The sequence below is a fragment of the Streptomyces sp. NPDC051183 genome, from assembly GCF_040682455.1.
Classification (GTDB): domain Bacteria; phylum Actinomycetota; class Actinomycetes; order Streptomycetales; family Streptomycetaceae; genus Streptomyces.
This window is the reverse complement of record NZ_JBFBBA010000021.1, coordinates 1-55,581: the sequence shown is the minus strand read 5'-3', so window position 1 is coordinate 55,581 and position 55,581 is coordinate 1. Positions and strand designations below refer to the sequence as shown.

The following is a 55,581-nucleotide window of genomic DNA, read 5'->3' as shown; positions in this document are numbered from 1 at the left end:
AGATCGCCGAGGAGCACAAGAGCCCGCTGCGGGAGTTCCTCGGCTACTTCTGGGCCCCGATCCCCTGGATGATCGAGACGGCCCTGATCCTCTCCGTCGTCGTCCAGCACTGGGTCGACGTCGTCATCATCGGCGTGCTCCTCGCGATCAACGGCGTGGTGGCCTTCCTGGAGGAGCACAAGGCGGCCAACGCCATCGCCGCCCTCAAGCCTGCCGCCCGGCCAGGTCGCGGTGCCGTTCGACGTCTCCGAGCAGCATCTCGGCTTCGACACCTTCGACCTGGTCGAGCAGATCCTCGTCTCGCACCACTTCACCCGCGACGGCGAAGACGGCCGCTACCGTCGCGACAACTCCCGGCACCGGTACGCCTGGCCGGCGGAGCTCGACCTGATGGCACGGATCGCCGGGCTCGAACTGGAACGTCGCGTCGCGGACTGGGACGGGAAGCCGTTCGCCCAGGACTCCGCGAAGCACATCTCCGTGTGGCGCAAGCCGGCCTGAGGTCGACCACCGGGCCAAGCCGTCTTTTCCGGATCCTGCCCGGCCGGCCGCAGGGCCAGGGCGGCCGCGGCGGCCATGCCCAGCACCGCGATGGCCGCGCCCGAGGGCCGAAGCGTCCCGACCGCTGCGCCGATGCCGAAGCCGACCGTCACGACCTCGCCCACGGGGCGGGCAGCAACGGGCGGCTTCGCCCTCGGCGTACTTACCCTCCGGGCCCGCGTTGGGCAGACTCGGTGTCGGCTCGGCGATCGGCGCCGAGCGGAGGAGGACTGTCGTGTTACTGAAGAAGAAGCTGGCTGCTGTAGGGGTGGGCGTGGTGGTCGTCGTGGGCCTGAGCAGCACACCGGCGAGCGCGACGCCGTCGAGCTCCGCCTTCCAGGATCGGTCTTCGCCCGCGAAGTGCCTGGACTTCCGGGCCGACTTCGGCCCGTACGTCACGACGTGCAACTACGATTCGTACCAGGTGTGGTACTGGGACAACGCGATCGCGCACACCGCGTTGCGGCAGAGGGCGACCAAGCTGTGCCTCACGCTGCGCAACGGTCAACCGACCATGAAGCCCTGTGCCGCCGCTGACCAGGCGGCGCTGTGGGCCGTTGACGACACGTCGACCGCCGGTGCGCTGATCAAGAACAAGGTGAGCGGCAGGTGTCTCGCCCGGATGGAGAACGACCGCGTCAACGCCACGACGTGTACCGGGGGTGCCTCGCAACGATGGGACGTCATCAACGGCTTGTGATCGCTCTGGGGCTGGGCCGGGTGGCGTAGTCGACATCGCGCTGTCGGTGCGGGCGCGCTAAGAATAGGAGACGGCAGCCCGGGACCGCGCACGAGGAGACGACCATGCCTCAGGACGTTCGGCCCGTGCCGTTCAGCGGCCCGGAAACCCTCTCGCGCGAGGAGATCGAATCCATCGCGCGGCTTCTGCCGTACCTGTCGTACGGCGTGGACGGGCTGGAGCTGGAGGGCGTGCCCGTGCGTCGGCTGTGGAACGGATCCCGGCCCTTGCTGCTTCACCTGCCGCAACGCGCCGTCGACAACTTCACGGCCTTGCACGCGGCGTTCTCGGCGCACTTCGACGTGCGGGTCCACTGCGCGGTCAAGGCGTGCTACGTGCCGGAGGTCCTGCGCGCCCTACGCGCCGCGGGCGCCGGCATCGAGGTCATGAGCGATCTGGAGTGGCGTCTTGCCCGAAGCGCCGGCTTCACCGCCGACCGGATCGTCTCCGACAGCATCGCGCGCCCTGTCGATCACCTGGAACGCCTGCTGCGCGCTCCACACGTGACGATCAGTGTCGACGGCGAGCGGGAACTGGAAAGCGTCGAGTGGCACGCGAAGCAGTTCGGTGCACGGCCGACGATCGTCATCCGGGCGAACCTCCTGCCCGCCGACGAATTCTTCTCCACGAGCTCCAAGCTCGGAACGGAACCGAACGAGGCGTACGCGCTGCTGGAGCGGGCCGCAGCCTCACCCCACCTCGACCTGGCCGGCATCCACGCCCATCAGCTCATTCACTGCGCCGGCGTGGCCCGGTTCGCCGCCCAGGCCGGCGCAGCCGCGGAGCTCGCCGCCGCGTTCGCCACCCTTCAGGGCACACGCCTGAGAGTGATCAACCTGGGCGGCGGCCTGGAGTCCCGGTTCCTCATGGAACGCGCCGGGACCTCCTGCCAGGACCTTGCCGCCGCGGCCCGGGAGGCCATGGGGCCCGCCCCGCCGGGATACCGGCTCTTGTTGGAGCCGGGCCGTTTCGTGTTCGCCGACGCGGCCGTCGCCTTGACCGGCATCATCGCCGAGCGTCGCAAGAGCGGCCAGGACTGGCTGATCACCGCAGTGGCCGGCAATCTGCTCAGACCCGTCCGCGACCGTTCCTTCCCTCCCCTTCCGGTGCGCTGGTCGGGAGATCGTCCCTGGCGCCGGTGGCACGTCGGCGATCCCACCTCCACCCCTTCACGACTGTGGCTCGACGCACTGCTTCCGGAGGACGTGGCGCGAGACGGCCTGGCTCTGCTCGACGTAGGGGCGTACACGGCGGTACGGGCGTCCCTGTGGGGCTCCGAGCTGCCCGACATGGGTATCTTCCACGACGGGGACGTCGAGATCACGTTCGGTGAGGCCCAGCAGGCAGCGCTCGCCCGGGCCCTCTACGGAGTGGATCTCGACTGGTGAGGTCGTCCGCGGCCGCACGACCCCGTCAGTACGTGGGGCAGAGGTTGGCCTGAACCGCTACGAGGATGCCGGCGCTCTTCGTGGTCCCGAACCCCTCGGGGTGGTTGGGCCCGGTGAAGCGGCTCTCCACCTGTGCGACGCGCTTAGTGACGTCCTGCTCGTCCTTCATGGCTTGGCACTGGCTGAGCCCGCGGCTGACGGCTTTGTCGTCCTTGCCGTCGACGATCTCGGGGTCGATCTTGTTGAGCGCGGCGAGGTAGGCGGCGCGCTGTGCGGGCGGCGGGCTCGGGGGGATGCCTGCGGAGGAACGGGTCGCCTCGATGTCCACGCTTGCCGACGGGGTGGCGACGGCCGACGGCGAGGCCTTGGCCGCGTCAGCGGGCTCGGGGTCGCTGGAGCAGCCGGTCAGAGCGAGCAGGGCCGCCGCGGCGATGCCGGTGATCACGTGGTGTGTACGCATCAGGACATGATGGGCGCCCGGGCATGCGGCAGCGAAATCCGCGACGCCGACGGTCACGGCTATGTGAGGGCTTTCCTCAGGTCGGCGGCGGTCCTGAACAAGTGCCCTTGCAGGCCGAGGGATCGTGCGGCGTCGATGTTCTCCGGGCGGTCGTCGACGAAGAGGATGCGGCCGGGTTCGAGGCCGAGGGCGTGCAGGCACTCGTAGGCGCCCGGCTCGGGTTTGGCATGGCCGATGCGGCAGGAGAAGGCGCGGACCTGGAAGTGCTTCAGCCAGGGGTGCCGTTGTTCGAAGTGGACGGCGACCGGGTGACCGCCCGCATCGGCGCCGCCCCGGTCCTGCGCTACGGCGCCACCGTCGCCGCGACCGGTCTGACTCTGACCGCCCTCTCCCCCAACGTCCCCCTGGCCCTGACCGGTTGGACCCTGATGGGCATCGGCCTGTCCGGCTGCGTCCCCCAGCTCTTCAGCGCCGCCGGCCACCTCGACCCGGACGCCGCCGGTACGAACGTCTCCCGCGTCGCCGGCCTCGGCTACCTCGGCATGCTCGCCGGGCCGGCGGTGATCGGGCCCATGACCCACCTCGTACCGCTCGACCTCACGCTCTTCCTGCCCGTCGCGTTCTGCGTCATCGCCGCCTGCGCCGCCAAGATCCTCAAGGCTCCGGCCGTATCACCCGCCGGGAAAGCGGCCGCACTGGCCGCCGGGCCGCACCAGCCGGCCATTGCCGAGACCGGAGGGGCGTCGTCCGCCAGGTGATCCCTGGAGTCGGACGTACGCCGAAGGCCCCCGCGAGCAGCAGCTCGCAGGGACCTTCGGGTTCCGTCGTGCGCTACGGCTGGTCGACGTGCACGGCGCCCCACACGGGTCCCGTCGGCGCGGGCTTGCGCCGCCGCACCACCAATGCGGCGATCCCCAGCCCGATCCCCACCGGAAGGAGACACACCCCGGCGAACATCGACAGGCCGAGGGCCACGGACGTCGGACTCTCCTGGTCCTCCTCGATACCGATCACGGCCGACACCGGCAGCGTGCCCTCGTTGCTGTCCGGGTGGAAACGGGAGTCCGCCGAGTTGCCGCGGTTGTCGCCCAGGATGTAGACCCGGCCCTGCGGCACGGCGACGTCGAAGGGCACCCCGCCTGCGCCGGGGGCGTACTTCACGTAGGGCTCGTCGAGCCGTTGCCCGTTGAGGGTCAGGGACCCGTCCCCCATCGCGTACGAGATGCGGTCGCCGCCGACCGCCACCACGCGGCCGAGGAACGGGCCCTCCAGCCCCCACGCGCCCGGGTCGTACATCACCACCTCGCCCCGCCGGACCTCGGACGGGTCCTTGCGCAGGACGACGAGGTCGCCGTGGACGAGGGTGGGCTGCATGTTGTCGCTGACCTGATGGGTTGCGGTGAACCGGCTCAGCATCAACGCGACCGGTCCGCCGATCAGGGCGACGCCCAGCACCAGCAGGACGATCGCCCAGATGCCTCTTCTACGCCCAGGCCTGTGTTGCATGACTCCGTAAACCCCTCCCAGCAGCACTAATGGCCAGAAGGCTACGGTCTGGCCGAAATCGCTTTGCGGCCGGGTATGCGGATCACCTCGCACCGAGAAGCTCTTGGTGGCCGCCTCGGGTCGGGAAGGGCGCCGCGGTGGACGGCTTGGGCGTCCGTACGGCCGCAGGCAGACGTACTGCAAGGGCACCTGCGGACACGCATGGCACAACCTGCCCAAGCCCACCGAAGAGCCGTAACAGGCCGCGATCGCCCACGGCCGCACCCGATGGGAGCGCGTACCCCGGCCTCCTCGACGGGGCGGGGTGCGCGTCGGAGCCGGGCTCTCGCGCTGCCCGCGCTCAGATTGCGTGCGTCGAGAGGCAGAAGGGGTGGCCCGCCGGGTCCAGGAGGACCCGCCATGCGTCGGGTCGCGGCTGGAAGGACGGCAGGGCTGCGCCCAGGGCGAGCATTCGCTCCTGCGCGGCGTCCAGGTCGTCGACGCCCAGTTCGAGGTGGGCCTGCTTGCTGTGGGTGGGGTCGGGCCAGGCCGGAGGCCGGTAGCCCGCCTGGTGGACGAAGCCGAGCCCGGGGGCTCCCTCCCGCCCGAGCAGGACGAAGTCGTCGCTGCGGTACAGCACGGGCAGGTCCAGGGCATCGCCGTAGAAGCGGGCCAGCTCGGCCGGGTCGAGGCAGTCGAGGTCGAAGGAAAGCAGTCGGATCTCCGGGGTGTTCATGGGACCGGACCGTAGGCCATGACCCTGACAGGTCCTGTCCTGGTCATGCGGAACACTGGGTGACTGTGATCAGGACCTCCTCCCGTCTGCTGCGCTTGGTGTCGCTGCTGTCCGTGCGCCCCGAATGGACCTGCCGCGAACTGGCCGAGCGCATGGCGGTCACCGACCGCACCGTCCGCCGGGACATCGCCCGGCTGCGGGACCTGGGCTACGGAGTCGAGTCCGCGCCCGGCCCCTGGGGCGGCTACCGGCTCAGCCCCGGCGCCCGGATGCCGCCGCTGGTGCTGGACGACGAGGAGGCCCTGGCCGTGGCTGTCGCCCTGCGCGAAGCCGCGCTCAGCGGAGTGCTCGGCACCGGGCAGGCCGCCCTATCCGCGCTGCTCAAGCTCCGCCAGAGCCTGCCCGCACGCCTCGCGGACCAGCTGAGCACACTGGACGGGACGCTCGAACACACTCCCCGTTCCGGCGAGCCGCAGATCGACACGCTGGTGCTGCTGGAACTGGCGCGCGGCTGCCACAGCGCAGTGCGGACCACCCTCTCCTACCGGGACCACGCCGGCCGGGCCTCCGTGCGGGCCGTCGACCCGTACCGCCTGGTCCACACCGGCCTGCGCTGGTACTTGGTCGCCCGGGACGTCGCCAAAGGGGAATGGCGTACGTTCCGCGCCGACCGGGTGGTGAGCGTACGACCGACCACCGAGCCGGCCGACCTGGCCCATCCGCCCGATGCCGCGGCGCTGGTCTCCTGGGGGATCGCGAGCGTCGTCTACCCGGTGTACACGACGGTCCGCCTTCCGCTCCCCCTGGAGCGCGCCCTGCAAAAGATCCCTCCCACCATCGGCACGCACAGCCCTGACGGCCCCGGGGCCACCGTGGTCCGGATCGGCGGCAACAGCACGGACCAGCTCGCTGCCTACCTCCTCGGCCTGGCCACACCGCTCACCGTGCTCGCCCCGGACGAGGTGCGTCAGGCAATCGTCCGCCACGCCCAGGCTCTCCTGACGGCCAATCGCTGACAGCGGCGACCATCAGGGCGAAGCCCACTGCGCGGTGGCGTGGAGGGTGCCGAGGAGGGTGAGGGCCTGGGCGCCGGGACCGGCGGGTTCGGCCTGGTAGACGACGAGTTGCTGACCCGGTGCCTCGCGTACGTCGAAGGCCTGGTAGGTCAGGGTCAGGGGGCCGACGTCCGGATGGAGGAGGTGCTTGACGTCCGAGGTCTTGCCCCGTACCGCGTGGGTGTGCCACAGGCGGGTGAACTCCGCGCTCTGGTCGGCGAGTTCCCGTACCAGGCTTCGTAGGCGCGGGTTGTCGGGATCGAGGCCGGCCGCCTCGCGCAGGTGGCTCACCACGGCTTGCGCCGTGTCGGCCCATCGGGTGTGGAACCGTCGTCCCGCCGGATCGAGGAAGACCATGCGGGCGAGGTTGTCGGCCGGGTCGAAGGGCGAGTACAGGGCTTCGGCGAGGGTGTTCGCCGCGAGGACGTCCAGGGCCCGGTTGATGACGAACGCCGGGGCTCCCGGGTAGCCGTCCAGCAGTTGGCGCAGGGCGGGCCCGACCTGGTCCGGGGCGGTGGGCGTGAGCACAGCGGCCGGTGTCGTCCCGGCCAGCCGGTGCAGGTGCGCGCAGGCGTCGGGGCCGAGGCGCAGGGCGCGGCCGAGGGCGTCGAGCACCTGGGCCGAGGGGTGGCGTTCGCGTCCCTGTTCCAGGCGCGTGTAGTAGTCCGCGTTCACACCCGCCAGGACGGCGACCTCTTCCCGGCGCAGTCCGCTGACCCTGCGCACGCCGTGGCCGCCGGGCATGCCGATGTCTTGGGGGCGCAGGCCCGCTCGGCGGGCGCGGAGGAACTCTCCCAGCTGGTTGTCGGGCATGTCGTCAGGCTAAGGGACGGCGACGAGGTGCTGCCTGGGTGCGGTGCACCCAGGCAGTGCCCGTCCTGGTCGGTGCGCCGCGGCCTGCCCAGACTCGGTGGTGCGAGCGGGGCGAACTCTCCTGACCCTGCCGCCTTTTGGCCGAGAGGAGCAGCAGGAATGAAAGACGCAGCCAAGGTCGTGGCGATCACCGGAGCGAGCAGCGGGATCGGGGAGGCGACCGCCCGCCGGCTCGCCGCCGACGGGCACCGGGTGTTCCTCGGCGCGCGCCGCACCGACCGTCTCGACGCTCTGGCCCGTGAGATCACCGCCGACGGAGGTGCCGCGGCGTACGGCCGGCTGGACGTCACGGACGCCGCCGATGCGATCGCTTTCGTATCCGCCGCCCGCGAGCGGTTCGGCCGGGTGGACGTGATGGTCAACAACGCGGGGGTGATGCCGCTCTCGCCGCTCGCCGCGCTGAGGGTCGACGAGTGGGACCGGACGATCGACGTGAACGTGCGGGGTGTCCTGTACGGGATCGCCGCCGCGCTGCCGGTGATGCGCGCCCAGGGCGGCGGGCACTTCGTGAACATCGCCTCCGTCGGCGCGTACGAGGTCTCTCCCACGGCCGCCGTGTACTGCGCCGGCAAGTTCGCCGTCCGCGCGATCTCCGAGGGACTGCGCCAGGAGTCCGCGGACGGCAGCATCCGCGTCACCCTCGTCTCCCCCGGCGTGACCGAGTCCGAACTCGCCGACGGCATCGGCGACCCCGCTGCCAGGGAGGCCATGAAGGCCTACCGCGCCGTGGCTCTGCCGGCCTCCGCCATCGCCGACGCCATCGCGTACGCCGTGTCCCAGCCGGCGCATGTCGACGTCAACGAGATCGTGGTCCGGCCCGCCGCGAGTGCCCAATGACCCTCCGCCCCTTCACGAAAGCCGCCGATATGACCCAACTGCCCCACACCGCCGACGTCAACGCCAACAACTATCTGTCCCGCAGATTGCGGGCCCTGGAGGACAAGGAAGCACTGCGCGCGCTGATGATCCGCGGGTGGCGGGCGCTGGACCGCAAGGACTGGCAGGCCTGGTCCAACTGCTGGGCCGATGAGGCGGTGTTGGAGTTCACTCCGTGGGGGACGATCCGCGGGCGGGAGGCGATCAGGGCCAAGGTGGAGGAAGCCGAAGCACCGTACCCCACCATGCAACACCACATCCTCAACACGCACTTCGAGGTGGCGGGAGAGGTGGCCACCGGAATCGGCTACATGTGGTTCGTGACCGACCCCGCCCCCGGGACAGCAGCCTCCCCCTACTCCATCGGCGGGCCGTACGAATGGGAGTTCCGGCGGGAGGGGGACGGCTGGGTCGTGCTCCGCCAGAGGGTGGGCGTCTGGTGGACCGCGGGCGAGGACCCGGCCGCCGCCTGATCGCCGAGCCTGCCGCGTGAGGCGCGTCGTGTGAGGCGCGTCGTGTGAGGCGCGTCGTGTGAGGCGTGCCGCGTGAGGCCGCGTCGTGTGGGCAGTGTCGCATCGCCGGAGCTCTCCGCGTGAAGACGGGGCCGCTGTTCAAGTGGGTTACTCGCCGAAGAGAAACGGAATCCTTGGGAATCTCGGCCAAGTTGGCCGTACGCCCCTGCACGCCCCCCGCAGTGACGTTCCATCACCCCTGTACGGGGGCAACCGCGTGGTGCCGTTGGTTCGTTCACCGAGGAGAGCACACGATGACGAAGGTTCTCGTCCTGCACAGCGTCAGCCTCGTCAGGTCGGCACTGGCCGCCCTGCTGAGATCGGAAGGGTCCTTCGAGGTCACGTCGGCGGGCTGGCGCGCCGCGGTGCGCCAGTCCGAGTCCTTACGACCAGACGTGACGGTGGTCGACCTGGACTGTCCGGGCACGACTGCCGTTCTGACCGACAGCGGGCGTGCGGGCCGACGGGCCCTCTCGTCCCCGTCCCCGGTGCTGGTGCTCGCCTCGACCGGCGCACCCGGTGCGCTGCACCGGGCCTTCCGGGCCGAGGCCCGCGGTTACGTCGACAAGGACGGCTCGCCGGGACGGCTCGTACGTGCCGTCCGGAAGGTCGCCTCGGGAGAGCGGTTCATCGACGCCTCGCTGGCTTCCGCCTTCATGGAGGCCGACCCCGTACCGCTGAGCCCCCGGGAACTGAGTGTGCTGACCAGGGCCGCGGAGGGCGATTCCATCGCCGAGATCGCCCGCGCACTGCACCTGGCGACCGGTACGGTACGCAACTACATCGCGGCGGCGACCCGCAAGGCCGGCGCCCGCAATCTCATCGACGCCATCCGGATATCCCAGGAGGCGGGCTGGGTCTGATCCGCGGCCGCCGGCGGACGGGTGCCGCAGTCCCCTCACCACTCGTCCGTCGCCCGGGTCCACCTCCCCACCAGTTCGCGGTACAGGGGCGAGCCGGCGGGGAGTTCCGCGTGCGTGCCGCACACGGCGCGGGTTCCGTCGAGGACGAGGACCCGGTCTGCGCGGGCCGCGGACGAGACGCGGTGGGCCACGACGACCAGGGTGCCGGGCCGGTCCGCGAGGGCCCGCTCGGCACGCTCCTCCGTACGCGGGTCCAGGTGGCAGGTGGCCTCGTCGAGCAGGAGCAGCGGGGCCGGCGAGAGGTAGGCGGCGGCCAGCGCGAGGTGCTGGCTCTCCCCTCGGGACAGCAGTCGGGGGGACAGCTCGGCGTCCAGACCGCCCAGCCGCGCCACCAGGCCCTCCAGACCCAGGGCGTCGACGGCGCGCAGTACCTGGGCGTCCCCGGGTCCGGAGCCGTCCGGGCCCGTGGCGAGGTGGGTCAGGTTCTCCCGGACGGTGCCGGTGAACACGTATGCCTGTTGCGGCAGCAGGGTCCGCCGCGGGTCCGGTCCCGAGGCGCCCGCTTCCCGGCCGGCGGGCGCGCCGGCGACGAGGACCGTCCCCGCGTCGGGTGACAGCATCCCGGCCAGCAGCGCGGTGAGCGTGGACTTGCCGATGCCGCTCGGGCCGACCACGGCGAGGTGCTCCCCCGGCCTCACCACCAGGTCGAGGGCCTCCAGTACGGGAGCGGCTCCGGGTCCGTAGGCGAAGGTGACCCCCCGGAGCTCGGCCGCGGCGGCGTTCTGCGGGCCGGAGTGACCGGTCACCTCTGGTGTCCCCGTTTCCGCACGGCGGCCTGCCGGCGTCGGCGGCACCGGATCGCAGAAGCGTTCGAGCACCACCAGCAGCCGAGTTCCGGCGGAACCCACCGCGGTCATCAGGGAGTTGAGGGCGGGCAGCAGGGCCTGCACCACGTAGGTGAGGCCTCCGGCCAGCGTGCCGGCGGTGATCCCCCGTCCGAGCAGCCAGGGCGTCGCGGCGAGGAGGGCGATCACCGGCAGCCGGCCCGCCGTGCCCAGGGCCAGGGTCCGCAGAGCCGCCCAGCGGGCGAGCTCGCGCGCCAGCCGCTCCTGGGTGGCGATCAGCGGCTCCACCCGGGCCTCTGTCGCCGCCTGTCCGCCGCAGGCGACGACGTCGCGCAGCCCCTCCCCCAGCGCCGCCACCCGGTCCGACAGGGCTTCGTCGGTGTCCAGGGAACGGCGCTGTACGGATGCCATGGGGCGGAGCGTGGCCAGGAAGGCGGCAGCGCCGAGCAGCAGGGGCGGCAGCACGATCAGCAGCAGTACGGGGGCCAGGGCGGCCATGCCCGCGAGGGCGCCCACCGCGGTGAACACGAACGAACGTGCCGTCAGGACCAGCCCCGCGAAGGAATCCCGGGCCATTTCCGTCTGCTGTGTCAGCCGGGCCACGGCGCCCGTGTCGGGGGCGCGAGCGGGGTCGGCGACCGCGCGGTCCAGTGCCTGCCGTACCGCGCGCCGGACCAGGCCGTCCCGCAGCGGCTCCACGAGGTCCGAGAGGCCGGCGAACACGCCGCGCAGCGCGAACCCGCCGAGCAGTGCCCCGGCCCCGGCCGCGGCCAGCCAGGCGAGGCCGGTGGCGGTGCGGCCGGCGAGGAAGCCGTCGTCGAGGGCGCGGGCCACACCGTAGCCGCCGAGGAACGTGTGCGCGGACTCCAGGAGCGACCAGGCCGCCAGCTTCCCCAGTGCGCCCTTGCGGCCGCGCAGGAACCGTCGGGCCTCGGGTGCCACCCGGCGCCAGGCCTCGCGCTCGGTCACCGTGCCACCTCCCGGTCGGCCTCCGTTGCCGCTTCGGCTTCCGCCGCGGCTCCCGTCTGCGCGTCGGCGGCGAACACCGCCCGGTAGGCGGGTTCGCGGCGCCACAGTTCGTCGTGCGTGCCGGTCGCCCGCACCCGCCCCTGGTCGAGCCATACGACGTGGTCGGCGCCGGCGGCGGACGAGAGACGGTGCGCCACCACGATCCGGGTGCCGGGCCGGACCTCGTGGGCGAGCGCCCGCTCGACTTCGCGGGCCGTGACGGTGTCGAGGCTGGAGGTGGCGTCGTCCAGCACGAGGAGCCGGCCCGCGCGGCAGAACGACCGGGCGAGCCCGAGGCGTTGGACCTCACCGCCGGACAGCGGGGCGTCGGCGAGGCAAGTTTCGTAGCCGTAGGGCAGGCGTCGTACGAACTGGTCCGCGCGCGCGGCGCGGGCCGCGGTGCGGACCTCCTGCGGGTCGGGGTCCGGAGGCGGTCCGAATCCGATCGCACCGCTGACCGTCTCGCCGAGCAGCACGGGCCGGTCGAAGGCGTATCCGACCTCGCGGCGCAGTGTTTCGGCGCTCAGCGCCCGCAGGGGTACGCCGTCCAGCAGTACCTCGCCGGCGTCCGGGTCCGTCAGCCGTCCGGCCACGGCGGCGAGGAGCGTCTTGCCCGCGCCGGACGGGCCCACCACGGCGAGGCTGGTGCCGCCGGGAACCACCAGGCTGATGTCGTGCAGGACCGTGGATCCGCCGCGCAGGACCCGTACATCGCGCAGTTCCAGGGTTCCGGGGCCGTCCTGCGGCAGCTCCGCCCGGCCGTGGTCGAGTACGGGCAGGGCCAGGAGGGCGGCGGTGCGGCGGGCGGCGGCCCGGCCGCGGACCACGGCCGCCAGGCCTCCGGTCACAGCGCCGATGCCGGCGGCGAGCGCGGCGTACCGGGATGCGGCGAGGAGTTCGCCGACGCCGATGGCCCCGGCCGACAGGCGGATGCCGCCGACGGCGAGGACCACGTACAGCAGCATGGGCATCAGGGCCGCGGACCGGGCGGTCGTGCCGCCGAAGACCTGCCACATGCGCCTGCCCTCGGCACCGAGCTCGGGCAACTGCGCGAGGATCCGCGCGCGTTCGCGCTCCGCGGTACCGGCGGCGGCGATCGTGCGCGCCCCGGCCAGTGCCTCGATGAGGCGGCCGGCGGTCGCGAGCTGCACCTGCTGGTAGCGGGCGACGCTGGTGAAGGTGGAACGGGCGAAGGCCCGCAGCAGGAGCACCAGCAGCGGAACGCCGAGGAGGAAGGCGAGCGCCGTCCACACGTCGATGAGGAAGAGCGCGGCCACCGCACCGAGCGGCGGCAGGAGTGCGGCGACTGCGTGCGCGGCGGCGGCGGGGACCTTCCCGGCCTCGGTGGCGTGTGCGGTCAGCCGGGCGGCGGTCTCACCGGGTGCGTGGCGGGCCGCGTGGTGCGGGGCCGTCCGCAGCAGCCGGCCGAGCCCGAGCCGGCGCAGCCTGGCTGTGGAGCGGCCGTCCACCGAACCGGTCAGCCGTACGGCGGCGGCGTCCAGCGCCACCTCGGCCGCGATGACCAGGGCGCACAGCAGTGTCCAGGCGGGGCCCGAAGGGGACCGGCGGAGCAGCAGGTCGAGGGTGTGCCCGAGGACGGCGGGTTCGGCCAGTGCTGCCGCGGCGGCCGCCACCGCGCAGCCCAGGACGGCGGCGGTGCGCCCGGCGCTGTGCCGGGCCGCCGCCACGAGTGCCCGGTCGGCGGTGTGGACCTCGGCCCGAGCCCGTTCCTGCACCGTGTCGGCCACCGTGTCGACCGGAGCGTCGGCAGCCGCGTCGGGTGGGCTCATCGGCGGTTGCCTCCAGTGATGTGGTGCGGGCCCGGGCGGCGAACCGCCCGGGCCCGGGGCGACCTGGGTCAGTTACAGGTCGTGATGCTCAGGCTGCTGTCGCCGCAGAGGAGCAGGCTGGCCCGGCTGCCGCCGCCACCGCCGCCGCCCAGCGCGGCCTCGGTGATCTCTTCCTTGGGGGTCTCCATCGACTGCAGGTCAAGAAGCGTCATGTCAGATTCCTCTTCTTCTCTCGAGTGGTGCGATGGGTCACGGCCCCGGACGGGACCGGCTCGGGGGCCGCCGCGCGCTCGCGCAGCGGCGGGAGGAACGGCAGGTGCGCGCGCCCGCCGGGCGCGGCGCTGCCGAGGGCGAGGAGTGTGCCGGCCGTGCCCGTGGCGAGGTCCATGGACAGACGCATCATCTGCTCGCCGGGGAAGGCCAGATGTCCCTGGTACGGCACGGCGTGCCGGGCCAGTGCGTCGATCTGGCGGGTGATGTCCTCGGGCCCGGTGCCCGGGCCCGGCGTGGTGGTCCGGGCCAGGTGGAGGATCATCCCGGCGGCGCCGCGCATCAGCCCGGGCTGGGCGTAGAAGGTCGCCTGCGCCGCCCGTACGATCTCGCGCCTGGCCTGTTCGAAGCGCTCGTCCGGGCCGTGCTCCAGCCAGTCGTCGAGCACCATGCCGATGCCGACGCTGCCCTCGCCGAGGTACGGCATGGTGCGCCAGCCCTCGTTCACCTGGAGGGTGCCGTACGCGCTGGTGACGCAGCGGTCGAGGTCGCGGCGGAGGGCGTGGGCGGCCTGGGTCAGCAGCTCCTTGTCGCCGGTGCGCTCGTACAGCCGCACGAAGAGCAGGGCCGGGCCGGAGTTGCCGTACAGCAGTCCCGCGCGGGTGGGCCACTGCTCCGGCCGGGCGATGAGTTCGGCACAGCGCAGGGCCGCGGTGTGCAGTTCGCCCGCTCCGCTCGCGGTGCCGAGGGCGTCCAGGGCCAGGCCGATGCCGGCGAGTCCGCTGTGCAGGTCGGGGCCCGCGCTCTCCCAGGGCTGGTGCAGCAGCTGGTCGGCGAGGGCGAGGGCGCGGCCGTGGTGTCCGAGCCGGTGCAGCGTCCAGGCCGTGCCGGCCAGGCCGTCGTAGAAGCCGAGCGGGGTGCCGGAGAGCGGCTCCGCGGTCCGGTCGAGCAGCCATTCCTCGGCCTCGGGCCAGGGTTCCGCGCCGGTCTCGGCTAGGGCGTGGAGCACCCCGGCGATCCCGTAGCCGAAGCCGATGCCTCCCCAGGCGGACGCGAACTGGGCGATGTCGCCCGGGACGAGGCGGTCCTGGCGGTCCGGGGTGGCGCAGGCGCGCAGGGCCGCGGTCATGGACGTACGGGCGGCGGGCCATTCCCGTGGCTCGACGGGCAGGTACGGCGCGGGCGGTCCCGGCCTGGGGGCGGCTTGCCCGGCGTGCTCGGTCTGCGCGGCGTGCTCGGTCTGCGCGGCCCGCCCGTCTTGAGGGGCGCCGGCCAGGATCTCCTCGACGGCCTCGTCGAGGAACGACCGTGGTACCGGGAACTGCTCGGCGGCCACGGCGGCCAGGTGTGCGGCCTTGCTCCGGTCCAGGACGAGCAGGCTGGTGAGCGGGAGGAACAGGGCGAGCCGCAGGCAGGCGAGGGCGTAACGGTCGACGGAGAACCCGCGCCGCTCCGCGGGGGCGACGAAGGCGGGGTTGGCCACGGTCTGCCGCAGCCCCTCGTCGACGTGCGCGGCGGCTTCGAAGTCCAGGAGTGCGACGGAGGGTTCGCCCGACTCGTCCTCCGCCACCATGATGTTGAAGAGGTGGAGGTCGTTGAAGACCACGCCGCGGGCGTGTACGGCCTCGACGGCTTCCGTGACCCGCTGGTGGATCCCCAGGGCCCACTCGGTGTACGAGGCCAGCTCGGCGGGGTCGGGATCGGCCTCGATCAGGGGATGGCGGCGGGCGAAGTAGGTGTTGAGCGGTTTGCCCGCGAGGTGTTCCAGCACCAGGAAGTGGTGGCCGCCGACCGTGAAGGTGCCGCGGACCGCGGGGACGCAGTCCAGGCCCGCCAGCCGTTCCAGCGCGGCCTGTTCGCGGTGCAGCCGGGTCACGGCGTCCGCGCCGTCGGCCGCGAGGCCGGCGTACGGGCGGGCCTCTTTGAGGACCACGGTCTCGCCGGTGCGGCTGTCCTTGCCGACGTAGACCCCGCCGCCGTTGGAGAAGTGCAGCGCGCGCTCGACCGTGAAGGGGATGCCGGTCAGGGTGGCCTCGGAGCGCGCCGCGAGGTGCGGTTTCAGGAAGTCGGGCAGGTCGAGCCACTCGGGCGGCTGGAAGACCGGCTCGCGCCGGTCCGGTACGAGCCGCCCGTCCGGGGTCTCGATCGCCGGGACCAGGTCGCCGCGCTCGTCGTAGCAGTGCCGCAGGGTGAAGCTGCCGTAGCGCAGGTGGACCGGTCCGGCGCCCCAGCGCAGATCGCTGAGGATGTACGGGCCGGCCGCGCCCGCCAGCGAGGCGTCGAGGTCCTGTGCGATCTGTCGGCACTGCTGCTCGTCGGCCGGGTACACGGTGATGAACTTCCCGCTCGCAGCACGGTCGGCGTACTTGGCGTTGCGCAAGTGCAGCAGGTACCGGCTCGGTATGAACTTGAAGGCGATGCCCCGGGCGGTGCAGTACTCGTACACCTTCGTCAGCAGCGACTCGGCGTTGTCGAGCGTGGCCGAGACGTGGATCTTCCAGCCCTGCGCGGGCAGTCGGGCACCTTCGGGGCGCAGCGCGAGCCAGTCGCCGCTGCGGTGCGAGCGCCACCCCGAGGGGACGGGGGCGTCGGCGGCCGGATAGCTCGCACCGGCCCGCCGGTACGGCACGTCGTAGAACCAGCGGTCGGCGTCGCAGAAGGCGGCGTACCCCTTGTTCACACCTGCTCCCTCGGTCGGTGGCAGACATGACCGTGTCACGCCGGGTGGCCGCGGCGACAGTTGCTGCTGTCACCGATGGGGTGTGCAGTACTCACGAGTCACGAGGCGCCCTTCAGCGCGATGACCACCGGGTGATTTACATATTTTGTCGGATTTGTTGCAGAACCGATACAGCTCGCTCCGCCTCCGGAGGCGCATTTTCAGACGGCATCGGAGAAAACTGGTCGGCCAATACCCGCCAGGAATCACGACATTGAAAGCAGGACCTTCATACGTGTCCGATCTGCCGTTGCCGCATCCGAACGCGGAGGTACCACGATGTCCGTCTCCAGGAAAGAATCCGAATCCCGGACCGCCCTGCAGGGTCGCCGACTTGTCCGTCGGCCCACCGGATTCGGCCCCCGCATCATGCTGCTGGTCTGCCTCTTGATCACCAGTACGCTGGTCGGCCCCGTGTCGCCGGCCAACGCGGCCACGCCGTACGGCGTCAGAGCGGTGGCCGTCGCGGCTTCCAAGGAAGGCGCACCGTATGCCCGCGGCGCCGCGGGACCGAAACGGTTCGACTGCTCGGGCCTGACGCTCTATTCGTTCCGAAGAGCCGGCAGAGAGCTGCCCCGTACCGCCGAGCAGCAGTACGCGCACACCTCTCGCATTCCGCGGAACAGGCGCGCATTGGGTGATCTGGTGTTCTTTCCCCATGGCTCGACCATGGGACACGTAGGCATCTACGCCGGTCACGACAAGATCTGGCATGCGCCCCGCCCGGGCGTCGGGGTACGCCTGGACCGCATCTGGAACAGGAATGCCCGCTACGGTCGGGCCGGTTGACCCCTGCGGAATCGCGGACGGGGCCGCCGCACCCCCCTCAGGTGCGGCGGCCCCACGCGTTCACGGACGGCTCGGCCTACTGTGCAGACACCTTCAGCAGCTTGTTCGGGGTCCCGCTGCTCGGGTTGGTGATCTTCCCCGGCGTGGCCCCTGCCGTCAGGGCCTGCGCGACCTGGGCGGGCGACGCGTCCTTGTGTCCGGCCAGGTAGAGGGCCGCGGCTCCTACGACGTGCGGGGTCGCCATCGAGGTGCCGGAGATGGTCTTCGTACCGCTGTCGCTGTCGTTCCAGGCGGAGGTGATGTCCGAGCCCGGCGCGTAGAGGTCCACGACCGAGCCGAAGTTGGAGAACGAGGACTGCGCGTCGTCGGCCGTGCTGGAAGCCACCGTCACGGCCTCGGGGACCCGCGAGGGCGAGCCCTGGCCCGCGTCGGAGGACTCGTTGCCCGCGGCGACGGCGAAGGTCACGCCGGCGGCTATCGACCGGCGCACCGCCTCGTCCAGCGCCTCGTCGGCGCCTCCGCCCAGGCTCATATTGGCGACCGAGGGCCCGCTGTGATGCTGCGTCACCCAGTCGATGCCCGCCACGACCTGCTCGGTGGTGCCGGACCCGTTGTCGTCGAGCACACGGACGGCGACGACCTTGGCCTTCTTGGCGACCCCGTGGGAGGTGCCCGCTATGGTCCCGGCGACGTGCGTGCCGTGCCCGTTGCCGTCGTCGGCGCTCTGGTCGTTGTCCACGGCGTCGAAGCCGTGCGCGGCCCGGCCGCCGAAGTCCTTGTGGCTGATCCGTACGCCGGTGTCGATGACGTAGGCGGTGACGCCCTCGCCGCCCGCGTCGGGGTAGGTGTACTTCTTGTCCCCCGCGGTCGCCGTCTGGTCGATGCGGTCGAGGCCCCACGACGGGGGGTTGTTCTGGGTGCTGTTGAGGGTGAACTTCTTGTTCTGGACGACCTTGCCCACCGACGGGTCGGCGGCGAGGCGCTTGGCATCGGTCTCGGAGAGCCCGGTTGCGGAGAAGCCGTTGACCGCGGACGTGTAGGTGCGATTGAGCTCGCCGCCGTACTTCTTGGCGAGCGCCTGCTTGTCCGCGTCCTTGTCGAGGATGACGATGTAGCTGCCGCCGAGCGCACCGGGTGCGCCGAGCCCGTACACCGTGCCCTCGGCCGGGGTGTTGGCGCCGGCGAGGGGGGACAGCAGCATGCAGACACCGGTTGCAGTGGCGACTCCCGTGGCCACTGCAAGAATCCGGAAGCCGCGCGAACGGGTGCGTGCGTGCTTGTGAGTTGACATGGAGAGAGTGCTCCTCGTGTTGACGTGTGGGGCGTCAAGGCGTGTTGCGTGAGCCCTCCGGGACCGGAAGATCGCCGGGGTTCAGGTCGAAACCCTGACCGATTACCGGAGTTGATTCAAGGCCGCCCCGCGCGTCAGCGTTATTCAACAAGGTTTCTCAAAGAGACCTCCCCGCCTGCTCCGCAGAACGATCACACTCTTCGAACCATCCACACATACGCACGGCTCTCGGATGCATTCGCGAACTCACGACATGCCCGGGGGCCGAGGTGCACAACACCGCGCTGGATCTGACGCTGTCTCGACGACCTCGCGGAGCCCTAAACGGCACGCTCCTGCACGGGGTCCCGCGATTCCGGGCGGTCCGGATCACCGACGGGGGCGGCGGCACGCAGCGCCGCCTCGACCCGGCGGTTGCTGGTCATGGTCGCGGTGATGGCGGTCATGGTGAGGAGGAGGCCGGCGGCGGCGTAGAGCGGGGTGCGTACGCCGTAGGCGGTGGCCAGCCAGCCGCCGAGGAAGGCACCGAACGGGGCGGCGCACATCGCGAGCATCCGGGAGGTGGAGGCGACCCGGCCCATCAGGTGGGCGGGGACGATCGTCTGCCGGAGGGAGGGCGCGAGCACCATCGTGGCGCCCATGCCCGCTCCGCAGACGGCGAGCGCGAGGCCGGCGACGTACGGGTTCGGCGCGGCCGCAAGGCCCAGGACGGCGAGTCCCTCGACTGCGGCCGTGCAGGTCAGTGCAGTACCGGTGCCGAGTCGCCGACCGAGGAAGGAGGCGATGCCCGCGCCGAGCAGACCTCCGGTGGCCTCCGCCGTGAGGAGCAGGCCGAAGCCGAAGGTGTCGATGCCGAGTCGGTCGTGCGCGAAGAGGGCGAGTACGGTCTCCACGGCCATGAAGGCGATGTTCCCGACCGCCGGCCGCAGCGCGAGCCCGAGGAGCAACTGATCCCGGAACACGTACGAGGCGCCGGCCCGCGCCTGCCGCAGCAGCGACTCGCGGGCCTGCGGTACGGGCCGGGGTACGGCAGGCAGCGACCGTACGAGCAGTGCCGAGAGCGCGAACGAGACCGCGTCGGCCAGCAGCGGAACCGCCCGCCCCAGCGCGAGCAGGGCACTGCCCGCGGGCGGCCCGGCGAAGCCGGACGCGGCGGTCTGGGTGCCGCGCAGGCGGGAGTTGGCGCGCTCCAGGAGCGCGGGGTCGCGGCCGAGCAGATCCGGCAGGTAGGCCGTGGCGGCCGTGTCGAAGAAGAGTCCGCCGAGGCCGAGGAAGAAGGCGACGGCCGCGAGCAGTGGAATGCTCAGCACGTCGAGCGCGGCCGCCGCCGCCGGTATCGCGAGCAGCACCGCACGCGCCGCGTCCGTGACCCACATCGTGCGCCGACGGTCCCAGCGGTCCACCAGGGCGCCGCCGAGCACCCCGAAGAGCAGCCACGGCAGCGTTCCGGCGGCCGTGACGACGGCGAGCGCCATCGGATCCCGCGTCAACGTCAACGCGAGCAGCGGCAGCGCGGCATGCGACACCCCGTCACCGAGCGAGGACACCGTCTGCGCGGTCCACAGCCGTCCGAACCCGGTCGGCAACTTCCCGATACCTGAGGTCACTTGGCCTCCTCCTCGGCCCGCTCGCCCGACGCCGGGTGGAACAGCGCGAAGACGAGCGACGTGTCCGGCAGCGACGGATCGGACATCTCGCGGTACTCGTCCGCCAGCGCCTCCAGCCGCGCCCCCAACTCCGCGAACTGCTCGTCGGTGAGCCGCAGATGCGCCATCCGCACGTGCCGCTCGGCGTCCACCGGCGCCGCCTCCAGGTCCGCCACCGCATGCCGCATCAGCACGTCCGGGCCTCCCTCACCCGGATCCGGCAGCACGATCGCCCGCGCGGCCATCGCGTAGTACCGCTCGGTGACCCCCCGGACCTTCCGCGTCCGCACCACCTTCACCAGGCCGGCCCGCTCCAACAGCCGTACGTGGTAGCTGGAACTCCCCTTCGCGAGGCCCACACGCTCGGCGATCTGCGTGATCGTCGCGGGCTCGAAGCGGAGCACGGCCATGATCCGGTGGCGCGTGAGGTTGGAAACGGCGCGCAGTTGCTCGTCGGTGGTGACGTGGAACGTCTCAGGAAGATCATCGGTAGGCATGCCCCCAATGGTCAACACTTCTTGACCATTAAGCAAGGGAATTTTGCCCGGACTTCCGGAACCGATCCGTCCGGTGCCGCCTACCGGAGGCGGTGGCGCACCCAGACGTTCGGCTCCACGTACGCCGCGTACCCCTGCTCCGGCTCGCACCGCACCGGGACCAGCGCTCCGGGGACGTAGACCGGTCCCTGAGTGTCGAAGGGCAGGCCGGTCCACTCCCGCCATTGGGCGACGGAGCCCGAAATGGTCATCGACAGCGGGGCCACGGAGTCGATGACCCCGCCCGCCCGTACGTGGACCCGCAGCCACGGATCGTGCGGCAGACCGTCCGCGCGGGTGCGGTACGCGTACTCGTGGATGGAGGTGTCCGGTTCGGCCGGCTTCCCGCTGGGCCGGACCGGCGCCACCACCTCGGCGAATCCCCGTGCGGCGGCGTTGTCCCGCATGGCGGCCAGCATCCGACCCGACAGCCCCTCACCCTGCCGGTCGGCGGCGACGGAGATCTCGATGGCGCTGACCGAGTCGGGCTCGATACCGCGCCGCAGGTCGGAGAAGGCCCACATGAGGACCTGGTCCCAGCCCCGCGCGGGCAGTTCGCCTTCCCCCCGGCCGGGCGCGCGCAGAGCGAAGGGCACGCTGAACCCGCGGGCCACCACGGCCGCGCCGTCGGTGGCGACGAGCACGTACTGCGGGAGTTCGGCCACCATCCGCGGGTACAGCAGCCAGCCCAGGGAGTCGTGCTGGGCGAACTCCGGCCAGGAGTCCTTCATGTCCCACAGGCGGGTGGCGAGTTCGGGGCGCTCCGCGAGCGTGGTGATCTTGATGTCTGTCATGCCCGAAAGGGTACGGCCGGACCCGACCGGTACCGCACTGCACCGCACTGCACCGCCCGCGCAGGTGTACGGCCGCGGGCTCAGGCGCGGATCCTCGGCAGGATCCGCTCCAGACGGCGGGGCAGCCACCAGTTCGCCCCGCCCATCAGGAACATGGCGGACGGCACGAGCATGAGCCGCACCACGGTCGCGTCGAGCACGACGCTGACGGCCAGGCCCACGGCGAGCATCTTCACCACGACCGTGGGCGAGGCGGCGAAGGCGAGGAACACCGCCGTCATGATCAACGCCGCGCTGGATATGACCCGCCCCGTCACCGACAGGCCGGTGCCGACCGCGAGGGTGTTGTCCCCGGTGCGGCGGTAGGTCTCGGCGACGGAGGAGAGCAGGAAGATCTCGTAGTCCATGGACAGCCCGAAGACGATCGCGAACATCATCATCGGCACGTAGGACTCGATGGGCACGGGCTCCGACAGGCCCAGCAGGCTGCTGCCCCAGCCCCATTGGAACACCGCGACGAGGATCCCGTAGGAGGCGGCCGTGGTGAGCAGGTTCATCAGCACCGCCTTGACCGGGATCACGACGCTGCGGAAGACGGCCGTCAGCAGGAGGAGCGCGGCGGTCAGCACGATGGCGATGATGTACGGGAGGCGCGCGGTGACGGTGTCCCGGAAGTCGAGCTGCCCGGCGGTGGATCCCGTGAGGTAGCCGCGCGCCCCGAAGGGCGCGAGTGCGTCCGGCAGGGCGCTGTCGGTCAGCTCGGTGTACAGCTCCCCGGTGGCGGCGCTCTGCGGCCCGGAGGCCGGGGTCAGCGTGGTGATCAGGAGCTTTCCGTCGGGACTGGCGGTCACGGGGGTGATCCGGGCCACCCCCTCGGTGGAGCGCAGGGCATCGGCCAGTTCCGCGCCGATGCGGTCGGCCGGGGCGGTCGCGTGGCTGACGTCGGCGACGACCACGAAGGGGCCGGTCGCTCCGGGGCCGAAGCCGGGACCGTCGGCCGCGGCGGTCCACTCGTAGGCGTTGCGGGTGACGGTGCCGGGGGCGTCCGCCCCGTCGTCGACGTGGCCGAGCCGCATGGAGAACATCGGAACGGCACACAGGGCCAGCAGCAGCGTGCCCGCCGTCAGGAAGGTCCGGGGCCGACGGGCGACGAGGGCGGCGTAGCGGTGCCATCCGTCGCGCTCCCCGCCCGTCTCGGCGACCGGCCGACGCACGGCGAAGCGGTCGATCTGCCGGCCCACCAGGCCGAGCGCGGCCGGCACCAGGGTGAGCGAGGCGGCGGCGGTGACCACCACGGCGATGGCGGCGGCCAGCCCGAGCTTGCCGATCAGGCCGAGTCCGCAGGCGTAGAGGCTCAGCATGGCCACCGCGACGGTGACGGCGGCCACCAGGACGGACCGGCCGCTGACTGCGAGCGTCCGGGAAGCGGCGGCGACCGGGTCGTGGCCGTCGAGGAGGTCCTGGCGGAAGCGGGTGGTGAGGAAGAGGGCGTAGTCGATGCCCACACCCAGCCCGATCATCGTGGCGAGGGTCGGCGCCGAGGTGGCGAAGGTGACGACGCCCGCGGTGATGCCGACCGCACCGAGCCCGACGCCCACACCGAGCAGCGCTGTGGCCAGGGGCAGCAGGGCGGCGGCGATGCTGCCGAAGGCCAGCAGCAGTACCAGCAGGGCCGCCGCGATGCCGATCAGCTCGGCCGTCCGGTCGTCGGCGGGCTCCCGGACCACCTGGTTCAGGTCGCCGCCGTACGCGACCTGCAACCCGGCGGCGCGGGCCGGGGCGGCGGCCTCGTCCAGCCGCTCGGTGTAGGCGTGCCCGAGCGTCTTGACCTGACGGTCGAAGGAGACGGTGGTGTAGGCGGTACGGCCGTCGGCGCTCGTGACCGGCGGCGAGGCGGCGGTGACGTGGGGCAGGGCCTTGAGGTCGGAGATCGTGCGGTCGACCGCCCCGGTGTGTGCGGCCACGGTGCCGGAGCCGACGTGGAAGACGACGCGCCCGCCGGGTGCGCCGAAGCCCGGGGCGGATGCCGTCAGGAGCTCGGCGCCCGCGTGGGACCGGCTGCCGGGGAGGGACACCTCGTCGCTGTACGTGGAGCCGACGGCCTGGCGGCCCGCGAACGTGGCGGCCAGGAGGACCAGCCAGGCCGCGATCACCCACACGGGGTGACGGGCGCACATGCCGCCGAGCCGACCGAGCCGGCCCGGTCGGCCGTCGCCTCGAAGTTGGGGGGATGACACCGCGCCTCCAAAAAATGTCAGGACTGACACGACTGACCATAGGCAGAAAGTGGCAGGACTGACAATTGACAGGGGTGACGCGGTTGCTAGGCTGCGGACATGCGCGCTGATCCCCTCGACGAGACCACCGGGACCGAGACCGGAACCGAGGCCGAGACCGGAACCGAGACCGGCCTTCGGCGCCGGAAGAAGGAGCAGACCCGCAGCAGGCTCCGCGAGGGGGCTGCCGAGCTGTTCGCCGCCCGCGGTTTCGCGGGAACCACGGTTGCGGACATCGCGGCGTGCGCGAACGTCTCCGAGCGGACCTTCTTCCGGTACTTCGACAGTAAGGAGGCCCTGCTGCTGCCGGACATGACCCTGCTGTTCGAGTACGTCGAGGCCGCCCTGGCCGCTCGTCCGCGTGAGGAGGACCCGCTCGACGCGATCTGCAACGCGCTGCTGACGGCGGCGCAGCCGTTCGCGGCCTCCACGCTCACGGCCCTGACCCACCCCATCGAGGGCGCTGAACCGCTGATCGCGGCCCGCCTCGTCGAGGCGTTCGCCGATTTCGAGGACCGCCTCACCCTCCTGATCGAGCAGCGGCTCCCCGCCGGTACGCCCGACGCGGACCTGCGGGCTGCGGTGATCGCGGGCGCGGCCATGTCCGCCGTACGCGCCGTCCTGCGCACCCGGCGCCGTCGCCGGCAGGCGGGCACCGACACCGGCGCCGACGCCGCACCCGCACAGCTCCTGATCAGCTCCTTCGGGATCCTGCACGAGATCGGAACCACTGCATCGTGAAGTTCAGCCGCTCCTCGCTCCGCCGTCCCGTCCCCCTCCTCATAGCCCTCGGGCTGACCGTCACGGCCGTCGGCGCCGCCACCGACTCGGTGGTCGAGGACATCGCCCGGCAGCGCATCGAGAAGGCGGCCGCGTGCCGGCTGTCGCCCGAGGGACCGGTCAGGGTGGAGCTGACCGACTCTCTCGCCGGACTGCGGTCGCTGACCGGCGCGCTCGGGACCGTTCACATCGAAGCGAGCCGCGTGCACCACGCCGACACCGAGATGGACGTCCGGGCCGACCTGCACGACGTCACCACCGACGGGGCGACGAGTGGGGGGACGGCCACGGCGAAGATCCCGTACGCCGCCCTGCAGAAGCGGCTGGCCGACACGGCCCCGGGCATGACCGTCGGCGGCGACGGGTCCGGCCTGACGCTGACCGGCCGGGCCGGGACCGGGGTTCTGAGCCTGCCCGTGACCGTCCACGCCGGCGTCACCGCCGCGGGCACCGGCCTCACCGTCACTCCGGACACCGTGACCGCGCTGGGCCGGACCATGCCGATCGAGTCCCTGTCGGGGCTCCCGGGCGCGGCCGGCTTCGCCGAGAAGCTTGCGCCGCGCACCGTCGAGGTCGGCGAACTCCCCGACGGCGCCCGCCTGACCGGTGCCCGCGCCGATGCCTCGGGCCTGGACGTGACCCTGTCCCTCCCCCGCTCCACGGGCGCGGCCGCCCACGGGAAGTGCAGCGCCTGATCGACGAGCCGCCGGGTACTCGGTGGTCCGATGCTCGGGACGGCCGGCTCAGGCCTCCGTCGGGTCCTCGGAGATGAGGTGCACCTCGACCGGGTCATTGCCGGGCTTCCCACCCGGTCCGGGACATGCCGACGCCCGCGCGGCGATCTCCACGGCACGGGCCTCGCTCTTCACGTCGACCACCCAGTACCCGGCCAGGATGTGGCCCTCCTGGCCCGGACCGTCGGTCACCTGGGGGCGTCCGTCGCTTCCGGCCCGCACCGTCTTCACCGACGACGGGCCGCCGAGGCCCTGCCCGTCCACCCATTCTCCGGCGGAGGTGAGGTCGTCGTTGAGGGCGCTCATGTGGGCGAACATGGCCTCCATGTCGTCCTTGGAGTACGACGACATGATGGCGTCCCACTGGGCGGCGGGCACGTTCATCTGGATCATGTACTTCATGTTCCTCACCCTTCCGGGGCTGCTTGGCTTCTCGGGGCTTTCACAGGGATAGACGGTCGGGCACCGCGGAACTCATCGGTGCCCGAGCAGAAAATCTCCGGCCCCTGGGTCGCGGCGGCCATTGTCTCGCCGGAGGGGCCGCCTTGCCCGGCAGCCACGGCCGACGCCCGACCGGTCGGTCGCGCCACGCCGCCGCGGTAGCGGATGCCGGGGCGCTTCGGATCAGCCGAACGGTTGACGGGCGGGTCGACCGGTCGGGGCGGGGAGGCAGAGACGGCGGGCGGACCGCCTGCCGGGCCGGTCCGGACCACGATGGGGACATGAACCCACACGACCGACTGCTGCTCGATGCCGCCGAGGCCGGGGACTGCGACGCTGTGCGCGCCGCGCTCGCCGCAGGCGCCGCTCGGGAGGTCCGCGACGAGGACCTCCGTACGCCACTGCTGCTCGCCGTGCTCGGCGAGCACGTGTCCGTGGCCGAGGTCCTGGTTGCCGCCGGAGCCGACCCCGATGCCGCCGACGCCCGCGCGGACAGCCCCTGGCTGGTCACCGGAGTGACCGGCAGCGTTCCCATGATGCGGTCCCTCCTCCCGGCCGGGCCCGATCTGACGCAGCGCAACCGCTTCGGCGGGGTCTCCCTCATCCCGGCCGCCGAACGCGGGCACGTCGGATACGTGCGGGCCGTGCTGGCGGAGACGGACATCGACGTCGACCACGTCAACCGGCTCGGCTGGACCGCACTGCTGGAGGCGGTCATCCTCGGCGACGGCGGCTCCCGCCACGAGGAGATCGTCCGGTTGCTGCTCGCCGCGGGCGCGGACCCGCGGCTCGCCGACTCCGAGGGGGTCACGGCGTACGAGCACGCGCTCCGGCGCGGCTTCGACGGCTTGGCCCGGCTCCTGCTCGCGGCGCAGGACGGGACCGGCTCCGAGGGCCGTTCCGGCGGACGGATTCGCGGCCCGAGGACTCGGTGGCGAAGTTGGTGTGGCCGAAGGTGCGCTTGGCGTCGCTCTGCAGCAGGGTTCCGGTGTAAGTCCCGGCCTCCGCCTCGTACTCGGTGTACGGGAGCGCCGCGCCCCGGCCGACCACCACGGCGCGGGAGTGGCTGTTGTTGTTCTCGTTGGTTTCGGTGACGAGGGAGGTCCCATCGGCGGTGGCCGTGAGGGTGGCCCCGCCGCTGACCGCCGTCCAGGTTCCGTTGATCGGCACGTTGACGGTCGCTCCGGCCGCGATCGCCGGGGTGGGGCCGTTGAGGGTGGTGGCGCCCGCGACGAGCCGGGTGACCGTACCCGCGCTCACGGAGGTGGTGCCGCGGTTGCGTACGGCCACGGTGAAGGAGACCGGTGCGCCGACGGCGGGGTTGGCCGGGTCGGTGGTGATGGAGAGGGCTTCCAGGTCGGGGCCGGGGGCCTGGCCGACGACGAGCCTCGCCGCAGCGGTGCGGCTGTTGTTGGTCTCGTCCTGCTCGGCGACGGTGCCGGCCGGGTCGACGACCGCCGAGACGGTGTAGCTGCCCCTCGGGCGCTTGCCGGCGGAGACGGGGACGGTGGTCGAGGAGCCGGCGGCGAGGGCGCCGACCGGGGCGCTGCCCGCGACCGCGCCTTCGATGCTGACGTTGACGGAGGTGGCCGCGGAGGCGACCGTACCGGCATTGCGGACCGTGGCGTTGACGGTGACGGCGTCGCTCTCGGACGGGGCCGCCGGGGACCAGGAAAGGTCGGTGACGGTGAGGTCGGGGTTCGGGGCGGGGGCGCCGATGACCTGGAATTCGGCTGCCTGGCCGCCGCCGGCCCCGGTGTTGCCGGAGAACTTCAGCTGGACGTCGGCGACTCGGCCGGTGACCGGGACGGTCGCGGTGTTCTGGTTGCCGGCCGGGCTGAAGGCGTAGTCGGCGCGGGCCTTCAGGGAGGTGAAGCCGCTCGCCGACTGCTCGCGGCCCAGAATCTCGAAGCTCTGCGTGCGGTTGGACCAGGCGGGATCCGGGTTGAGTTTGAGGACCACCCCGGTGACGTCGGCGTTGGAGCCGAGCTTCACGGTCAGCGTGGACTGCTGACCGGCGGCTTCCCAGTAGCTGGTGACGCTGTCGTCGTTGGCGTTGGACGCGACGAACGACTGGGTGGTGGAGGAGGCCTCGATGGGCTTGGCCTTGGCCAGGTTCACCCCGGTCGGGGGCGGGGTGCCCGGGTCACCGGGATCTCCCGGGTCCCCACCGCCGGTGGCCCCGTAGACCTCGAACTCCGCTATCTGGGCGGCCGGCCAGCCGGTGTTGCCGCTGATGCTCAGCCGCACCTGACGCACGGTCCTGGCGGCGAAGGCGATGGCCACGGTGTTGGACCGGCTCGGATCGAACACCCACCCCGCGGAGGCCGACAGCGTGCTGAAGGTGTTCCCGTCCGTGCTGCCCTGGACGCTCAGCGTCTCGGTACGCGTCTCCCACGCGGCGGGCAGCTTCAGCACCACCTGGTCCACGGGGACGCTGCTGCCGAGGTCGACCTGGATCCATTGCGGGAAGGCGCCCGAAAGGCTCTCCCAGTACGAGCCCTGATTGCCGTCGGTGGCTCCCGCGGCGGCGTACCCGCCGAGGGAGCCGCTCGCGGTGACCGTCTTGCCCAGGGCGAGGTTGGGGCCGCCCGCGGCGGCTGCGGAGGCGCCGGGCACCAGGCCGAGGGCCATCAGACCGGCGACCAGCAGTCCGGCCAGCAGCCACCCGCCGCCCCGGTGCCGTGATTTTGCGCAATGATCTCTGGTTTTTGAGTGATCTGATTGCTGATATGCGGTCATGGCGCCACAGGTTTCTCTCAGGTGACGCATTTGTCAACGCCTCGCGCACACAAGGACGTTGAGCAGGACTTCCTCGTACGAGTGATCACCGGTGTGTCCCCGCACAGGAGCACCTCGCGCCCGCCAAGGATGCCGACATGCACACTCACTCGCCGTTGCTGCGCCGTGGCTTGCTTGCGTTCGTGGCCGCCGTCGCACTGTTGACCACCGCCGCCTCCTCCGTGGCCTCCGCGTCAGAGGCTTGCGGCTCCGTCATCACCGCCCCGCTCTCCCCGCCCGTCAGCGCCGACGACCCCTGCCCCAGCACCGATCCGGTCGTGTGCCGCATCCGCGTCCTGCCGTACGGGGAGAAGGTCGAAGCCCAGCGCACGCGGATGCGCTACCACGACCTCCTCGAGGACATGCACCGGACCGAAGCCGACATGCGGGCGGCCGGGTTCTCCGACGAGGAGATCGCCAGGGAACTGGTCGACATGCGCAACCAGGCCAAGGAGATCACTCGCGCCGGCATGACCCCGGAGGAGGTCCGGATCCTGGAGGAGCGGAACATCGCCAAGTACGGCAACCCGCTCGGGCCGACCGCGGACCAGCTCTACGTCAAGTACGGCTCCTGGCAGAAGGTCACCGACGCGTCGATGCGGACCAGTTACGCCGTCGACCGCGAACTCAGCCTCGAGTACCGCCCCTGCCCCGTTTAGGCCCCGCCGCGCGCGGCCCGGGTACGACACGGCGCCCGGGCCGGGAGCTTGAACTCCCGGCCCGGGCGCCGTCCTGCGATGCGGATGCCCCGAACCCGCCCTCGTCACGACCGGATCTGCACGTGGTGATGAAATGTGCGCGATGCGCTGTGACTCGTCACGCTGCTGAGCTGCACTGTCGTCTCGGGATTCGAACCCGACGCGCTGCTCTCCGCGCACCAGCCGGGCCGGTAACCGCCGGCCCTCGGTTGTGCACGCCTCCGGAGCAACTACCTGCTCCACACCGCGGGTCTCAGTCCAGCAGGTCGGCCTCCCAGTTGGTGCGCTGGATGCGTACGTCGATCTCGCGGATCTCGCGGGCGGCGTCATCGGCGCGGGAACGCAGCTCGGCGACGGGCAGCGCGGGGAGCACCATCAGCTCGGAACGCAGCTGCCGGCCGTAGCCGCGGTCCCCGCCGCCCGCGGCGGCGTCGGCAGCCGAGGTGAGCACGGAGTGGCGCAGGCGCAGGGTGTCGCGGCGGGCGAGGGCGTCGGTGAGGGTGCCGTCGGCGCCCATGTCGACTGCGGCATTGGTCCGGTTGATGCGCCGGATCAGGGACTCCAGTGCGTCGAGGGTCTCGGTGACCTCGGCCAGCAGCCCGACCGGGTCCTCGGCGGGGGTCTCGCCCTCTTGGTGGCGGGCGTTGGCCACGATGCGGGCCCGAAGTTGTTCGACGCGGCGAGCCGCCTCCGCGCGCTCCGCCAGTGCTTCGCCGAGCTTCATCGTCGTGGGTCCCGTCCCCTGGTGTCGTTCGCCCTTCGCGGTGCGGCACTGAGGTACCGCTGCGTGATCACCCTACGTCACATTCCTCAGGGCTTGCGCGCCTCGCGGTAGCGGAGGTAGACGACTCCTGAGCTGAAGGTGCGGGTCTCGACAAGTTCGAGATCGGCCCGGCGCTCGCTCCGGGGAAAGTACGGAATGCCGCCGCCGACCAGTACCGGGTAGACCACGACCTGGTACTCGTCGATCAGACCCGCCGCGGCCGCCTCTGCGGCGAGAGTCGCGCCACCGATCGCGATGTCTCCCTCCCCCGGCTCGGCCCGCAGCCGCTCGATCTCCTCCGCCAGGCCGCCGGAGAGCAGGCGGGCGTTGCCTTCCACCGCCGACAGCGTGGTGGAGAACACCACCTTGGGAAGCGGGTTCCAGAGCGCCGCCCACTCGCGCTCGGGGGCGCCCAGCGATGGATCCTGGGCGGCGGTCTCCCAGTACAGCATCGTCTCGTACAGCCGTCGCCCCAACAGGTGGACGCCGACCTGTTGGATCTCGTCGATCCAGAAGCGGAAGACCTCCTGGTCGGGGTCCGTCCAGTCGAAGCTGCCGTCCGGCCCGACGATGTAGCCGTCCAGTGAAACACCCATCGAGTAGGTCACGCTGCGCATCAGAAGTCCTCACCTTGGGAGCAGGTCCGACACTACGACCGTAGGCCGCCGCAGGACCCATCCATTGCAGGACTTTCGCCCCTTCTGGTGCATTTAGACAGGATCTAGGGTCATATTGAATCCGAAATCAGGAGGAGTCGCATGTACACAGTCAAGAGCACCCTGCCGGAGGCCGGCCTGAAGGCCGTCGCCGACGCCCTGCAGGGGTCACTGGAGGACCTGGTCAACCTCACCCTGGCGGCCAAGCAGATCCACTGGAACGTGGTCGGCCCGCGCTTCCGCTCCGTACACCTGCAGCTCGACGAGGTCGTCGACACGACGCGCCTTCACTCGGACGCGGTCGCCGAACGGGCCGCGACCCTCGGCGTCCCTCCCGACGGGCGCGCGGCGACCGTGGCACGCAACGGCGGCGTCGGGGCGGTGCCCGAAGGATGGGTCAAGGACGCGGACGCGGTACGCACCATGGTGGAGGCGCTCGGCGCCGTGATCACGCGCATGCGGGAGCGCATCGAGGCAACCGGTGACGCGGACCCGGTCAGCCAGGACCTCATCATCGGCATCACCGCGGACCTCGAAAAGCACCACTGGATGTTCCAGGCCGAGAACAGCTGACAACTGCCACCAGGTTCATCAGCCGCATTCTTCGGTCTTGAACGTACGGAACCCACGGCGCTGGTAGTTGGGCAGCGCGTTCGGGTTGTCTTCCGACGACGTGTGCAGCCATATCCGGCTCACGTCCGGCACCAGTTCCCAGCCCTTCCGGATCGCGAGCGTCAGCGCGTGGCCGCCGAGGCCCTTGCCGGTGAACTCCGGCAGTAGCCCGAACGTCCTGATCTCGACGTCGGCGTCCGGATGGAGGTCGTAACAGACCACGCCCGCCGGCTCGTCCGCCACGGTGAGCAGCCAGCACGTCCGGCCCGGGTGCTCGACGAACCACGCCTCCCACTCCTGCGGGCTGCGGCGGGCGCTGCGCCACCGGTACGGCGCACCGATCCTCGCCACCAGGTCGGGAACCAGCGACAGGTCCCCATCGACGGCGACGAGCACCATGCCCGGGACCGGATCACCGGGAACCAGTTGGGTTCGGTCAGTCATCTCGACATACGTCACGATCTTCGTCACCCGCACAAGGCTACGTCCAGGTCGGCGGCCCCGGCCAGGGCCGCCGGCCACAGCGTGGGCCGGCGAGCCCGCCCGCCGGCTGAGTACGATCACCTACCCCGGCCTGAGTACCTGAACGGTGGCCCGCCGCGCGCGGCGCCGGAAGGCTGGACGCATGCGCCGACTGCTGCTGCTCGCCCCGCTGTTGCTGTTCACCGCCGGATGCGGGGTGGTGCAGTCCGCCGAGGACGAGGCGACGGACGACGCACGGGAGGTGGCCAGGAAGGCGGGCGAGCGGCTCTACGGCCAGCGTCCGCGCACGGCGGAGGAGGTCGGACGCTCCGCTTCCGGCATCGACGGGGTCGAGGTACTGCGGGTGACCGGTACCTCGACCCACGACGGGGACGGCGTCGACGTGGTCGTCCGCACCTCCGGCACGGCGCACAAGGGCTGGCTCGCCCCTGAAGAGGTCGTCGTGCGGCGCTGCTTCAAGGTGCAGGTGTCGCCCGAGTCGGAGTGGAGTGCGGATCCCCGTGGCGTGGACTGCCCCGATGGCCCTGCGATGACCTTCGCCCCTCCACCCGAACCGCCCCGGCTGCCGTACGAGGAGCTCCGAGCGAAGCTGCCCCGGGTAGCGGAGGGCGGACAGGTGGACGAGGCCGAGGTGCGCCGTGCGCTCGCCGCCCTGGCCCTGGATCCGGCGATCCGTACCGAGGTGAAGGCGGACGGCGGTCGGGTCGGCGTTCTCCTGTCGGTCAGGGGCAACGGCTTCGACCCGCAGGACTGCCTTCTTGCCCGGGTGGACCCCGGCGCCACCGAGGTGTGGGTGCCGCCCCGCATCCACAGGATGCCCGGAGAGGGCGGCTGCGCCGTCGGCAACGCCCTGACCCCGAAACCGTCGCCACACTGAACGCCGGTCAGGACCCCGGACCACTCGTCCAGGGTCCGCTTCGCCCGCTCTACTCCGCCGTCAGGTCCGGGGAAGTCGACGGAACCCCCGTGGGGTTCGCCGACGGAATCGGCACCCGGGTCGGGGCAGCTCGATTTCCACACGCAGGAACGGGCGACCGTCAGGACAGGATCTCGATGTAGCCGTCGGTTCCGTGGACGCGGATCCGCTGGCCGTCCTGGATGAGGTGGGTGGCGCGGTCCACGCCCACGACGGCGGGCAGCCCGTATTCGCGGGCGATCACCGCTCCGTGGGTCATCAGACCGCCCACCTCCGTCACCAAGCCGGCGATTCCGACGAACAGCGGCGACCAACTGGGGTCCGTGAACGGCGTGACCAGGATGTCGCCCGCTTCGAGATCGGCCTGCGCGATGTCGAGGACCACGCGGGCCCGCCCCTCGACCGTCCCCGCGGAGACCGGTACGCCGATCAGGGCGCCGGCCGGGGCGTCGTCGCGCCGGTACGACCCGGTGAGCGCCTCGCCGTCCGAGGTGAGGACCCGGGGCGGGGTGAGCGCGTGGTAGGCGCGGAACGCTTCCTTGCGCTGCTGGACGAGCTGGGCGTCCACCTGGTTCGAGCGCACTGCGTCGTGGAGTTCCTGGAACGTGAGGTAGAAGGCGTCCTCCGCGGTGGAGAGGACGCCGGCCCGCACGAGGCGGCCGGCTTCCCTCAGCAGAGCCTGCTTGTAGAGGAAGTAGCGGGAGATGATGCCGTACTTCGGGTACTCCCGGTACCCGATGAAGGTCCGGACCCGGTCGATCATGCCCTGCGTCTCGGCGGCCTTCCGTTCCCCGTCGGGCAGGGCGCGGAGGCGCGACAGTACGTCCTGCTCCATCTGTCGGGCCTTCTGTCGGCCCTGCTCGAAACGCTGCTCGGCGGCGCCCGGCGCGAAGTTCCGTACGTTGTCGAGGATCGCGGGCAGGAGCGCGGCCGGGCGCTCGCGCCAGCGCGGCCTCGTGATGTCGATCTCGCCGACGCAGCGCACGCCGTAGCGGTCGAGGTACGCCTCGATGGCGTCGCGCGCTTCGGTGCCGCCCGGGAGCTTGGGCAGTCCGTCGAGGAAGTCGTCGCCGTCTGCCTCCCGGTCCCTGGTGTCCTGGAGGAACACCACCACCTCGGTCAGCGGGCGGATCACGTCCGCGACGTCGAGCAGCGCCAGTCCCATCTCCGACGTGATGTTGTCGGGGGCGGACAGGGTGAGCGTGTCAGCCGCGTTCTTCTCGCCGAGCCATTCGAGCAGCTTGTCGTTGAGCCACCACGTGGCCTCCATGCCCGCCATGATCGCCTGCATGCTCAGCGGATCGCTGAGGACCTTCCGGTGCTCCTCGAACGCCTCTTGCAGGAGGTACTCGAACAGCGCGGGCCCGTTCCTCTCCCCGATGCCGTGCTCCAGCGCGGAGATGGAGGCCCGGCTGCGCTCGATCAGCCCGCTGACGACGGCCGGATCGGTGGCGATGGGGTCAGGCGCACCACCACCGCCGCTGTTGCCGGGAACGGGGTCCGGCTGGGACGGTACGAAATCGCCGCGGTCGAGGACGGTCTGCAGAGCGTCCTTGATCAGCGGATCGCCCTTCTCCATGGCGTCCAGCAGGGCGGCGCGGCTCGCGGGCGCGGCCAGGCGCCGGGTGACGTCGACGAACAGCCGCCCGCCGGCCTCCTGCATCGGGACCATGGCTGTGAGCTGCCACATGGAGAAGCCCAGGGGCTTCATGGGGTCGGTCATCATCTGCCCGTGGCCGACGGAGACGTAGACGCGGTTCTCCAGGTCGCCGCCACCGCCGCCGTCGACGGGGACGGGGAACAGCGTGGTGATCGGCCGGCTCTGCACGATCCGGAACTCATCGCCGACCAGGCACCACTCGATGTCCTGCGGGCAGCCGAAGTGCGCTTCGATCCGCCGCCCGAGCTGCGCGAGCCGCACGGCCTGCGCATCGGTCAGCGCCGGCTCCTCCTGCTGCTGCGCGTCGATCGCCACTTCGCGCGTACCGCCGGACGGCAGGGCGTGAACGGCCAGGTGCTTGGCGGCGATCGTCCTGGCGACGACCTCGCCGTCCCTCACCTTGAAGACGTCCGGGTTCACCAGGCCCGAGACCAGGGCCTCACCGAGGCCGAATCCGGCGTCCACCGTGGAGACCTTGCGGTGGCCCGTGACGGGATCGGCCGTGAACAGGATGCCGGAGGAGTCCGGGAAGACCATCCGCTGTACGACCACGGCCATGTGGACCGTCCGGTGGTCGATGCCGTTGCGCTGGCGGTAGGTCACGGCCCGCTCGGTGAACAGCGAGGCCCAGCAACGGCTGACGTGCCGCAGGATCTCCTCCGGCCCCACGACGTTCAGGTACGTGTCCTGCTGCCCGGCGAACGAGGCCGTCGGCAGGTCCTCCGCCGTCGCGCTGGACCGGACGGCGTAGGCGGCATCCCCTCCGAACCGGGAGAGACCGCGGTTGATCGCCGTCGCGAGATCGATGGGGACGGCGATCTCCTCGATGGTGCGGCGGATCTGCGCGCTGAGCGTGCGGATCGCCTCGCGGTCGTCGGGGTTCGCACGCGAAAGGTCATCGAGCTGGTCGTCGAGCGACGGGGCTTGCACCACGGCCTGCCGGAAGGCTTCGGTCGTCACGCAGAAGCCTTCCGGGACGCGGATGCCTTCGATCCGCGACAGCGTGCCGAGATGCGCGGCCTTCCCGCCGACGAGGGCGCCCTGCTGCGCATCGATGTCTCGGAGTTCCAGCACGTACTGATCAGTCACTGCGGTCCTTAATCCTTGCCCGATACCCGCTACGAGGGACGATTCTGCACCTCGCCCGGGGCCTTGCGGCAAGCCCCCCAGTGCGCTATAAGTTGAGAGTGGCAAGGAGATCTCTCTCCTTGCCTTTTGTGTTTGCCCGAGAGACCGACGGGCCGCCGAGCGGCATCAGTCGGTGTCGAGGCCGTCGATCAGGCGGTTGAGGAACCGGGTGAAGGTGGCCTCGGGGCTGAGGAGGCGTCCGGGGGCGGCCAGGGCTTCGGCGAGTTCCGGGTGGCGGCCGTCGGCGGCGACGGCGGCGAGGTAGCGGGCCACGGCTGCGCCCCGGTCCGGTGATCGTGAGACTGCTGCCTGCGCGATCTCATGGGCAACGTGCCCCGCCACGAATGCGGTGGTCTGTGCGAAGACCTCAAGCTTCGCCGCGCCGTCCAGCCCGGTGGGCCGCAGGACGGCGAGTACGTGTTCCAGGAAGGCCAGTGTGTTGGGGCCCGGAACGCGACGTGTGGCCAGGGCGGCGGGCAGCCAGGTGTGGCGCAGCATGTGGGCGCGCTGGAGATGTGCCACGGTCTTGAGATCGGCACGCCAGTCGCCGCTCGGCGGGTCCGTGACCGTGAGTTCGCCGCTGACGTGGTCGACCATCAGTTCCAGCAGCGTCTCCTTGTCGGGGGCGTAGCTGTAGAGGGACATGACGCCCGCTCCGACCTCGGCGGCCACCCGTCGCATGGTGACCACTTCGAGTCCTTCCGCGTCGGCCAGAGCGACGGCTGCCGCGGTGATGGCCTCCCGGCTGAAGGAGGGCCTGCGGCCCCTGCGGGGCTCCGTGGGACGCAGCCAGAGCTGTGCGGGATCGACGCCCCCGGCACCGGAGCTTCCGTCACTGGACACGGCCTCGCACTCCTTCCCTGGTTGTCGAGGCGGCTCTTGCCAAGGTCATCCAAGCATGCTCTATTCTCGTACATCGTACGAGAATAGAGGAGGTCACCATGCCATCACGCATGCCCGACACCGCCGCCAGGCCGGCCTGGGTCCCGCCCGCCGGAAAGCCGCCGCTGTCCTCACGGATGATGAGGGCGACCTGGCGAGGCCTGCCGGCCAAACGGCACGAGGCCGGATGGGAGCCGGGGCTGGTGGTGCCGGCCGCCGACGGCAGCCCGTTGATCACCGACCACTACTTTCCGCGCGCCCAGGGCGACTTCCCCACCCTCCTGGTCCGCTCCCCCTACGGCCGAGGCCTGCCGTGGTCGCCCCAGTACGGCCTGCTCTTCGCCGAGCAGGGCTTCCACGTGGTCCTGCAGAGCTGCCGCGGCACCGGAGGCTCGGGGGGCGCGTTCGACCTGTGGCGCAACGAGGCCGCCGACGGCCGGGCCACGGTGTCCTGGTTGCGCGAGCAGCCCTGGTTCAACGGAACCCTGGGGACCGTCGGCCCCAGTTACCTGGGCTACGTGCAATGGGCCCTCGCTTCGGACCCGCCGCCGGAACTGAAGGCGATGGTGGTGCAAGTAGGGCTGCACGATCCGTACGCCCTCTTCCACGCGGACGGTGCGCTGCGCCTGGAGAACGCCCTCGCCGTGGGCGTGGGCATGAACTACCAGCACCAGGGCATGGCACCGTTCCTCAGGGCGGCACTGCGCCTGCAACGCCGCCTGCGCCACGTCATCATGGCGCAGCCCCTGCGCGGGGCGTACGCGTCGGCCTTCGGCGCCGAACTGCCCTGGCTGAACGACGTGATGGCACACCCGGACCCCAAGGACGCCTACTGGCACGGCGCGTCGACGGCGGAGTCGGCAGAGCGGCTGCGCGTGCCCACGGCTCTGATCACCGGATGGCACGACGCACTGGCCGACCAGACCTTCGAGCAGTACGAACGGCTGCGCCGGGCCGGATGTGAGACCTCCCTGCTCGTCGGTCCCTGGACCCACACTTCCGCCCTGCAACAAGGGTGGTCCGAGGTATTCACCGAGAGCCTCGCGTGGCTGCGCACCCACTTGTGCGCCGATCCCCCCGGCTCGCGTCCCACTGCGGTGCGTGTGCACATCGGCGGCGAAAACGCCTGGCGGGACCTCGACGACTGGCCGCCGGCCGCGGCCACCGTCCCGTGGTACCCCGTTCCCGGCGGGCACCTCACCCAGCAGGCCCCGACGGACTCCGCACCCGTGACGGCGTTCCGCTACGACCCGGCCGATCCCACGCCCTCCCTCGGCGGCCCGCTGCTCTCCCGCACCGCCGGCCCCCGGGACAACGGAATCCTGGAGGCCCGGGACGACGTCCTGACGTTCACCGGCCCACCGCTGACCGAGCCCGTGGACGTCCTCGGTCCCGTCTCCGCACGGCTGAGCGTCTCCACGGACACCGGACACGCCGATGTCTTCACCCGTCTGTGCGACGTGGACCCGCAGGGCCGCTCCGTCAACGTCTGCGACGGGCTGGGCCGGCTTCGGACGACCGGCTCGGCGCCCTCGCAGGTCACGGTGCGGATGAGTGCCACCGCCCATCGCTTCGCCGCAGGTCACCGCATCCGCTGGCAGATCAGTGGAGGCGCCCATCCGCGCTACGCCCGGCCTCCCGGCACAGGAGACTCGCCGCTGGACGCCACCGCCTTCACGCCCGTACGCATCACGGTCCACACGGACTCGGCGTTGCTGCTCCCCCGCAGCTCCGGGCGCGCGTAGTCCTCGGCTCACAGCCGTACGGCGAGGGCGGCGATGTCGTCGTCAAGGCGCCCTCTGCTGTAGCGCAGGAGATCGCGGTGAAGAGCGGTGAGCAGTTCGCGGGGCGGTGTGGGGGGCTGTCGACGCATCCAGTCCGCCAGCGGGAAGAACTCGCCGTCGCGGGCCCGGGCCTCGGCGATGCCGTCCGTGTAGAGGAGGAGCAGGTCGTCGGGGGCGAAGTCGAAGGTGTCGACGTTGTACTGATCACCGATCAGCTCCGAGAGGCTGAGCAGCGGTGAGGGGGTGGCGGACTCAAGGACACGGAGCCTCTCGCGGTTCAGGAGCAGCGGCGGAGGGTGCCCGCAGCTGAGGACATCGATACGTCTGCCCTCGTGCGGGATCTGGACGAGAAGGGCAGTGGCGAAGCGCTCCATCGGCCCCTCGGGGGGAAACGCGGCGTTGTAACGCGTACTGCTGGCATCCAGCCTGCGTGCGACGTTGACGATGTCGGTCTCGCCGTAGGCCGCCTCCCGGAAGGCGTTGACGATCGCCGCGGCCGCCCCCACGGCCGGCAGGCCTTTGCCCCGCACGTCACCGATGAGGAGCCTGACCCCGTACGGCGTGTCGACCACCTCGTAGAAGTCCCCGCCGATACGGGCCTCCGCGGCGGCCGCGACGTACAGCGACTCGATCTCGATGCGGCCGATGCGGCGTGGCAGGGGGCTCAGCACCACCTGCTGCGCCGCGTCGGCGACGAGCCTCACCTGAAAGAGGGTGCGCTCGCGCTGGAGCCGTACGTGGCTTCCGTACGCGGCGGCCACGGTGACCGCGATGATCCCCGCGGCCGTCCACCACGTCCCCAGATCGGGGAAGACGAGGCTGAGGCCGATCATCAGTAGGAGGCAGGCCGTCCCGAGCAGGACGGTGGGGAGGACCGGCCACATGGAGGCGGCCAGCGCCGGCGCCGCGGGCAGGAGGCGGCTGAAGGCCATCTCCGGCGGGGTGGTGTAGGCCAGGCTGGCGATGACGACGGTCAGGATGACCGGCGACAGCCGCACAAGTCTTCCCCGGCCGCGGCGCCTACGGGGCCGTGGCCGTCCAGACTCGATCACGCTTCTCAGAGTATCCGCGCAATGACGACATAGCGCTCTGACGAGCAGCGTCGGCTGCCGGCCGCACAGCGGCGCCGACCGACCCACCAGGCGCGGGACGGCCTCAGTCGTCGCTTCCGACACCGCGATCGGGTGCGCTCATGTCGCCCGTCGCGGGAATGCCGTCCGCGAGCCCGTAGCGCAGGTACACCGTGCCCTTCGGGCTGGCGACCGGGGGTGCGAGGAGCGTGACGTTGGTGGGCACCGCGCCACCGTCGAACACCTTCTTCCCGACGCCGAGCACGATCGGGTGCAGCCAGAGATCGAGACGGTCGAAGAGCTTCTCGCGCAGGAGGGTCTGCACCAGGTCCAGGCTCCCGACGACCTTCACGTGCTCGTGCCGCTCACGGATCTCGCGCACCGCGGCCGCGAGGTCCGGGCCGAGCTGCGTGGACCCGGCCCACGAGAGGTCGGGCCTGTTGCGAGAGGCCACGTACTTCGGGACGCGGTTGAAGAGCGTGGCGATCTCGTTGTCCTCGCCGCCCTCCTGGTGAGGCCAGTAGGCGGCGAAGATGTCGTACGTCCGCCGGCCGAGCAGGAGGGCGTCCGTGCCCTCGTACGCGGCGCCGACCTGCGCCCCGGCGACCTCGTCCAGCAGGGGCGCCTGCCAGCCGCCGAACGGGAACCCCACCGGGTCCTCGTCGGGCCCGCCGGGCGCCTGCCCGACGAGGTCGAGGGTCGCGAACAGCTCGATGTGGATGAGGCCCATGGTTTGCTCCCGATGAGTCGGTTGTCTCCGTCAATGGATAGACCCGCGGAGGCCCGCAGACTCATCGCCACGAGGGAACCGGCTTCACCCGGTCGGGTGACTACAGGCCGAGGGTGGGGTTGGGGGTCAGGATGCGGCGCAGGACGGCTTCGATGTGGGTTCGGTCGGCGGGGCGCGTGCCGGCCAGGCCGGTGAGGGTGAGGCCGTTCATGGCGGCTGCGGCAGCGGTGGCGGTGACGAGGTCGGTGCGGGCTGCCCTCGGCCCCGACGCCTACATGGGCCGCGCCGGGGCCATGGACCGGCTGCGTGACGCGGCCGGCTGGGACGGGCTCCGCTACACCGCGGCGGAGAGGACGCGCTGGCCCTCCTCGCCGAGCGCGGCGAGGTCACCGCCGCCGAGTTCGCCGACGCCGTACCCGCTCTGCGCGAGCAGAGCGTCACCTCCCCCGGCAAGCCCTACGAGTCCCGTCGGCGCGTCGCCTCCACCGTCCTCGGCGTCCTCGCCGCCGAAGGCCGTATCCGCCGCGCGCGCCCGGCCGGGAGCTGGACATCCGCCCGGTTCCGCTGGGCGCCTGCCGAACCCCTGCCCGAGCTGCCTCCGGCCGCATCGAAGGCGGCTCTCGCCAGGCTCTACCTCGCCGTGTTCGGGCCCGTCACCGAAGCCGACCTGAAGTGGTGGACCGGCTCGACCCTGACCGCCACGCGCAAGGCGATCGCCGCCACCGGCGCCGAAGCGGTCGACCTCGACGAAGGCACCGGCTACGTGCTGGCGGAGGACCTCGAACCGGTCTCGGACCCCGAACCCTGGGTGGCTCTGTTGCCCGGCCTCGATCCCACCCCCATGGGATGGCGCCATCGGGACTGGTACCTCGACACCGAGCACACGCCGGCGCTGTTCGACCGCAACGGCAACATCGGCCCCACCGTCTGGGCGGACGGCCGCATCATCGGCGCGTGGGCCCAACGTCCCGACGGGACCATCAACCACCACCTCTTCACCGACCCGGGCCCCGAGACACGAACCGCCGTTCAGCACGAGGCCGCCCGCATGGCCACCTTCCTCGGGGACACCCGCGTCACCCCCTGCTACCGCACACCCCTCGAACGCCATCTGTCCGCATGGCCCGTCGAAGGGCAACGACGCCGCGTACGGCATCAACACCCGGGACCTGAAGTCCTTCGTCCATGTCCCGGAGTCGGTGCCCGTCCTCGGCGAGGGCCTCCACGTCCGGTGACGGTGGCCGGTCTCGCCGCGGCCGCGCCGATGCGCACCGCCGTTCCACCACAGCCGTGTTGGCCGCCGGGACCTGGGGTTCTCCCCACCCCCGCGGTGGCGTTCACAGCATGCCCGATCTGGGTGTAGGCACCATGGGTCGGACCGGCCGGCCGTGACTGAATGATCACGGGGCGCGGCTCCGGTGGGACATCTCCCGCCGGATTCCCTGCCGTTGTGCACCCCGGATCGTACACATCGACGTGAGGCCTTCAACGTGACGCGCATACGCACCTCCGCTCCCGCCGCCCGCTCCCGCTCCGGCGCCCCGCGCCGGAGCTTCGTCCTGGGCGCCCTGACGGTCGCCGTCCTGACGACGGCCCTGGCAGCTCCGGGCGCCACGGCCTGGGCCCAGCCCCACCACCAGCCCCAGTCGTCGAGCCCGGCCGGTGACTCCGCGCGGGCCCGTACCCAGAAGGCACTGGACGAGATCGTCCGTATCGAAGGCGTGGTCGGCGCCCAGGCCACACTGGTCAACGGGAACCAGCGGACCTCCCTGAGCAGTGGAACCGCCGAGCGCGGCACCGACCGGCCGATGCCGGAGCAGGGCTACTTCCGGATGGGCAGCAACACCAAGACCTTCGTCGCCACCGTGGTGCTCCAGCTCGTCGGTGAGGGCCGGATACGGCTGGAGGACAAGGTCGAGAAGCACCTGCCGGGCCTGGTGCGGGGCAACGGCAACGACGGCCGGAAGATCACCGTCCGGCAGCTGCTCCAGCACACGAGCGGGCTGCCCGACTACGCACCCCGCCTGCCCGTCATCTCGGGCGAGGAGCAGTTCCGGGAGCACCGCTTCGATCAGTACTCGTCACGCGAGCTGGTCGCCATGGCCCTGAAGGACCGGCCGGTCTCCGAGCCCGGCCGCACCTTCTCCTACTCCAACACCGGCTACATCCTCGCCGGCATGATCATCGAAAAGGTGACGGGACGGCCGTGGAGCGAGGAGGTCCACGACCGGATCATCGATCCGCTCCGCCTGCGACACACCTTCTCCCAGGGTGGCGACATCGGCTTGCCCCAGCCGCACGCCAAGGCCTACATGCAGTTCAAGCCGGCCGGGGCGCTGGTCGAAAGCACCGAGGTGAACATGTCCTGGGGCAGGTCGGCCGGAGACCTCATCACCACCTCGAACGATCTGGCGCGCTTCTGGCGGGGGCTGCTCGGCGGGGAGCTGCTGAAGCGGGAGCAGTTGGCGGAGATGCAGCGCACGGTCCCCGTCGCCACCGGGGGGTCGGGGGTGACCGAGCGGGCAGGGCTCGGGGTCTTCTGGCGTGAGCTGAGCTGCGGCGGCGGCTCCTGGGGCCACGGCGGAACCACCCTGGGCCACCTGAACGCCAACGGCTTCACCGACAAGGGGAAGCGGGGCGCGATCGTAGTGCGGTCGACGAACCTCGCGATGGAGGACCGCGACGGGCGTACGGATCGCCTCATCGACCAGGCGCTCTGCGCGGAGAAGTGAGGACCGAGGTCCGTTCCCCTGAGCAAAAAATTCCCAGCGCCATCGAACCGGCCGGGCGCACCGGAGCAAGGTGTCCGATGCGGTTGGCGTGCCCCTGATTCGAGATCATAGCCCGGGATCCCATCGAGATCAACCGTAGTTGATTATGCATCAACTTCCCTCTTGATTGTCCGATCTGACCCACCCAACCCCCTCCCGTCAAGGAAAGCCCCCCGCACATCATGCGGAATTCATGACTCCACGCGCGCGGATCCGCACACTTCAGCGCACATGTGCGTACTCACAGAGCCGCGAGTTGACGAACCGACAGGCAGGCGGGATATTTTGCGCCAGGTATTCACGTCTTCAATTGCCGATACGCGGAGGGTTCAATCGCTCTCCTGAATGGCTTTGGCGCGACGCCCTTCGGACGGTGGCGCGGCAGTCGAGGCTCCACCAGCAAGGGCCTGCCCCGGACCGGGATCGCGGTGCCGGCGCCGAGCGGCCCGCGGGACACGCACCCAGGTCGATGCCCTTCGCGTACCGAAAGGAACAGCATGTCAGCAAACGGTTCACGCACTGCGTGGGCTGCCACTCTGCTCACCACCGCGGTGGCAGGTGGACTCCTCACCGCCACCCCCGCCACGGCCCTCAACGGCAGCGGCGTGACGAGCGGAAGCTATGCCTTCGCGGCGAACCTCAACGTCGGCGACAAGTCCGCCTGCTCGGGCGCGCTGGTCGACGCACAGTGGGTGATCACCGCGGCGTCCTGCTTCCGTGACGGCACCGCGCCGCTCGCTGCCGGAAAGCCGGCCGTGAAGACGACCGTCACCGTGGGGCGCACCGACCTCACCCAGTCCACGGGCACCGTGGTCGAAGCGGTGGAGCTCGTGCCGCACGCCGACCGCAACCTGGTGATGGTCAAGCTCGCCTGGCGGGTCGTCGGCGTCGAGCCGGTCAAGGTCGCCGCCACGGCCCCGGCGGTCGGCGAGCAGCTGACCTCGCTCGGGTTCGGGCGGACGAAGACGGAATGGGTGCCTCAGAAGCTGCACTCGGGCGTCTTCGCCGTGACCTCCCTCGACGGTGGCGCGCTCGGCCTGGACGGCGTCGACGGCGCGACGGTCTGCAAGGGCGACGCGGGCGGTCCCGCCGTACGCCAGAAGGACGGCGTCGTGGAGCTGGCGGCCGTCAACTCCCACTCCTGGCAGGGCGGCTGCCTCGGCACCGACCCGGCGGAGACCCGTACCGGCGCCCTGGACGTCCGCGTGGACGACGTGGCCGCCTGGGTCGACCAGGTCCGCAAGACCACCCCCGCGGTGCGGCTGGCGAGCCTGGTCCCCCAGGTCACCAGCGTGATGGCGACGGGTGACTTCAACAACGACGGCCGTGACGACATCGCCGCCGTCACCACCGACGGCAACCTGCACACCTTCGCCGGCCGGTCCGACGGCACCTTCGAGTACGGTCGCCCCATGTGGAAGGCGGACGGCACCTGGGCCCCCGCCACCAAGATCATCGGCGGCGACTTCAACGGCGACGGCATCACCGACATCGCCTCCGTGTGGAGCAGCGGCGCACTGCGCCTCTACACCGGGCAGTCCGACGGCACCCTGGCCGCGGGCAAGTCGATGTGGACCGACGAGACGACCAACTGGAACAACATGCTCCAGCTGGCCCGGTTCAAGGCGGACAACTCCGGCCGCGACGGCCTGATCGCCGTCTGGGGAACGGGCGGCAGCAAGGGCGCCCTGCACTCCTACACGACCGGCACCAACGGACTGATGACCGGCCAGCACCGCAACATGTGGCGCGACACCACGTGGCAGGGCATGCAGAAGGTCGCCACCGGGGACTTCAACGGCGACGGCCGCGATGACGTCGTCGGACTCGCCGGTGACGGTTCCCTGCGGCGCTACAACGGCAACGCCTCGGCCGGTCTCGACGACGGCGTCTCCATGTGGCAGGACAAGACCTGGAACGGCATGCCCGTCGTGCTGTCCGGTGACTTCAACGGCGACGGCAAGAACGACCTCGGCGGCCTGTGGAGCGACCAGCAGCGCTTCAACTTCTACAAGGGCGACGGCAAGGGCGCCATCGCCTTCGGCGTCAACGCCTGGCCGTCCCCCCTCCCGCTGCCGGCCGCCGGTCTCCTGCGCAACGCCAACAGCGACAAGTGCCTGGAGATCGTCAACTCCAGCAAGGACAACGGCGCCGACGCCCAGCAGTGGAGCTGCGGCAGCCAGCCCGGCGCCAAGTGGGAGTTCCGGGCCACGACCACGGCCGGTGTCTACGAGATCGTCAACGCCAACAGCGGCAAGTGCCTGGAGATCGTCAACTCCAGCAAGGACAACGGCGCTCGCGCCCAGCAGTGGTCCTGCCTGGGCATCCCGACCCAGCGCTGGACCATCTCGCAGGCCGGCAGCACCGTCGGCCTGAACATCACGAACGTCAACAGCGGCAAGACGCTCGAGATCAGCAACTCCAGCAAGGACAACGGCGCCGCGGCCCAGCAGTGGAGCCACGCCGCCGACCCGGCCTTCGCGACCCAGACCTGGAACCTCTGACCGGTCTGACCAGCCCGGCACCTGGCCCGGCACCTTCCTGTGGCGGCCGCCCTCACACCGGTGAGGGCGGCCGCCCTGGTGTTCGTACGCGTGGCCTCGGCGGCGGCGAAGGCCGATTACGATCACGGGCAGGCACCACACCAGGAGCGAAGGAGCGACACCGCATGGCGATCGAGAGGCCGGGCAGGCCCGAGGACCTTCCCGCGGCCGAACTGCTGTGGGCCCGCTGGGCCTTGGCCGCCGTACTGGAGGCCACGGAGGAGGCGGAGACGCTCGGCATCCACCGCACCGGCACCTGGATCGACGGGCAGGGGCTGCGCCTCGACGACTGCGGCTGCACCTGGTGGACCCTCGCACCGATGGGGCAGGGTCGCTACGTGCTGTACGGCGAGGACGAGTCCAGCGGTGTCAAGTGGCACGAGCCCGCGATCGACATGCTGGCGCAAGGCCCGGACTGGCTTCCGTACGAGCGGCTGCGCGGGCTCCTCGAAGGCTGGGAACTGGGCTGCGTCTACTGGTACGAGGAAGGCACCTGGGCTCGCGCGCCCTACCCGGACGGGTTGAAGGACGACGGCCTCGACTGCGGCATGAGCCGCTTCGTGGTGCCTGAGGAGGCACTGCGCATGCTGGCCGGCCTGGAGCTGGTGCCGTCCCGGGAGCGGGCGGCCGAACTGCTCGCCGCGGCAGAGGCCTACCGCCTCACCGTCCCCGACCTCGAAGCGGTACTCGACGCCGCGGACGTACACGCGGCGGGAGACCGGCAGGCCGCTCTGCGGGCACTGGAGCAGACCGGACTGTCTTCTGCGCGCTGACGCCCGCTTTCGGACATTGTGCACTCGATGTACGCGGGGCACAGCGTGTGCCCGGGTTTTGCGGGCAGGCGAGGGCTGACCACAGCCATGCACCGCCTTCGGGCCCGGGCCCGGCTCCGGCCGGGCGAACGGCCGACCCACCAGGCGGTGTTCTCGCCAAGGAGGTCTCACCATGCTGATCACCGTCACACGCAGCGGCGGGTTCGCGGGCGGGGAGCAGACCGCTTCCCTCGAAACGGAGTGCCGCGCCGACGGGCCCGAGCTGGAACGGCTGGCCGAGCTCGCGCTCAGCGGGGAGGGCCCCGTGGGGCGGGACCCCGTTCCGGACGGGTTCCGCTACGTCGTCCACGTCGACGGCAAGCTGATCGAATTGCAGGATCCGTACCTCACCGAGGACCAGCGGCAGCTGATCGACGCTGTTCTGAGCACTGCCGCCTGAGCCTTCCCGCCCAGCCCGCCGCCGTACCGGTTCGACCGGGACCGGTACGGCACGGGCGGACCATCCCGCCGTCCCGGTCAAGGTCCGACCGCCCGGTGCCGCCGCCTCCGCGCCATCCGCGCCATCCCCGTCACGGAGCCATGCGGTACCACCGCGGGGTGAGTCATCATCACGATGCCGTTCCCCTGCTCGTGCAGGTGCGCGATGCCTTCCCGGACCGGCGAGTTGAGCCACAACCCGCCCTTCGGCCGTGACGCCGCGTCCCACGATCTCGCGGTCCCGACATTCGATCCGGGTGCGTGAAGCCGTAAGGGCGGGGCAGGCGAAGCCCAGGCGGAACGCAGTACGACCGCCGAGCACGACGTACGGAACCGGAAGCCCCCTTCGGCGGCCGCCCCGCCTGATCGCCAGGGCGCCTACCGGTGGGCGCGGGCGTGCCGTGCCAGATGTGCTGCGGCGAGTTCGGCCAGAGCGGGGCCGGTGTCCTCGTAGGCGAGGGGTGCGAGGTCCGGGGGCGGGACGTAGCCGTCGGGCATGGCCGCGTACGCGTTCTCCATCCGGGCGGCGTAGGCATCGGTCAGGGCCTGCGGCCAGGCGCCGGTCAGTGGGGGCCTCATCCGGGCCTCGGCGGCGAGCGCCGCGTGATGCGTTGCTGCTTCCGCGGCCGCCTCCTTGAGGGTGTGGTCGGCGATCAGTTCCCGGCACGGGGCGAACGCGGCCAGCGGGCCCGACAGCGTGCCGGTCATCGGAGCGGGAGCGAGGAGTGCGTCGGCAAGGACGGAGGCGATCAGGGGGGAGGCGTGGAGGCCGTCGCGGTGCGTGCCCGACGCCACCCACAGGCCTTCGCGGACGGTGGGGCCGATGACGGGGTGGCCGTCCAGGGACAGGGGCCGGTTGCCGTGATGCGTACGGACGATCCCGGCACCGGCGAGGCCGTGGTCGAGCTGGCTGAGTGCGGCATCGAGGAGGAAGCGCAGGGCGCCGGCCGTGGGCCGGGCGGTGGGGGTCAGGGCCGCCTGGGCGCTGGCGCCGAGATAGAGGGTGCCGTCGGCCTGCGGGACGGCGTGCAGACCGCACGCGTAGGCCCGGTTGGGGGTACGGACCACCCGCGGCCACGGCTCGGGGCCGGCCACGGTCACCGCGGTGCCGGCCGCGGCCAGGACGGGAACGACGGGCAGGTCCGGGTCGAGGGCTTCCAGGAGCGGGGTGGTCCATGCGCCGGCCGCGACCACCGCGCGTGGGGCCCGGAATGCACCCGTGGGGGTATCGAGTAGGTATCCGCCACCCGGGGCCGCGGTGAGCGTGCCGGCCGGGGTGCGGATCGCGTTGGGGAGCGCGGCCAGAGCGGCCTCCAGGGTGGCGAGCCAGGCGCGGGCGTCGATGAAGCCCTCTGCGGGCAGGTACCAGGCGCGCAGGGCACGGTCGTTGTCCAGCGGCCGGTACCCGGGAATCTCGGCCGGGGCAGTCGCCTCGCAGCCGAGACCGTACTCGGCCGCGGTACGGGCGACCGCCGAGAACGCGGTGTCGTCCATGGCGGAGGAGACCGTGTTCAGGACCATGAACGTGCCGGTGCCGTACCCGTCGTGCGGCGGTGCGGCGGAGCCGGCACGGGACCGGACCTGCTCCCGCCATAACGGCCAGCACCCGGCCGCCTCGATCGCGAGTTCGGTCCGCAGTCGGCCGTGGCCGGTCCGCAGCCCCTGGTCGGTGACCTCGCCCAACGCGCCGAGCATCGCGCCCGCCGCACCCGACGCCCCACCGCTTCCTGCCAGGTCGCCGGCCAGCACCACGCGCGCAGCGGGGTCCGCCGCCGCGAGCGCGAAGGCCAGCGACCGACCCACCGCCCCCGCACCGATCACCAGCACGTCCGCGCCCCGTACCCCCATGCCCACCCCTCCCAGTCCTGCCCGAGCGAGCCACATCTCGGCTGCGTGTGTCCGGCGCCTACTCGGTCCGTGGCCGAGCCTGTCCGACTGACCCGTCCTTTCGAGCCTTCCCCCGCGTCTGCTCCGCACGGGCTCGGTCCACACGGTCCGGGTCGGCGGGCGGGCCGCTGCCCGTGCCCGTCCTGGACGCAGCTCCCGGCGGGCGGCCGTGTTCGTCCACCATGGCTCCCTCATCGGGAAGCAGCACGGGACGGGGGTCCGGGTTCTTCTCGCCCATGATTCACCGCCCTTTCCGTTTCGATCGCAGTGTCCTCGGCGCCCTCGGCGGCTCGGTGGGTGCGTATCGCTCGGGGAGCGGGCCAGTCGGTCGGCGCCGGGGCTTGGCGTCGGTTCCAGGGCAACCTCGGTCCAACGGCGAGGACCTGCCGTTGTTCGCTTCGCGCCTGCCCCGCCCTCGGCATCTCATTCGCGGAGGCCGGAGGCGCCTCTGGCCGCATCGGATCCGGGCCGTGGGAGCAGGGAGCGGGGCCGAGCCAGGTGATGCTGGTCGGCCAGAACCCGGGCGTCCACGTGCCGGCCACATCGCTGTGCGGGTACCGCGGCTACGAACACCTCCCCGAGCGGCCCGGAGGGTAACGGGGTCTCAGCCGGCCAGGGCGACCAGCCTTCGGTACTCGAGCTGGTCGGCGGTCTGTGCATCCTCGCGCCGGAGTGCGTGCAGTACGGCCGTACCGGGCCGTGGGCCGGGCGCAGGTCACTCGGGTGGCCGCGAGCCGCCGCGGCGCGGCTGGCCCTGGTGCCTGACCGTCGCCCCACTGCGCCACCGGTGCTGCAATGAAACGCATCGCGAGGAGCTCGCCGGCGGGGGCATGAGTGGGCCTACGCCGAACCGGGGTCCGATCCGCCGTCGGTCAGCGTTTGACGATCCGGTCGAGGACGGCGGCGATGCCGGACTTGACCGCGTCGCGGTGGTGGAGGGGCTCTGCGGGTAGTTCGCTGGTGGGGCGCACGCCTCGGTCGGCGAGGACGTAGAGCAGGCGCAGGGTGCGCAGGCAGTTGCTGATGTGAGCGGGCACCGGGGTGCTGATGCGGTCGGCGCCGAATCGGTCGGCGACCGTATCGAGCCAGCCGACGGCTTCGCGTTCGCTCAGGTCGGTGCGGGTGAGGACGCGGGCGATCGCCCGGGCCAGGCGGTCGTCCTCCAGTTGGTCGTAGACGTGGTCGGTGGGCGCCGTCAGCCGCGCGGCGGCGAGGTCCAGCATCCGCGTCGGCGCCACTTCGGGGTGGCGGCCGAAGCCCGCGAGCAGGTCCGCGCCGTGCGCCACCGCGTGGAGCCAGCCGAGGGTCTCGTCGTGGCCGCGCAGGTCCTGTTCCGCCGGGTACCAGCGCTCGAACGCGTCCACCCAGCCGGCCTTGAAGTCCCCGGCGGCCACCAGCATGTCGAGCACGAGGGGCGCGAAGGTACGGGCCTCGACCCGCGGGTCGGCGAACCGTTCGGCCATCTCGTCCCCCAGCTCCAGCCGCCGGGGCGCCCCGATGGTCCCGCGGGCTATCCAGGTCTCAAGGACGGAGTAGGGCGCACCGTCCCGGATCAGTGGATCGGGATCCGCCAGGGCCCGGGACAGCTCGCGGACGAGGTCCTCCATGGGATGGCCGGCGGGCACGGCATGGTCGGCGGCCTCGACGTTCTTCCAATCGATCATGACGGGCAGGGTAGATCCGTGCCGTTGCCGCACGCCTGCGAATTACGGTCGGGCAGCGCCCGGGGTGGCAGCGGGCGCGGTGGAACCGAGGCGATCCGCACCCGGCCCTGCCCCGGCAACGGGACTCCGCCGCGCCCTGGCCGAAAGCACGTCTCTCGGGCATGTGCCGCATTGACCACCCAGCGCCGTCGCGGTTGCATGCTCGTGGTCTTCCGGCAGGGAGCCGGAGCGGTGACCTTGTCCTTCCTGGGGGGAAAATGAGGGGAATCACGAACCGGAGCACCACCAGACGTGTACGAGCCGCCCTGAGCGCTTCGGTCGCAGCCTGCGCGCTCGCCGCGGTGCTGCCCGCAGCCGCCTCGGCCCAGCCCGCGGCAGGGGCGGGCCCCGCGAGTGGCCTCACCGCCGGTGTCGAGAGGATCAGCGTCGCACCCGACGGCACCCAGGCCGACGGCAACTCCGGCGGCGCCTCGATCACGCCCGACGGCCTCCACGTCGTCTTCTCGTCATCGGCGACGAACCTGACGCCCGACGCTCCGTCGGCAGGGGACAAGGTGTACCTCCGCGACCAGCAGGCGGGGCAGACGAAGCGGGTCGGGTACCTGACACCGCTCCAGCCCCCCGCGGTCAGCGGAGACGGAGAGTACGTCGCCTATGCCCTGCAGTGGATGAGGAACGTGCGGATCCGCCTGGATGAGGTGACCACAGGACGAACGGCCTCCGCCAACTGCTCGGCCTACAGCTGCAACCAGCCGTCGCTGAACGCGGACGGCCGCTACATCGCCCTTACCGTCCTCATCAACCAGCCGGGCCTCAGCCGCCAGCGCATCGAGGTCCAGGACATGAAGACCGGGGCCATCCAGACGATCGCCAACCTCGGCCACACCCTGCCGTCCCGGCCTTCCATCAGCGGCGACGGTCGCTACGTCGCCTACCAGGACGGCCAGACACAGGACGTCTTCGTACGGGACCACATCGGCGGCACCATCGCCGGCCCGGTCGAGGGCCCGTCGACGGCGGCGTCGCTCGTCCAGCTGAGTGACGACGGCAACAAGGTCGTCTACCTCTCGGGTTCCGACACCTACGTCCACGACATGGCTTCGGGCACCGCCCAACTGGTGCCCAACGTACGGGGCGTGGCCATCGATCCCACCGGCCGCTACCTGCTGTCCGCGACGCACGGCACGAGCGGTCCGTCGCTCACGCTCCGCGACCTGCAGACGGGCACCGACGAGATCGTCTCGGACCAGCCCGCCTCGGCCGGGCCCGACGCGGTCAGCGCCGGCGGGCGCGACGTGGTGTTCCAGTCCGCGGCCGACGACATCGTGCCCGGCGACACCAACGGCAAGTCGGACGTCTTCGTCCGCCACTTCTCCTGACCGCCCCGGACCCGGGTGCCCCTCTCCTCCGAAGGAGAGGGGCACCCATGGCAGTAGGGGTGTGACGATGCCTGCGGCGTTCTGGGAGGTCAACCCGGGGGGCGCCGGAGCCACTCTGATTGATTACGGTCTGTAGCGCATGGGCTGCACCGTGTGGGATCTTGTGCGCGTTCGCACATCGGCTGATGCAGTGCTCGGCGACCCTTCCGTGCGCCGCACCACCCGCCCCCAAGGAGATGCATGCGCAAGTGGAGGATGTCGGCCGCGGCCGCATCGATGGCGGTTCTCGGACTCCTGGCGGGGATGTCCCCCGCCGCTGCCAGGACGGATCCGTCCGCCCCGGCCACCGTCCCCGCGGGGGGCCTTGGCGACTTGGGGGGCTCGGTGGAAGCCGGGAAGGCCGGCTCGGACGCTGACGCGTCGGCCGTGATCCGGTGTGAGGGGCAGGTACAGCGTCCGCACAACTCGACTCACGTGCCCGGCACGGTGAACGTAGTCATGACCGTGTCGTGCACGGCGCCCGTGCGTGAGATCACCACGCGGGCCGCCCTCTACAAGAACGGACAGCTCGTCAACCAGTCGGCCCTGCGCACCCAGACGAACACCCGGGCGGCGCAGAACAATGCGGCGGTCCGGTGCAGCCCCGGCAACTACCGTGGCTGGATGTACTTCAAGGTCGCCTTCCCTCCCGGCTACAACCCTCCCACTTCCTCCGCCAACGGTCTCGGCCAGGAAGTACCCATCTCCTGCTGATCCGCTGCCACCGGAAAGGCCGTCCCGCGCACGGGAGCGCCGCCGGGAAGGGAACCACCGGCGTGCACCCCAGTCCGATCCGGGTCCTGGCACAAAGAGCCGCAGACCTCGACGCATCGGCGGATCCGAACGCCTCCGCCGATGCGGGGCTGCGCCACTTCACCTCGGTCATGTCGTTGTGGACCGAGCCCGAAACCAACGCCCGAACCGGCGGGCGCACGGTCGTCGAGCCCTCCGACGCGGACGAAGTGGCCGACACCTGCGTGCTGTTGAGCCGTCTCGCGCGCGACGAGCCGAGCCTCGTCCGAGGCCCCCTGGACCGTACGCGCCAGCACTGGATCGGCACCGGCCCCCACGAGCTGATGCCGTCCAGGCACGCCACCCCGGCCCGCGAACGGTTCACCACGCCCCGAGGGGCCCCGATTCCCCCCAGCACCAAGCCGTTCCGGCTCGGCCTCTACACCTCCACGGCGCAGCGCACCGGGCCGGGCATGTGGCGGATGTACCTGGACCAGGGCTCGAACCTCCACCCGCGCCCCTGGCACACCTGGGAACTCCGAGTGACCGACCCGGCGGCCCAAGTCCTCGAGATCACAGGAGCCGGGGACTGGGCGGCCTTCGTCGGACGCTATCCGCTCGTGCAGAGCGGCGTCGTCTTCCCGGACTGGGACGAAGTCGCCCAGGACTACGCCGGAGTGCACGTCACCCTCCGCGCGATCCTCGCGACCCAGGGCTTCAGCTTCGCCGTCGGCGACGGACTGACTTCCGCTCCCTACTGGGACATCGAATCCACCCTGTGGCTCCGGTGGTGCTTCTCCTCCATCCGCCTCGTGGACGTAGCGCCTCCCAGCGACATCTGACCGTCCGTCATGCCGGACGCATACGATGCCCGGCCTCCGCGAAGCGCTAATGGCCTCAGCATGGGGGCCTGGCTCGGCGGGCCCCCTCGGGCGCACGACGACGAGCCAGGCGCTCAACGGACTTACGGTGCCGAGCGAGGCCACGTTCGTGTCGCGACCGCGTTCGCCGCGGTCCTGACCCTCGCCGCCGCCCTGACCGCGGCCCTGGCTGCGTTCCCCCGGTGACAGGACCGGAGTCCGGAGCACGGCCTTGGGAGACTGGCGCCATGGCACATGGTGATGCGAGCGCCGCGAAGATGGCCCTCCTCTTCGATCCGGAACCCTCCCGCTGGGGCCTGCGTGGCGATCCGCACGTGTGGCGGGCCCTTCGCGAGCACCTCCAGGGGAGGGACCTTCCCCCGACGGTCGACGAGGTGGCCGGACTGCTCCGGGCAGCGTTCAGCGAACTCGTGGGCGTCGACCTGCTCACCGAATCGGCGTCGTCCGTGTACCGCGCGCAATACAGCCACGGCGGCATGTCCAGCGGAGGAATCTCCCTCGACGCCTGGAGAGAGACATTGATGCCTTTGCTCGCCGAGCGTGCGCGTGCGTTGCTAGCCGACTGAGACAACCCGGTCGGGCCGACCGCCCGGGGTGACGGCCACCTCGTGGACCGCCCCTCCGGCCGTGGTCATGCGAATCCGGTCGGGGGCCGTCCACACGGTCTCCCTGAGTGCGTTGTCCTCGGAGTCGCCGTTGAAGCAGCCGACGCTCCAGCGGCGTTCCACGGTGGGCTCCCCTGGTGGACGTAGACGCACGAAACCGGGTCGAGGAACCCGCTCCGCGCCACCACGGCCAGCTGGCGGTCGCCGCGCCCGGGAGCCGACTCGGTCTTCACCTCCTGGTCCGAGCCACCGAACATCTCGGTGGCGAAGCCGCCGAGAAACAACATCGGGACGCCGACGACGAGCAGCGCAGTCATCAGGGGCAAGCGCAGCGGGGAGGACTTCGTCAGCCACAGGAGGACCGCCCCGGTCAGCGCAGCCAGGGCGAGCCATCCCAGCGGAAGGACGAACTCGCGCAGCCGGAGCAGCAGGGTCAGCGAACCGTCGCCTCCCGACTCGAATCCGGCTACGGCCCCGGCGCCGAGGACGACTGCCACCGTCAGCAGCAGGGAGGCCGACGGTCTGCGATATCGCGTGAAGTCCATGATCCCCCGAACGACGTGGAGCAAGCATCCCGCCGTGTAACGGACGAGGGCAGGGGCCGGTTCCCTTGCGGGAACCGGCCCCTGCCCTCTGTCATGGCGCTCAGATTCGTTCGAGCTGCCGTTCCTGTCGCTGGCCGGGGACCCGTACCGGTGGCTGCGGGTGCTGGTCCCAGCGCCTGGAGGTGCGGACGTAGCCGTAGATCACCGAGGCCAGCGCCGCGATGACGAGCGGCCCGGCCACCCACGGATGTCCGGCCATCTCCATCGACAGGTACCGGTACGCCACGAGCAGCGCGGCGAAGACCGCGGTGCCGTACGCGACCAGCACGACGCCCTGCCGGTCCCAGCCGCGGTCGACCGCGCGCAGGGCCGCTTCGATCGTGACCGTGAACACCACACCGGCGACGATGTCCGCACCGTAGTGGTACCCGAAGCCGAGCGTCGCGCCGAGCGTGGCGATCAGCCAGAACACGCCCAGGTAGCGCAGGGCTCGCGGGCCCTTGCGGGAGTGGATGAAGATCGCGGTGGCCCATGCCGTGTGCAGGCTGGGCATGCAGTTGCGCGGGGGGTACTCGGAGAAGGGCATCGCCTGCGGGACGCTGACCGTCGGCGGCGTGTGGGGCCACAGATTGGCCACCGCCCACTGTCCGCCGTCGGCGCCGTAGGCGAAGATCGGCCCGACCACGGGGAAGATCATGTAGATGCCGGGCCCGAGCAGACCGACGACGATGAAGGTGCGCACCAGGTGGTGGCCCGGGAACCGGCGCTCGGCCGCGACATTGCGGAGCTGGTACAGCGCGACGATGACCGCGGCCACTGCGAGCTGGATGTAGACCCAGTCCAGAACGTGGGCGCCGATCGGGCCGCTGGCCTCGACGATCCGCCCGACCACCCACGACGGGTTGCCCAGCGCGTGGTCGGCCGTCGCCACGTACTGGTCGAGCACGGTCGGCCGGGTCTTCGAGGTGATCAGCAGCCACGTGTAACCGGTCTTGCGGCCGGCCACCAGGAGCAGCGCCAGTCCTACACCCTTGAGGAGCAGGGCGCGCTCCCGGCCGGTGCGGCGCGTGAGGGCGATGACGGCGCACGCCAGGGTCACCAGCAGCGCGCCGTTGCCGTACATCATCTGCGCGCCGACGGACCACCGCACGAGCCAGAAGACGAGGTCGATGCCGATCGCGGCACCGATCGCGATGAATCGCTGCCGCCAGGTGAGCACGACCATCATCAGCGCCATGCCGGCGTAGAGCACCGTCCCCGACTGGGGGGCGAAGATCACCTCTCTCGCCTGGGCGGCGATCGGTCCCCGCTCGCCATATCCGCGCGCGGCGATCTCCAGCGCTATGAGGAAGCCGGCGGCCACGACGCCGGCAGCACCCCACAGCATGACGCGTGGCTGACGCCACGCAGCGAACACGGCGTTGCCGTCCTTCTGGAGGGCCGCGCGGTCAGTTTTAGGAATCAATTTTCAGCCGATGTGTCATCTTCTTAGGCGATCACCGCAAACTCGAACATGTTAACGGAACGAGGGGCGTGCGTGACCGCGCGGTGAATCAGACACTTACGTCCGCTCCCCCGGCATCCCGACATGCGAAAGCGCCCGGCCGGGATGTCCCGGCCGGGCGCTCGCTGTGTCACTTGTCTACCGCTGGTCGGCTCAGTACCAGTGGTGGGACTGCCAGAAGTTCCAGGCGCCGACCGGGCTGCCGTAGCGGGAGTTCATGTAGTCCAGGCCC

The 55,581-nt window shown here is 71.4% G+C and carries 48 protein-coding genes and 6 pseudogenes (1 of these 54 only partly in view); 26 read left to right on the top strand and 28 right to left on the bottom strand.

Features of this window, described 5'->3' with window-relative positions; translation table 11 throughout:
• The 4 genes and pseudogenes from AB0M99_RS19980 to AB0M99_RS19965 all read left to right on the top strand — a co-directional run.
• Positions 1–83 (top strand): annotated as a pseudogene (locus AB0M99_RS19980) (cation-transporting P-type ATPase); its annotated part reaches 169 nt to the left of the window's first position; the annotation flags it as partial.
• Between the two features lie 127 nt (positions 84–210).
• Positions 211–501, top strand: a pseudogene (locus AB0M99_RS19975) (SAM-dependent methyltransferase); the annotation flags it as partial.
• 274 nt (positions 502–775) lie between these two features.
• Positions 776–1,240, top strand: coding sequence for an RICIN domain-containing protein (locus AB0M99_RS19970; RefSeq protein WP_365922136.1), 465 nt, complete (start codon positions 776–778; stop codon positions 1,238–1,240).
• Between the two features lie 104 nt (positions 1,241–1,344).
• The gene (locus AB0M99_RS19965) at positions 1,345–2,667 is read left to right on the top strand and encodes an alanine racemase (protein WP_365922134.1); all 1,323 of its coding nucleotides are present in this window, start codon (positions 1,345–1,347) and stop codon (positions 2,665–2,667) included.
• A 25-nt stretch (positions 2,668–2,692) separates the two neighbouring features.
• On the opposite strand, the gene AB0M99_RS19960 is transcribed toward AB0M99_RS19965, so the two are convergent.
• The gene (locus tag AB0M99_RS19960) at positions 2,693–3,127 is read right to left on the bottom strand and encodes a hypothetical protein (protein WP_365922132.1); all 435 of its coding nucleotides are present in this window, start codon (positions 3,125–3,127) and stop codon (positions 2,693–2,695) included.
• A gap of 59 nt (positions 3,128–3,186) precedes the next feature.
• Positions 3,187–3,399 carry an HAD-IA family hydrolase gene (locus tag AB0M99_RS19955; RefSeq protein ID WP_365922266.1) on the bottom strand — a complete coding sequence of 71 codons (213 nt, stop codon included), beginning with the start codon at positions 3,397–3,399 and terminating at the stop codon, positions 3,187–3,189.
• A 30-nt stretch (positions 3,400–3,429) separates the two neighbouring features.
• Here AB0M99_RS19955 and AB0M99_RS19950 point away from each other — a divergent pair.
• A pseudogene (locus AB0M99_RS19950) lies at positions 3,430–3,885 on the top strand (hypothetical protein); the annotation flags it as partial.
• Between the two features lie 73 nt (positions 3,886–3,958).
• Here the strand turns inward: AB0M99_RS19950 and lepB are convergent.
• The gene (gene lepB, locus AB0M99_RS19945) at positions 3,959–4,633 is read right to left on the bottom strand and encodes a signal peptidase I (protein WP_365922130.1); all 675 of its coding nucleotides are present in this window, start codon (positions 4,631–4,633) and stop codon (positions 3,959–3,961) included.
• Between the two features lie 340 nt (positions 4,634–4,973).
• Entirely contained in the window at positions 4,974–5,348 is a 375-nt protein-coding gene (locus tag AB0M99_RS19940) for a VOC family protein (protein WP_365922128.1), read from the bottom strand.
• A 65-nt stretch (positions 5,349–5,413) separates the two neighbouring features.
• On the opposite strand from AB0M99_RS19940, the gene AB0M99_RS19935 reads away from it, so the two are divergent.
• The gene (locus AB0M99_RS19935) at positions 5,414–6,364 is read left to right on the top strand and encodes a YafY family protein (protein WP_365922265.1); all 951 of its coding nucleotides are present in this window, start codon (positions 5,414–5,416) and stop codon (positions 6,362–6,364) included.
• A gap of 12 nt (positions 6,365–6,376) precedes the next feature.
• Here AB0M99_RS19935 and AB0M99_RS19930 read toward each other — a convergent pair whose 3' ends face one another.
• The gene (locus tag AB0M99_RS19930) at positions 6,377–7,216 is read right to left on the bottom strand and encodes a helix-turn-helix transcriptional regulator (protein WP_365922126.1); all 840 of its coding nucleotides are present in this window, start codon (positions 7,214–7,216) and stop codon (positions 6,377–6,379) included.
• A 159-nt stretch (positions 7,217–7,375) separates the two neighbouring features.
• Here AB0M99_RS19930 and AB0M99_RS19925 point away from each other — a divergent pair, with 159 nt between their 5' ends.
• The 3 genes from AB0M99_RS19925 (at position 7,376) to AB0M99_RS19915 (ending at position 9,527) form a co-directional block, all read left to right on the top strand.
• Positions 7,376–8,113 (top strand): SDR family oxidoreductase, encoded by a 738-nt coding sequence (locus AB0M99_RS19925; protein WP_365922124.1) that lies wholly within the window; start codon positions 7,376–7,378, stop codon positions 8,111–8,113.
• 29 nt (positions 8,114–8,142) lie between these two features.
• Positions 8,143–8,625, top strand: coding sequence for a nuclear transport factor 2 family protein (locus tag AB0M99_RS19920; protein WP_365922122.1), 483 nt, complete (start codon positions 8,143–8,145; stop codon positions 8,623–8,625).
• A 293-nt stretch (positions 8,626–8,918) separates the two neighbouring features.
• Positions 8,919–9,527: a response regulator transcription factor gene (locus AB0M99_RS19915; RefSeq protein ID WP_365922120.1), complete on the top strand. Its 609-nt coding sequence runs from the start codon at positions 8,919–8,921 to the stop codon at positions 9,525–9,527.
• A gap of 35 nt (positions 9,528–9,562) precedes the next feature.
• On the opposite strand, the gene AB0M99_RS19910 is transcribed toward AB0M99_RS19915, so the two are convergent.
• The 4 genes from AB0M99_RS19910 to lanKC form a co-directional block, all read right to left on the bottom strand.
• Positions 9,563–11,341, bottom strand: a complete 1,779-nt coding sequence (locus AB0M99_RS19910) for an ABC transporter ATP-binding protein (protein WP_365922118.1) — start codon at positions 11,339–11,341, stop codon at positions 9,563–9,565.
• Positions 11,338–13,170 (bottom strand): ABC transporter ATP-binding protein, encoded by a 1,833-nt coding sequence (locus tag AB0M99_RS19905; protein WP_365922116.1) that lies wholly within the window; start codon positions 13,168–13,170, stop codon positions 11,338–11,340. The genes AB0M99_RS19910 and AB0M99_RS19905 overlap by 4 nt, the downstream gene beginning before the upstream one ends.
• A 68-nt stretch (positions 13,171–13,238) precedes the next feature.
• Positions 13,239–13,382 (bottom strand): SapB/AmfS family lanthipeptide, encoded by a 144-nt coding sequence (locus AB0M99_RS19900; protein WP_365922114.1) that lies wholly within the window; start codon positions 13,380–13,382, stop codon positions 13,239–13,241.
• Positions 13,379–16,060, bottom strand: coding sequence for a class III lanthionine synthetase LanKC (lanKC, locus tag AB0M99_RS19895; RefSeq protein ID WP_365922112.1), 2,682 nt, complete (start codon positions 16,058–16,060; stop codon positions 13,379–13,381). The genes AB0M99_RS19900 and lanKC overlap by 4 nt, the downstream gene beginning before the upstream one ends.
• 408 nt (positions 16,061–16,468) lie before the next feature.
• On the opposite strand from lanKC, the gene AB0M99_RS19890 reads away from it, so the two are divergent.
• Positions 16,469–16,888, top strand: a complete 420-nt coding sequence (locus AB0M99_RS19890) for an NlpC/P60 family protein (RefSeq protein WP_365922263.1) — start codon at positions 16,469–16,471, stop codon at positions 16,886–16,888.
• Between the two features lie 76 nt (positions 16,889–16,964).
• Here AB0M99_RS19890 and AB0M99_RS19885 read toward each other — a convergent pair whose 3' ends face one another.
• From AB0M99_RS19885 to AB0M99_RS19865, 5 genes are all read right to left on the bottom strand, one after another.
• The gene (locus AB0M99_RS19885) at positions 16,965–18,179 is read right to left on the bottom strand and encodes a S8 family serine peptidase (protein WP_365922110.1); all 1,215 of its coding nucleotides are present in this window, start codon (positions 18,177–18,179) and stop codon (positions 16,965–16,967) included.
• A gap of 320 nt (positions 18,180–18,499) precedes the next feature.
• The gene (locus tag AB0M99_RS19880; protein WP_365922108.1) at positions 18,500–19,786 is read right to left on the bottom strand and encodes an MFS transporter; all 1,287 of its coding nucleotides are present in this window, start codon (positions 19,784–19,786) and stop codon (positions 18,500–18,502) included.
• On the bottom strand, positions 19,783–20,322 hold the full coding sequence (locus tag AB0M99_RS19875; RefSeq protein WP_365922106.1) for a winged helix-turn-helix domain-containing protein: 540 nt from the start codon (positions 20,320–20,322) through the stop codon (positions 19,783–19,785). Before AB0M99_RS19875 ends, AB0M99_RS19880 begins: the two co-directional genes overlap by 4 nt.
• A gap of 80 nt (positions 20,323–20,402) precedes the next feature.
• On the bottom strand, positions 20,403–21,155 hold the full coding sequence (locus AB0M99_RS19870; protein ID WP_365922104.1) for an N-acetyltransferase: 753 nt from the start codon (positions 21,153–21,155) through the stop codon (positions 20,403–20,405).
• Between the two features lie 80 nt (positions 21,156–21,235).
• The gene (locus AB0M99_RS19865; protein ID WP_365922102.1) at positions 21,236–23,332 is read right to left on the bottom strand and encodes an MMPL family transporter; all 2,097 of its coding nucleotides are present in this window, start codon (positions 23,330–23,332) and stop codon (positions 21,236–21,238) included.
• A gap of 159 nt (positions 23,333–23,491) precedes the next feature.
• Here AB0M99_RS19865 and AB0M99_RS19860 point away from each other — a divergent pair, with 159 nt between their 5' ends.
• Both AB0M99_RS19860 and AB0M99_RS19855 read left to right on the top strand, forming a co-directional pair.
• On the top strand, positions 23,492–24,172 hold the full coding sequence (locus tag AB0M99_RS19860; protein ID WP_365922100.1) for a TetR family transcriptional regulator: 681 nt from the start codon (positions 23,492–23,494) through the stop codon (positions 24,170–24,172).
• Positions 24,169–24,906, top strand: coding sequence for an LmeA family phospholipid-binding protein (locus tag AB0M99_RS19855; RefSeq protein WP_365922098.1), 738 nt, complete (start codon positions 24,169–24,171; stop codon positions 24,904–24,906). Before AB0M99_RS19860 ends, AB0M99_RS19855 begins: the two co-directional genes overlap by 4 nt.
• 48 nt (positions 24,907–24,954) lie before the next feature.
• Here AB0M99_RS19855 and AB0M99_RS19850 read toward each other — a convergent pair whose 3' ends face one another.
• Positions 24,955–25,347 (bottom strand): YciI family protein, encoded by a 393-nt coding sequence (locus AB0M99_RS19850; protein WP_365922096.1) that lies wholly within the window; start codon positions 25,345–25,347, stop codon positions 24,955–24,957.
• Between the two features lie 320 nt (positions 25,348–25,667).
• Here AB0M99_RS19850 and AB0M99_RS19845 point away from each other — a divergent pair.
• Positions 25,668–26,258: pseudogene (locus AB0M99_RS19845) on the top strand (ankyrin repeat domain-containing protein); the annotation flags it as partial.
• Positions 26,259–26,289: 31 nt separating this feature from the next.
• Here the strand turns inward: AB0M99_RS19845 and AB0M99_RS19840 are convergent.
• Positions 26,290–28,020 (bottom strand): annotated as a pseudogene (locus AB0M99_RS19840) (CARDB domain-containing protein); the annotation flags it as partial.
• Between the two features lie 245 nt (positions 28,021–28,265).
• On the opposite strand from AB0M99_RS19840, the gene AB0M99_RS19835 reads away from it, so the two are divergent.
• Entirely contained in the window at positions 28,266–28,826 is a 561-nt protein-coding gene (locus AB0M99_RS19835) for a hypothetical protein (RefSeq protein WP_365922094.1), read from the top strand.
• A 292-nt stretch (positions 28,827–29,118) separates the two neighbouring features.
• Here AB0M99_RS19835 and AB0M99_RS19830 read toward each other — a convergent pair whose 3' ends face one another.
• On the bottom strand, positions 29,119–29,589 hold the full coding sequence (locus AB0M99_RS19830; protein WP_365922092.1) for a DIP1984 family protein: 471 nt from the start codon (positions 29,587–29,589) through the stop codon (positions 29,119–29,121).
• 86 nt (positions 29,590–29,675) lie between these two features.
• Positions 29,676–30,245, bottom strand: coding sequence for a dihydrofolate reductase family protein (locus AB0M99_RS19825; RefSeq protein WP_365922090.1), 570 nt, complete (start codon positions 30,243–30,245; stop codon positions 29,676–29,678).
• Between the two features lie 141 nt (positions 30,246–30,386).
• Between AB0M99_RS19825 and AB0M99_RS19820 the strand changes: the two genes are divergently transcribed.
• Positions 30,387–30,857, top strand: a complete 471-nt coding sequence (locus AB0M99_RS19820; protein WP_365922088.1) for a DNA starvation/stationary phase protection protein — start codon at positions 30,387–30,389, stop codon at positions 30,855–30,857.
• Positions 30,858–30,875: 18 nt separating this feature from the next.
• Here AB0M99_RS19820 and AB0M99_RS19815 read toward each other — a convergent pair whose 3' ends face one another.
• On the bottom strand, positions 30,876–31,367 hold the full coding sequence (locus AB0M99_RS19815) for a GNAT family N-acetyltransferase (RefSeq protein ID WP_365922086.1): 492 nt from the start codon (positions 31,365–31,367) through the stop codon (positions 30,876–30,878).
• Positions 31,368–31,521: 154 nt separating this feature from the next.
• Here AB0M99_RS19815 and AB0M99_RS19810 point away from each other — a divergent pair, with 154 nt between their 5' ends.
• Positions 31,522–32,256 carry a translation initiation factor IF-2 gene (locus AB0M99_RS19810; protein WP_365922084.1) on the top strand — a complete coding sequence of 245 codons (735 nt, stop codon included), beginning with the start codon at positions 31,522–31,524 and terminating at the stop codon, positions 32,254–32,256.
• Between the two features lie 160 nt (positions 32,257–32,416).
• On the opposite strand, the gene rph is transcribed toward AB0M99_RS19810, so the two are convergent.
• Both rph and AB0M99_RS19800 read right to left on the bottom strand, forming a co-directional pair.
• Entirely contained in the window at positions 32,417–35,044 is a 2,628-nt protein-coding gene (gene rph, locus AB0M99_RS19805) for a rifamycin-inactivating phosphotransferase (RefSeq protein ID WP_365922082.1), read from the bottom strand.
• Positions 35,045–35,209: 165 nt separating this feature from the next.
• Positions 35,210–35,926: a TetR/AcrR family transcriptional regulator C-terminal domain-containing protein gene (locus tag AB0M99_RS19800; RefSeq protein WP_365922080.1), complete on the bottom strand. Its 717-nt coding sequence runs from the start codon at positions 35,924–35,926 to the stop codon at positions 35,210–35,212.
• A gap of 179 nt (positions 35,927–36,105) precedes the next feature.
• Here AB0M99_RS19800 and AB0M99_RS19795 point away from each other — a divergent pair, with 179 nt between their 5' ends.
• Positions 36,106–37,710 (top strand): CocE/NonD family hydrolase, encoded by a 1,605-nt coding sequence (locus AB0M99_RS19795; RefSeq protein ID WP_365922261.1) that lies wholly within the window; start codon positions 36,106–36,108, stop codon positions 37,708–37,710.
• An 8-nt stretch (positions 37,711–37,718) separates the two neighbouring features.
• On the opposite strand, the gene AB0M99_RS19790 is transcribed toward AB0M99_RS19795, so the two are convergent.
• Together AB0M99_RS19790 and AB0M99_RS19785 are read right to left on the bottom strand one after the other, a co-directional pair.
• The gene (locus tag AB0M99_RS19790; RefSeq protein ID WP_365922078.1) at positions 37,719–38,747 is read right to left on the bottom strand and encodes a PP2C family protein-serine/threonine phosphatase; all 1,029 of its coding nucleotides are present in this window, start codon (positions 38,745–38,747) and stop codon (positions 37,719–37,721) included.
• A gap of 157 nt (positions 38,748–38,904) precedes the next feature.
• Positions 38,905–39,549, bottom strand: coding sequence for a dihydrofolate reductase family protein (locus AB0M99_RS19785; protein WP_365922076.1), 645 nt, complete (start codon positions 39,547–39,549; stop codon positions 38,905–38,907).
• Between the two features lie 319 nt (positions 39,550–39,868).
• On the opposite strand from AB0M99_RS19785, the gene AB0M99_RS19780 reads away from it, so the two are divergent.
• The 5 genes from AB0M99_RS19780 to AB0M99_RS19760 all read left to right on the top strand — a co-directional run bounded on the left by AB0M99_RS19780 (position 39,869) and on the right by AB0M99_RS19760 (position 46,075).
• Positions 39,869–40,912, top strand: a complete 1,044-nt coding sequence (locus AB0M99_RS19780; RefSeq protein ID WP_365922259.1) for a winged helix DNA-binding domain-containing protein — start codon at positions 39,869–39,871, stop codon at positions 40,910–40,912.
• Between the two features lie 127 nt (positions 40,913–41,039).
• Complete coding sequence (locus AB0M99_RS19775) at positions 41,040–42,281, top strand: serine hydrolase domain-containing protein (protein ID WP_365922074.1); 1,242 nt, start codon at positions 41,040–41,042, stop codon at positions 42,279–42,281.
• Between the two features lie 590 nt (positions 42,282–42,871).
• Entirely contained in the window at positions 42,872–44,824 is a 1,953-nt protein-coding gene (locus AB0M99_RS19770) for an RICIN domain-containing protein (protein ID WP_365922072.1), read from the top strand.
• 164 nt (positions 44,825–44,988) lie between these two features.
• Positions 44,989–45,636 carry a hypothetical protein gene (locus AB0M99_RS19765; protein WP_365922071.1) on the top strand — a complete coding sequence of 216 codons (648 nt, stop codon included), beginning with the start codon at positions 44,989–44,991 and terminating at the stop codon, positions 45,634–45,636.
• Positions 45,637–45,808: 172 nt separating this feature from the next.
• Complete coding sequence (locus AB0M99_RS19760; RefSeq protein WP_365922069.1) at positions 45,809–46,075, top strand: protealysin inhibitor emfourin; 267 nt, start codon at positions 45,809–45,811, stop codon at positions 46,073–46,075.
• A 416-nt stretch (positions 46,076–46,491) separates the two neighbouring features.
• Here AB0M99_RS19760 and AB0M99_RS19755 read toward each other — a convergent pair whose 3' ends face one another.
• A complete protein-coding gene (locus AB0M99_RS19755) occupies positions 46,492–47,961 on the bottom strand; it encodes an FAD-dependent oxidoreductase (protein WP_365922067.1) in 1,470 nt (489 codons plus the stop codon).
• Between the two features lie 911 nt (positions 47,962–48,872).
• Entirely contained in the window at positions 48,873–49,664 is a 792-nt protein-coding gene (locus tag AB0M99_RS19750) for a DUF2785 domain-containing protein (RefSeq protein ID WP_365922066.1), read from the bottom strand.
• 257 nt (positions 49,665–49,921) lie between these two features.
• Between AB0M99_RS19750 and AB0M99_RS19745 the strand changes: the two genes are divergently transcribed.
• The 4 genes from AB0M99_RS19745 to AB0M99_RS19730 all read left to right on the top strand — a co-directional run bounded on the left by AB0M99_RS19745 (position 49,922) and on the right by AB0M99_RS19730 (position 53,261).
• Positions 49,922–51,043 (top strand): hypothetical protein, encoded by a 1,122-nt coding sequence (locus tag AB0M99_RS19745; RefSeq protein WP_365922064.1) that lies wholly within the window; start codon positions 49,922–49,924, stop codon positions 51,041–51,043.
• Between the two features lie 498 nt (positions 51,044–51,541).
• A complete protein-coding gene (locus AB0M99_RS19740; RefSeq protein WP_365922062.1) occupies positions 51,542–51,796 on the top strand; it encodes a hypothetical protein in 255 nt (84 codons plus the stop codon).
• A gap of 62 nt (positions 51,797–51,858) precedes the next feature.
• Positions 51,859–52,656: a hypothetical protein gene (locus AB0M99_RS19735; protein WP_365922060.1), complete on the top strand. Its 798-nt coding sequence runs from the start codon at positions 51,859–51,861 to the stop codon at positions 52,654–52,656.
• Between the two features lie 266 nt (positions 52,657–52,922).
• Positions 52,923–53,261 carry a hypothetical protein gene (locus AB0M99_RS19730; RefSeq protein ID WP_365922058.1) on the top strand — a complete coding sequence of 113 codons (339 nt, stop codon included), beginning with the start codon at positions 52,923–52,925 and terminating at the stop codon, positions 53,259–53,261.
• 65 nt (positions 53,262–53,326) lie between these two features.
• Here AB0M99_RS19730 and AB0M99_RS19725 read toward each other — a convergent pair whose 3' ends face one another.
• From AB0M99_RS19725 to AB0M99_RS19715, 3 genes and pseudogenes are all read right to left on the bottom strand, one after another.
• Positions 53,327–53,869, bottom strand: a complete 543-nt coding sequence (locus AB0M99_RS19725; protein WP_365922056.1) for a hypothetical protein — start codon at positions 53,867–53,869, stop codon at positions 53,327–53,329.
• Between the two features lie 76 nt (positions 53,870–53,945).
• Positions 53,946–55,232, bottom strand: a complete 1,287-nt coding sequence (locus tag AB0M99_RS19720) for a phosphatase PAP2 family protein (RefSeq protein WP_365922054.1) — start codon at positions 55,230–55,232, stop codon at positions 53,946–53,948.
• A gap of 270 nt (positions 55,233–55,502) precedes the next feature.
• Positions 55,503–55,581, bottom strand: a pseudogene (locus tag AB0M99_RS19715) (lytic transglycosylase domain-containing protein); the annotation flags it as partial.

What these genes read in the sequence shown, in the direction of transcription:
- AB0M99_RS19915 (WP_365922120.1), top strand. Translation starts at nt 8,919, where the DNA reads ATGACGAAGGTTCTCGTCCTGCACAGCGTCAGCCTCGTCAGGTCGGCA.
- AB0M99_RS19765 (WP_365922071.1), top strand. Translation starts at nt 44,989, where the DNA reads ATGGCGATCGAGAGGCCGGGCAGGCCCGAGGACCTTCCCGCGGCCGAA.
- AB0M99_RS19785 (WP_365922076.1), bottom strand. Translation starts at nt 39,549, where the DNA reads ATGGGCCTCATCCACATCGAGCTGTTCGCGACCCTCGACCTCGTCGGG.
- AB0M99_RS19760 (WP_365922069.1), top strand. Translation starts at nt 45,809, where the DNA reads ATGCTGATCACCGTCACACGCAGCGGCGGGTTCGCGGGCGGGGAGCAG.
- AB0M99_RS19745 (WP_365922064.1), top strand. Translation starts at nt 49,922, where the DNA reads ATGAGGGGAATCACGAACCGGAGCACCACCAGACGTGTACGAGCCGCC.
- AB0M99_RS19890 (WP_365922263.1), top strand. Translation starts at nt 16,469, where the DNA reads ATGCTGCTGGTCTGCCTCTTGATCACCAGTACGCTGGTCGGCCCCGTG.
- AB0M99_RS19870 (WP_365922104.1), bottom strand. Translation starts at nt 21,155, where the DNA reads ATGACAGACATCAAGATCACCACGCTCGCGGAGCGCCCCGAACTCGCC.
- AB0M99_RS19740 (WP_365922062.1), top strand. Translation starts at nt 51,542, where the DNA reads ATGACCGTGTCGTGCACGGCGCCCGTGCGTGAGATCACCACGCGGGCC.
- AB0M99_RS19850 (WP_365922096.1), bottom strand. Translation starts at nt 25,347, where the DNA reads ATGAAGTACATGATCCAGATGAACGTGCCCGCCGCCCAGTGGGACGCC.
- AB0M99_RS19940 (WP_365922128.1), bottom strand. Translation starts at nt 5,348, where the DNA reads ATGAACACCCCGGAGATCCGACTGCTTTCCTTCGACCTCGACTGCCTC.
- AB0M99_RS19825 (WP_365922090.1), bottom strand. Translation starts at nt 30,245, where the DNA reads ATGCGCAGCGTGACCTACTCGATGGGTGTTTCACTGGACGGCTACATC.
- AB0M99_RS19835 (WP_365922094.1), top strand. Translation starts at nt 28,266, where the DNA reads ATGCACACTCACTCGCCGTTGCTGCGCCGTGGCTTGCTTGCGTTCGTG.
- AB0M99_RS19960 (WP_365922132.1), bottom strand. Translation starts at nt 3,127, where the DNA reads ATGCGTACACACCACGTGATCACCGGCATCGCCGCGGCGGCCCTGCTC.
- lepB (WP_365922130.1), bottom strand. Translation starts at nt 4,633, where the DNA reads ATGCAACACAGGCCTGGGCGTAGAAGAGGCATCTGGGCGATCGTCCTG.
- AB0M99_RS19885 (WP_365922110.1), bottom strand. Translation starts at nt 18,179, where the DNA reads ATGTCAACTCACAAGCACGCACGCACCCGTTCGCGCGGCTTCCGGATT.
- AB0M99_RS19810 (WP_365922084.1), top strand. Translation starts at nt 31,522, where the DNA reads ATGCGCCGACTGCTGCTGCTCGCCCCGCTGTTGCTGTTCACCGCCGGA.
- AB0M99_RS19875 (WP_365922106.1), bottom strand. Translation starts at nt 20,322, where the DNA reads ATGCCTACCGATGATCTTCCTGAGACGTTCCACGTCACCACCGACGAG.
- AB0M99_RS19920 (WP_365922122.1), top strand. Translation starts at nt 8,143, where the DNA reads ATGACCCAACTGCCCCACACCGCCGACGTCAACGCCAACAACTATCTG.
- AB0M99_RS19720 (WP_365922054.1), bottom strand. Translation starts at nt 55,232, where the DNA reads ATGCTGTGGGGTGCTGCCGGCGTCGTGGCCGCCGGCTTCCTCATAGCG.
- AB0M99_RS19860 (WP_365922100.1), top strand. Translation starts at nt 23,492, where the DNA reads ATGCGCGCTGATCCCCTCGACGAGACCACCGGGACCGAGACCGGAACC.
- AB0M99_RS19750 (WP_365922066.1), bottom strand. Translation starts at nt 49,664, where the DNA reads ATGATCGATTGGAAGAACGTCGAGGCCGCCGACCATGCCGTGCCCGCC.
- AB0M99_RS19865 (WP_365922102.1), bottom strand. Translation starts at nt 23,332, where the DNA reads ATGTGCGCCCGTCACCCCGTGTGGGTGATCGCGGCCTGGCTGGTCCTC.
- AB0M99_RS19965 (WP_365922134.1), top strand. Translation starts at nt 1,345, where the DNA reads ATGCCTCAGGACGTTCGGCCCGTGCCGTTCAGCGGCCCGGAAACCCTC.
- AB0M99_RS19830 (WP_365922092.1), bottom strand. Translation starts at nt 29,589, where the DNA reads ATGAAGCTCGGCGAAGCACTGGCGGAGCGCGCGGAGGCGGCTCGCCGC.
- AB0M99_RS19900 (WP_365922114.1), bottom strand. Translation starts at nt 13,382, where the DNA reads ATGACGCTTCTTGACCTGCAGTCGATGGAGACCCCCAAGGAAGAGATC.
- AB0M99_RS19925 (WP_365922124.1), top strand. Translation starts at nt 7,376, where the DNA reads ATGAAAGACGCAGCCAAGGTCGTGGCGATCACCGGAGCGAGCAGCGGG.
- AB0M99_RS19795 (WP_365922261.1), top strand. Translation starts at nt 36,106, where the DNA reads ATGAGGGCGACCTGGCGAGGCCTGCCGGCCAAACGGCACGAGGCCGGA.
- AB0M99_RS19930 (WP_365922126.1), bottom strand. Translation starts at nt 7,216, where the DNA reads ATGCCCGACAACCAGCTGGGAGAGTTCCTCCGCGCCCGCCGAGCGGGC.
- AB0M99_RS19905 (WP_365922116.1), bottom strand. Translation starts at nt 13,170, where the DNA reads ATGAGCCCACCCGACGCGGCTGCCGACGCTCCGGTCGACACGGTGGCC.
- AB0M99_RS19730 (WP_365922058.1), top strand. Translation starts at nt 52,923, where the DNA reads ATGGCACATGGTGATGCGAGCGCCGCGAAGATGGCCCTCCTCTTCGAT.
- AB0M99_RS19755 (WP_365922067.1), bottom strand. Translation starts at nt 47,961, where the DNA reads ATGGGGGTACGGGGCGCGGACGTGCTGGTGATCGGTGCGGGGGCGGTG.
- AB0M99_RS19820 (WP_365922088.1), top strand. Translation starts at nt 30,387, where the DNA reads ATGTACACAGTCAAGAGCACCCTGCCGGAGGCCGGCCTGAAGGCCGTC.